The organism is Corynebacterium sp. (genome assembly GCF_022712275.1).
Classification (GTDB): Bacteria; Actinomycetota; Actinomycetes; order Mycobacteriales; family Mycobacteriaceae; genus Corynebacterium.
On sequence record NZ_JALAGU010000033.1, the window covers coordinates 112,819 to 154,751 of the forward strand.

Consider the following 41,933-nt stretch of genomic DNA (forward strand, 5'->3'; position numbering starts at 1 on the left):
AGGGATCTTTCTGCCGGATCGCCTCCAGCACCTTGTGATGCTCCCGGTCGGACTCGGTGAGCCGTTTCGGGTCTGCGACGGTGCGCTCGACCAGCCGCTGGTAGGCCAGCTGGTTCATCAGCCAGGTGTAGGTCTCGGAGAGTTTCGAGTTGTCCGCACCACGGATCAACGTCCAGTGGAACTCGGCGACCAGTTCGGCGTACCGGGCGGAATCGCCGTGGGCCGCGGCGGCGTCCGACTCATCGACGTTGCGCTGGAGGGCATCGAGTTCCGGGATGCTGCCGCGACGGGCCATGAGGGACGCCGCGAGCCCCTCGAGACTCTCCTTGATCTGGAACATCTCGACGATCTCCCGGCGCGAGGGCTCGTGGACGAAGGTGCCGACGCGGGGACGGATGTGGACCAGTCCCTCCATCTGCAGGACTTTGAAGGCCTCGCGGACCGGGGTGCGGCTGACGTTGAACTCCTCGGCCAGCGCGGTCTCGGGGATGAGCTCCCCGGGGGCGAGCTCACCGGAGATGATGCGGGACCTGATCAGTTCGATCAGAGGGGTTCCCGGGGCATTTTCAGTGGCTGTATGTTGCATACAAGCGACTGTGCCATGGACTGCCGGCGCACGCAAGGGTCCGCGGGCATGTTTTTCACCGGGGGTAACCATCTTCCACCCCTCGCCCTGTTTCCGGGAGATGACGCAGATTGTTACATCTACATGCTGGCTTAGCACTTCCATGGGAGTTTCCCCGTTACGCTGACGTGCCCCGTCGGAGCTCCGCAACCGGGAGGTGGCGTCCTTCCGGAAAAGTTCTGTCTCCCCCATTGACGTGACCACGCTCACTGTCTACCGTGTCTTGAATACAAGAGACGACGTCCTGTTGCATGCAACGCCAGCACAGGCAGCCAACCGAAAGAGGTGCATATGACCAACTCCCTGAAGACGTCCATCACGAACGCCTGGGACGCCGCCTGGAACAAGGGTGACGTCACCGTCTTCGACCAACTCACCGCGCAGAACTACCAGCGTCGCAGCACCCGCTCCACGTCCACCACCGGGCTCGACGCCATCAAGCGCGACATCCTCGCCATCCGCGATGCCTTCCCCGACCTCACCACCACCGTCGACCACATCGTCATCGACGGTGACGAGCGCGACTGCAAGGCCGCGGTCTACTGGCACTCCACCGGCACCTTCACCGAACCCTTCGGCGACGTGCCGCCGACCGGGACGAAGGTCGTCACCCACGGTTCCAACCTGCTCACCTTCGACGCCGGCCGTATCGTCCTCGAGGAAGCCACCTGGGACACCTCCGCCCTGCTCGCCGACCTCGGCCTGAAGTCGCTGGGCTCCGCCTTCGACCAGGACACCGACGCCGTCTGGGACAACCTCGACGGCGAGCCGACCAAGGAAGCACTCAAGGCCTTCAACCGGCAGTTCATCACCGGTGTCACCGTCGTCACCACCATGGACGACGAGGGTAAGCCCCGTGGCCTGGCCGTGAACTCCTACAACTCGGTCTCCCTGGAGCCGCCGCTGGTGATGGTCTGCATCCAGAAGACGTCCTCGACCTACGCCTCCCTGTTCGGCGCCACCCACATGGGCATCAACATTCTCGGCTGCAACCAGCGCGACACCCTGCGCACCTTCGCCTCCAAGGGCACCGACAAGTTCGCCGAGCTGGAGTGGCACCGGGGGCCGAACGGCTCGCCGCTGCTCGACGGCTCCTCCGCCTCTGTCGAGGTCGAGATCAAGGAACGGTTCCAGGCTCTGACCCACACCATCTTCGTGGGCCGCGTCCGCACTTCCGAGTCCACCGACAACGACCCGATCATCTACAAGGCCGGGCAGTTCTTCGAGAGCCACGAGCTGACCCCGCTGGACTAGGTCCTCGCACCCCCTGCCCGTCTTTTTCCGACCCCACTTCTCCTGAACCAGACAGGACACGAACACCATGAACGATGACAACCGGGATACTCAGCGGACGCACGTCCGCAGGAATCCGGTCGATGCCCTGCGGAGAGCCACCACACAGTCCTCCGTCGGCCTCTACCCGCATGACCTCCACCCCGGGTTGGTCCCCGGTATCTCCGTCGAGGAGCAGCGGAACCGGTTCGGACTGAACAAGGTCGTCTTCGGCATCACCGCTGCCCTGATCGTCGCCTTCATCACCTGGGGCGTGATCAGCCCGGCCTCGGTGGGGACTGTCTCCTCCGCGATGTTCAACTGGGCGTTGAAGAACCTCGGGTGGCTACTGAACCTCACCATGCTGCTCGGCGTCATCGTCATGGCGTACCTGGCATTCTCCCGGTTCGGACGCATCAAGCTCGGCAAGGACGACGAAACCCCGGAGTTCTCACGCTTCGCCTGGGTGGCGATGATGTTCGGTGCCGGTATCGGTGTCGGCATCTTCTTCTTCGGTCCGTCCGAGCCGCTGTCCTACTTCATCTCCCCGCCACCTGAGACCGTGGACGCGGAGACCCCGGCGGCCCTCCACCGCGCCATGGCACAGTCCCACTACCACTGGGGACTGTTCATATGGGGCCTCTACGCCATGGTCGGAGGTGCGCTGGCCTACAGCTCCTACCGCCGGGGACGCGTCACCCTGATCAGCTCCGTATTCCGGTCCCTCTTCGGGCAGCGGCAGACTGAGGGAGTGCCCGGACGACTCGTCGACATGATGGCGATCATCGCCACCCTCTTCGGCACCGCCGCGACCCTCGGCCTGTCCGCCGTGCAGATCGGTGAAGGAGTGAAGATCGTCTCGGGTGCGTCCGAGGTCACCAACACCGTCCTCATCCTGATCATCTCCATCCTCACCCTGTGTTTCATCATCAGTGCCGTCTCCGGCGTCTCCCGTGGCATCCGCTACCTGTCGAACATCAACATCACCCTGACCCTCGGCCTGGTGCTGTTCGTCTTCATCCTCGGCCCCACCCTGTTCCTGCTGAACCTCGTGCCCGCCGGCATCGCGTCCTACCTCGGCAACATGATGGACATGGTCAGTCGTGGACTGTCCTGGGGTGATGAAACCGTCGAATTCCAGTCCATCTGGACCGCCTTCTACTGGGCTTGGTGGATCGCCTGGACGCCCTTCGTCGGCATGTTCATCGCCCGCATCTCCCGCGGCCGGACCATACGCGAGTTCGCTGTCGTCACCACACTGGCCCCGACCTTCATCCTGATCCTGGCCTTCACCGTCTTCGGTGGCACCGCCATCACCTTCCACCGGGAGGGTAAGGAAGGATTCGACGGGTCGGCATCCTCCGAGAATGTCCTGTTCTCCCTGTTCGACAACCTTCCACTGGGCGCGATCACCCCGTTCCTCCTGATGTTCGTACTCGCGGTCTTCTTCATCACCTCGGCGGACTCCGCCTCCGTGGTCATGGGAACACTGTCGGAGCGGGGCAACCCCGAACCTCGGAAGATCATCGTGGTCTTCTGGGGCCTGTGCATGATGGGCATCGCCGTGGTGATGCTCCTGGTCGGCGGCGAGACTGCCCTGACTGGCCTGCAGAATCTCACGATCCTGGTGGCAATGCCTTTCTCACTGGTACTCATCGGTATAGCCGTCGCCTTCATCAAGGATCTCAGGACGGATCCTGCAGCGATCCGCAACGACTATGCCAAGACCGCTATCCAGAATGCGGTGGTCAAGGGCCTCGAGGAGCACGGCGACGACTTCGAGTTGTCGGTGGCCCCGGCAGTCAACGGACGCAGCGCAGGTGCACACTTCGACTCCACCGCCGAACAGGTCACCGCCTGGTACCGACGCACCGATGCTGATGGCAACGAGATCGAGTTCGACTACGAATCCAAGACCTGGAGCGACAGCCCGGTACCGGAGACTGATATCGACGTCACCGGTCAGAACGTCATCGACGCCACCGAGAAGAACGGAGGGGCCGGGGACACTGACAAGCCGCAATAGCCTGACCTCCCGTCACCCCATGCAGGTTTACGTCCCGCCAGGCCGGTCTGAGCCCGTCAGATCAGCCTCACGGGACGTGAACCTGCATCGCCTACCTGCCTGCCACGTTCACGCCCGGAGCAACAGCGGAATCCCCGCCCGTGGCCTCACCCCGTCACCTTAGTGCGCAGCAGCCGGTACTGCGGGGTGCACAGTGCGGCCAGCGACAGCAGGACGCACAGCACACCACCGGCAACGAAGACCAGGGCGATACCGCGTGATTCACCGGTGCCGACGAGCCAGGACCAGGTGTCCCGCCCGGCGTCGGTCTCCATGTAGGGGATCACCCACAGTTCCGCGAGCGGGGCGACGAGCAGACCGGTCACCGGTGCCGTCGCCGCCTCGAAGGTGTTCGCGAAGCCGAAGACGCGGCCCTGTTTCCGGTACGGGACGACCTGCTGGATGACGGTCTGCTCCGCCGCCTCGACCGCAGGGATCAGGGCCATCGACAGCCACGAACCGAGGAGGAACAGCCAGCCGGCGTCGCGGATCGTGAACAGGGCGCCGACCACACCGACCGCGGCGGCGCACAGCAGCATGGTGCGCACCGGATTGCGCCCCAGACCCTTCGCCGCGACGAGTCCGCCGCCGACGAAGAGACCGGTGGCGGCCACGGCGAAGCCGATACCCCAGCCCCGCACACCGAACAGCTCGATGCCGTAGGGGTCCATCAGTGCCAACGTCACCCCGCCGAAGAGGTTGTTCAGCGTGGTGAAGAGAATGAGGGCGAGCAGCCCGGGTACGGCGATGACCGCGGCCCAGCCGCCGCGCAGGTCGACCAGACCGGTGGGGGACGCGTCACTGTCGGCGCTGTCGTCACCACCGGTATCTTCTGCACTGCCCGCCGCGTCCTCCCTGACCGTGAGGGACGCGAGGTGGAGCAGCACCGGGATGAGGATCCCGGTACCGATGACCATGGTCCAGCCCATGCCGAGATAGCCGACGGACAGCCCACTGAACACGCTGGTGACCAGCATCGACAGTCCCTGGACAGTGCCGACCATGCCGTTGCCGTTGGCGCGTCGTTCCTCCGGGACGAGAAGGGTGACCGTGGTGGACAGGGCGATGCCGCGGAGCTGCTCGACGACCGCGCCGGCGAGCATGATCGCCGTGAACAACCAGAACCACGGCTGGGTGATGTCGGACAGGCGGTCGGCCCCGGCGACGGCGAAGAACCCCAGGTCAATGAGGAACATGCCGAGGGCGAAGACCGTGGCCCAGACCATCACGGCTTTCTTGTCGAACCGGTCGACGAGCGTGCCGAAGAGCATGCTGCACACCGAGACGAACAGCATGTAGGCGGCGCCGACGGCGCCGGAGGCGATGACATTTCGGGTCTCGGCGTAGATCCAGAAGGTCAGGCCGAACCAGAGGAAGCTCGTGGCGAGGTTGGCCACGGCGGTGTTGACGAGGATGTGGACGAAGGTACGCATACCGGTGTAAGGGGTTGTGCGCGCGGATCTGCGCGGAGTTGTACGGGGCATTCTGCTCTCCGGTGGAGCGCGGGGGGCAGGGCAGCGCTGAGGGTGGGGATCAAGGGCCGCCCGACGTCCCCGCAGATGTGCGGTGGACCGTCGGACAGCGGAGGGAACGGGAGTGGCCTCGACCGTTCTCCGCTGTCAGCGGAGGGTGCGGAGCTTCAGGAAAGCGGTGCCGGTGTACATGGGTGGAGACATTAGCAGGACGCGGGCCCCCGGTGCACCCCTGGCCGGAGGTGGTTACTGTACCGTACATACCATTCCTGCACTGGACAGCCTTGCCTTTGCTAGGCTGCCCTTCATGCACACTCTCTCCGATCACGACCGTCAGCAGCACATCAACGCTGCCGTCGAGGCGCTGAAGGCACGCATGACCCGTCGATTCATCGACGTCGACGAGGCATTCGCCCAGCTCGCCTCCGAACTCCACTGGCAGACCGACCAGGCGGCCTGGGGCCTGCGCCGCGCCCGTCGTCAGCTCCGCGCCGCCCGCTAGAGGACGCGTCAGCTGTCGAAGCCCATCTTCAGGGCGTCCATCACCTTGAGGAACGGCCCCCGGCGTCCCTCATTCTCGTCGGCCTTGATCAGGGCCTTCGTCATCATCTGGACACCCAGCCACGCGGCAGGCTCCGGTGGGAAGGGCTTCGGCATCTTCCGCACCATCTCCAGCTCCGTGAGCTCGGTCTTCTCACCACTGAGCAGGTCCAGCATCACCCGGCCGGCGAAGCGCGAGGCACCCACGCCCAGCCCGGTGAACCCGGCGGTGTACGCCACCTTCCCGCCGTAGCCGGTGGTGAAGAAGGGGAAGAAGCGCGAGCAGGTGTCGATCGCACCGCCCCACTTGTGGCTGAAGACCACTCCCCCGTCGACGCCTTCCGGCGCATCACCGTCGAGCTGCGGGAACATCGCGTAGAACTGCCCGGCCAGGGTCTCGAAGGTCGCCGGACGCTGGTCGTACTTCGGGAGCACCTTCTTGCCGAAGTGGTAGACGGCGTCCCATCCGCCCCAGAGGATGCGGTTGTCGGCGGTGAGCCGGAAGTAGTGGAACCGGTTGGTCACGTCATCAAGTCCCTCCCGGTGACGCCACCCCACCGCGTCCAGCTGCGCATCGGTCAGCGGCTCGGTCATCAGGGCGTAGTCGTACACCGGCACGGTGTGTAGCACGGTCTTCTTCAACAGCGTCGGGAAGACATTCGTCGCCAGCGCCACCGTCGGCGCGGTGACCGAACCCTGGTCGGTGTCCACGACCATCCCGGCCAGTTCCTCGCGCAGGTCACGCACCATGGAGTGCTCGTGGATGACCACGCCTTTCCCGAGCAGGACGCGCTTGAGCTCCCAGCACAGCTTCGCCGGGTGGATCATCGCGTTGTTCCGCTCGTCGAGCAGACCGCCGAGGACGCCGGCAGCGTGCACGTGGTCCTGTACCTCCCCGGCATCCAGCCAGCGGAAGCCGTTGTCCGGGTCGTGGGCGGCCTTCAGGTCCTTGACCTGCCATTCCTCGAAGGCCAGCGAGAGTTCGCCGGTGCGCTCGAACTCGCAGTCCAGGCCGAGCCGTTCCACGGTCGCCTCGATGGCGTCGAGGTTCTCCAGGCCGAGTTCGGTGAGCCGTCCATTCTCGCCGGGCAGGTGGTGGTCGCCGTTCTCCTCACCGTGGGTGAGGCTGGCGGAGCAGAAGCCGCCGTTGCGTCCGGACGCCGCCCAGCCGATCTCGGTGCCCTCGAGAAGCACGATGCGGCGGGGCGTGCCGGCGGCCTCATCGTCCTCCACCGCCTGCAGCGCGGTCCACAGTCCGGTGAACCCGCCGCCGACGATGACCAGGTCGGCGTCCTCATGGCCGCGCAGCGCGGGCTCCGGGGCCGACCGGTCGGAGGTGTCCAGCCAGAACGGGGTGGTCGAGGCGTCCTTGAGGGCGCCGATGATGTTGAGGGATCCCATGGGTCAGCTTCCTGCCATTGTCTTGACGATGCCGGACGCGGATTCGCCGGTCTTCTTCAGTACCAGTCCGACCAGTGCCAGGGCGACGAGCGTGAGCACCAGCATGATCGTCGACATCGCGGCGACCTCCGGGCGCAACGCCACGCGCACCGCGGCGAAGATGTACACCGGCCACGGAGTGTAGCCCGGTTGCTGGACGAAACTGGAGAGGATGGTGTTGTCGAGGCTGAGGGTGAAGGCCATCAGCGCACCCGCCATCACGCCGGGGGCGGCGATCGGCAGGGTGATGTCCTTGAACCGGTGCCAGGCGTTCGCCCCGAGGTCCGCACCGGCCTCCTCCAGGGATTTGTCGACGGTGCCCATCCGGGCGCGGATGATGAAGGTCACCACAGCCAGGGAGAACATCGCATGGCTGATGACCAGGCGGACCATGCCGTTGTTCACCGGGCTGATGCCCCAGTCCACACCGAGGGTGACGAACCACGGGAGGAAGGAGATACCGTGGTGGAGTGATGGTCGGCGCTGGCCAGCTGGATCGGGCGGTCGACACCGACCTCGGCGCACAGGGCGTCGAGTTGGGCGGCGGTGGGGGCTCCGCCCGGGAAGTCCGACATGGACCAGCCGCCACCGGTGAGCCAGATGGTGCTGTCGAGGTCGGTGGCGGCGTCCTTCTCCAGTGCTGCACGGATCATCGCGAGAGTCTCCCCCGCGTCCGTGGCGCCGGTGAGGTCGAGGGCGAGCGCCTCGACACCGGCGAAGACCGGATGGGCGTGGGCGTCGACGAAACCCGGGGTGACGAGCCCACCGACGGCGTCGATGATGCGGCGGGGCCCGGCGTCTGCATCGGTCCCCGGGGCGGGTCCCACCGAGGTGAGGACGCCGTCGGTGACGGTGAGGCTGTCGGCGTCCAGCACCGCATGGCCGTCGAAGATGACGGCGTTGACGATGGTGAAGCTGTCGCCTGGGACGTTCACGGGATCTCCTCGTCGGTCGGGGTCGGAGGGCGGGACAGTGGGGCAGATCAGTGACGTACATCACGAATGACGTTCGTTTTAAGACACCGTACGTTGTTCATCCCTCGAACGGAACACCTGAAACCACTATTTAACGACCAAGTAACAACTGAAACCACACTCAGAGACACCGCCATCCACGAATTCAGTAGAATCTGCGGATGAGCAGAGGAGGACACCCATGACCGAACTGGACCCCACGTCCAAACAGATCATCGAGCTGCTGCAGCAGGACGGACGCCGCTCGTACGCCGACATCGCCCGCTCCGTCGGACTGTCCGAGGGCGCCGCCCGGCAACGTGTCTCCCGGCTCATCGACTCAGGTGTGATGCAGATCGTCGCCGTCACCGACCCCGGCCAGCTCGGGTTTCTGCGGCAGGCGATGATCGGCGTCCGCACCACCGGCCCTGTCAGCCCGGTCGCCGACGCCCTCGCCGAGCTGTCCGCAGCGTCCTACGTCGTTGTGACGGCCGGCGTCTACGACCTCCTCGTGGAGGTCGTCTGCGCCGACGACCGCGAACTGCTCGACCTGGTCGACACGATCCGCGCCACGCCCGGCGTCCGCGAGACCGAGACCATGACCTACCTCGACATCAGGAACGAAACCTACAACTGGGGAACACGATGACACCACCGACCACCACACCAACGACCACACAGGACAGTCTCCGCGACCACCTGTGGATGCACATGGCCAGCCACCGGCACCTCTACGAGGGCGGGACCACACCCGTCATCACCCGCGGTGAGGGCCACCACATCTACGACGACGCCGGCCGCGAGTACATCGACGGACTCGCCGGACTGTTCGTCGTCCAGGTCGGCCACGGGCGCGAGGAGATCGCACAGACCGCCTACGAACAGTCGAAGAAGCTCGGCTTCATGCCGCTGTGGTCCTACGCCCACGAACCGGCCGTGCAGCTGGCGGAACGGCTCGCCGGCTACGCCCCCGGCGACCTCAACCGCGTCTTCTTCACCTCCGGTGGCGGCGACTCGGTGGAGTCCGCCTTCAAGCTGGCGAAGAACTTCTTCAAACTGCAGGGAAAGCCCGGCAAGCACAAGGTCATCTCCCGTGCCGTCGCCTACCACGGCACCCCACACGGCGCGCTGACCATCACCAGCCTGCCCGGGCTGCGCAACCAGTTCGAGCCGCTGGTTCCCGGCGCGCTGAAGGTGCCGAACACCAACTTCTACCGGGCGGACGCCCGCTTCGACGGCGACGAGAAGGCCTTCGGACGCTGGGCCGCCGACCGGATCGAGGAGGCGATCCTCTTCGAGGGGGCGGAATCCGTCGCCGCCGTCTTCCTCGAGCCGGTGCAGAACGCCGGCGGCTGTTTCCCGCCGCCGCCCGGCTACTTCGAGCGGGTCCGGGAGATCTGTGATGAGCACGACGTGCTGCTGGTCTCCGATGAGACGATCTGCGCCTTCGGACGCGTCGGCTCGATGTTCGCCTGCGACGACTTCGGCTACGTGCCGGACATCATCACCTGCGCCAAGGGCTTGACCAGCGGGTACGCACCGCTGGGCGCGATGATCGCGTCCGACCGCCTCTTCGAGCCCTTCGGACGCGGCGGCGAGACCTTCGGCCACGGCTACACCTTCGGCGGGCACCCCGTGGCCTGTGCCGTGGCGATGACCAACCTCGACATCTTCGAGCGGGAGGGACTCAATGACCGGGTCCACACGAATGCGCCGGCGTTCCGGTCCACCCTGGAGAAGCTGTCCGACCTGGACATCGTCGGTGACGTGCGCGGCGAGGGCTACTTCTACGGCATCGAGCTGGTGAAGGACAAGGCCACGAAGGAGAGCTTCACCGAGGAGGAATCGGAGCGCATCCTCAAGGGGTTCGTCACCGGCAAGCTCTGGGAGGAGGGACTGTACTGCCGGGCCGACGACCGCGGCGACCCCGTCATCCAGCTGTCTCCCCCGCTGACCTGTGGCCAATCGGAGTTCGAGGAGATGGAGGCGATCCTGCGCTCGGTGCTGGGTCAGGCGCAGGAGCTGCTGTAGGGGTTCGGTGGGGGCGGCGTCCTGCCTGCGTCGCCGCGGCGTCCCCCGGGAAAGAGGATGTCCGCAGCACGCAGGCTGAGGTCGCTGGCGAGGGGGTCAGACCGACCTCACGCTGCGTGATGCCGACATAGGGGTCAGCGTGTCACCGTCAGGGGAAGGGCAGCTCAGGCATGGGCGGCATTTCCGGGAGGTTCAGATCAGGCAGGTCCGGCAGCTGAAGGTCGGGCAGCCCCGGGATGCCGGGGGCGGGGGAAGGCGACGGGGAAGGCGCGGACGGTTGGAACGCGTCCACCACATCGCCGGTCAGCTGTGCGGCCGGCCCGTTCGTCTGGGCGGCCACCGAGAAGTCCGCACCGTAGGACGCCGAAGCGGTGAACGAGGTCCGGTCGTCCGACCAGCCCCACTTCGTGCCGATGACACCGGGCAGCACGGCGGTGCCGTAGTCCTGGCGCATCCCGTCGGCCGCCACCGGGGAGGCGCTGGCCAGGGCCGCGAGCACCGGGGAGCCCGGATCCTGACGCTTCTTCGCCTCCAGGTAGGTCACCGAATCGGCGGTGGAGGTGGTGGAATCGCCCCAGTAGCCGGGATCGTGGGTGTCGTTGAGGCCGTAGGCGTTCGCGGTCGTGGAGATCGACTGCGGGTACTTCGCGTAGAGCCGGGACGCGATGCCGTCATCCGAGGTCTGCAGCATGCGGGTGGCGTCCGCCTGGTCGGCCGGGGTGCCGTGGGCGAAGACGTAGTCGGCGATGTAGAGCTTGACGATCGACAGTGCCGGCCGGGACTCGTGCTGGTTGGCCGTGCCGGCGCGGAAACCGGTCCCCGTGTGCTCGACGGTGATCTGGGTCCGGGCGGGGGCGACGATGTGTCCGCCATCGTCCTGGCGCGGTGCGGGGGCGGCGGTGGCCGCCGGCGCGAGAGCGATGACGGTGGACGCGCCGAGGATGCCGAGGCTGCCGAGAGTGAGGGACGGACGTCGGGTGGTACGTGGTGCAGTCATTGTTTCAGCGTATCGCGGTCGGTGGTGCTGCGCTGCCGGACAGGTACCGGTCCGGGGCGCTTCTGTGTCAGGAGGATTAAATGCTGCGTGTCCGGGAGATTACATTCCGAATCAAACACGCTCCGACCTGCGCAGTTCCCTGGCTGAAGGCAAAACCTTGATCCAGTCATCTGATTACATGTTGGACCGATAGCGAATCGACTCCATAGGTTGTGAAGCACGACACAACCAAGGAGGCATCATGGCTCTGACGATCTGGCCCGGCCAAAAATCCGCCACCGCATCCGGCGCCGTCGGACGCGGAACCGGTGACGAGCCCCCGAAACCGCGTGTGCAGCTTTCCGCCGGTGTGATCTTCATCGTCGCCGCCATCCTCGCGGTCGGCACCATCTTCCTCGACGCACCCATCGAAATGTCGATGTTCTTCGCAATGGTGGCGCTGATGCTGATTCTCGCCGTCCGCGGCTTCAACTTCGACGAGATCCAGGACGCGGCCTTCAACTCCATGCGGACCGTCCTGGAGCTCGTGATGATCCTGCTCTCCGTGGGTATGCTCATCAGCACCTGGGCCCAGGCGGGCACCATCCCAGTGATCATCCGGTTCGGTCTGGAGACGATCAACCCGACCTGGTTCTACGTCACCGCGCTCCTGCTCTGCTCGATCACCTCCCTCGTCACCGGCACCTCCTGGGGCACGATGGGCTCCGTCGGTGTCGCACTGATGGCCGTCGGCGGTGCCCTCGACCTGCCGGCCGGGCTCACCGCCGGCGCGATCATCAGTGGCGCCTATTTCGGCGACAAGATGTCTCCGCTGTCAGACAGCACCAACCTCTCCGCCGCGATCACCGGCGTGCCACTGTTCTCCCACATCCGGTACCTGCTGATCACCACGGTCCCCGCCTACATCTGCACCGTGGTCCTGTTCACGGTGCTGGGGTTCGTCGTCGACCACAACGACAACACCGGCGATTCGATCGACACCATCGTCGACGGCATCAACCGAAGCTTCGACACCGGCTGGTTCTCACTGCTCCCGGTCCTGGTCACCGTGGCGATGCTGATCTTCCGCGTTCCCCCGTTCATCTCCATCTTCGCCGGCGCGGTAGGCGCGATGTGCGTCTCGATGACGACGCAGGGTGCGACTGTCGAGGACGTCATCGCTGTCCTGCACTCCGGATTCGTCCTCGATTCCGGTACCCCGGACATCGACGGCCTGATCTCCGGCGGTGGGCTTCTGTCCATGGCAGGTCTGGCGATGCTCTTCCTCTTCGCGGTCGGCACCTCGGGCCTGCTGAACAAGGGCGGATTCGTCGGCGTCATCATCGAGAAGTTCCTGCGCTTCGCCAACACCCGGCGTCGGCTGATGTCGCTGACTTCCCCGGTCGTCTTCACCTCGGTCGGACTCGGGGCGTCCTTCTCCTTCGCTGCGGTGATGGCCGGAACGCTCCTGCTGCCCGGGTACAGGAAGCTCGGGCTCGACCCCCGGAATCTCGGCCGCACCATCGAGGATTCCGGCACCGTCTACGATCCCTTCTTCCCCTGGTCCAGTGGCGGCATCTTCGCCGCCGGTGCGCTCGGCGTCGCGACGTTGGACTACATGCCCTTCCTCTTCTTCGCCTTCTTCTCGACCGGATTCGGCCTGCTGGTGGCGCTGACCCAGTTCACCGTCGCCACCGTCCCGGACGAGGACGAGGAAGCCGACGGAAAGACCGGCGGAGAGACCGGCGGAGAGACCACCGCCGCGGGCGGGAGCCTCGCCGCCGAACCCGGGCCTGACACCCACGACACCCACGACACCCGCTGCTCCCACGACACCGAACTCCAGAAAGCAGGACAGAAATGACCGAGAACACCACACACACCGCCGTCGTCACCGGCGCTGCGAGCGGAATGGGCCGCGCGACTACCGAGCTCCTCCTCGACCATGGTTGGACCGTGATCGCCCTGGACCTCAACGAACTGGACTACAGCGCAGATGCGCTCCTACCGGCCGCGGTTGACATCACCGACCGGGACGCGGTGGAAACGGCTCTCGCCGACGCCCTGCACGACAGCGGCCGTATCGACCTCGTCGCCAACATCGCCGGTGTCTTCCCGCCGTCGACGCTCGACACCTTCACCGAGAAGCTCTACCGGCTGACCTTCGACGTGAATGTGCTGGGCACGCTGAACGTCATCGCTGCGTCCCGCCCGTACCTCGGGAAGGGGTCGGCAGTGGTGAACTTCGCTTCGGTCGACGCCTTCACCGTCTCCCCCGGGCAGCTGATCTACGGTGCGACAAAGGCCGCGGTGGTGATGCTCACCAAGGAGCTGGCCCTGGAGCTCGCCCCCTCGGGAATCCGGGTCAATGCGATCGCCCCGGGCTGGGTGGACACCCCCGGCAATGCGGCGACGGGTCGTATGGCGGAGGCGGCGAAGTCCGTGCCCCTGGGGCGGGTGGCGCAGCCGGTGGAGATCGCCCGGTGGGTGGAGATGATCGGCGGAGAGGACGCCGCCTTCCTCTCCGGGGAGACCATCGTGCTCTCCGGGGCGGACGTCATGCGGTAACCGTCACGGAGCATCCGGGGGGATCTCCGACAGCCGGTCGAGGATGATGCGCTGCACCGCGAGCGCACCGGGGCTCAGGACAGCGTTCCGGCGCCGGATGAAGGCGAAGTTCTCGCGCATCACGGGCTCGAGCGGGGTCCAGTGGAGCCGGTGCGCGACCCCGGCGACGTCGGCCAACGGATAGGGGGAGATCGTGTCACCTACTCCGTCCGCCGCGAGTTCGAGGGCTGTCAGCGGCGACACCTCGATGTCCACCCGTATCTTCAGCCCCTGCTGCTGGGCGATCTCCATGAGGCGTCGGCGGGTCGGGTCGGAATCACCCCACTGCACCTCCGGCATGATGAGTGAAGCGTCCACGATGTCACGGACGGTCTTCGGGGCGGCGTCCTCCGGGGGTGTGGAGGAACAGTGGTAGACCTGGGGTGACCAGGCGACCGGTTCGGCCTCCAGGCCTGAGTCGTCGACCGGGAGCGCGACGATCGCCGCCTCCAGGCGCCCTTCCCTGACCTCGTCAGCGACCTGGACGGAATTGTCGCCGATGAGGCGCAGGCCTACGTCCGGGAACTCTTCACGGAACCGCTCGACGAGGATCCGGTGGAAGAGATGACGGGCCGTGCTGAAGGACCCGAAACTGACGGTGCCGCCGGTGAGTTCCCGGATCGGAGTGACCGAGTCGACCGCGGCCGCGGCGGTCGCGAGGACCTCCTCAGCGTGGGGGACGAGGGTACGGGCGGCGTCCGTGAGGATCAGGGTGCGGTTCGTGCGGATGAACAGGGGGACACCGAGCGTCCGTTCCATCCGTCTGATCTGCTCGGACAGGCTGGGCTGGGCGATGTAGTTCGCTTCGGCGGCGGCCGAGAGAGAGCCGTGCTCCACCGCAGCCAGGAAGTAGGCGAACTGCTGGAGGGTGATACCCGGGGACGGGCGGGGATGCGTCATGGCACCTCTCTGCTCAAGGTTTTAGCTCGAACTGCTGAAGTAACAAAGGTCTTCCCTTATCTTAGGTGGTCGCCGAGCATGGGAGTAGCCCCACCACACAACCTCAGGAGGAACGACCATGGGACGCTTTGCCATCATCGGAGCCGGCGCCGCCGGACTCTCGGCCACCAGACTGCTGCTCGACGCCGGACATGACGTCTCCACGTTCGAGGCCTCCGACGTCCCCGGCGGACACTGGAACACCGACTACGACGCCCTGCACCTCATCACCGCCCGGGACCAGACCCACTTCCCGGACTTCCCGATGCCCGCCGACTACCCGCACTTCCCGAGCCGTGACCAGGTCACCGCATACATCCACTCCTACGCGGACGCCTTCGACCTGCACCGTGTCATCAGCTACGACACCACGGTGATCTCGGCGTCCCCACTGGAGGCACCGGACGGTGATCCGGTCGGCTCCGCCGGCTGGTCCGTGGTGACCTCCCGCGGCGACGAGGGCGTCTTCGACGGCGTCCTCGTCGCCAACGGGCACCTCTGGGACGCCAAGGTACCGCCGGTCTCCGGGTCCTTCACCGGCTACCAGGTCCACACCAGCCGGTACCGCAACACCGAAGAACTGGAAGGACGCCGCGTCCTCGTCGTCGGTGTCGGTAACTCCGGCTGTGACATGGCGGTGGACGTCGCCCAGCACCGGCTGGAATGCGACATCGTCGTACGACACGGAGTGCAGTTCCAGCCGAAGATGTACTTCGGCATCCCACGGTCCATGGTCCCCTTCCTCGGCGACTTCACCCCCGACGAGCAGGACCTGATCAACCGGCTCATGGCACGGGTCTCCATCGGCGAGAACAGTGCCTACCCGGGCCTTCCGATGCCCGAGGCACACACCCTCGCGGACGGGCCGACCACCGTCAACGACCTGCTGCTCTACTGGATCCAGCACGGGCGCATCGGCGTGCGGCCGGCGATCGAGCGGATCGAGGGGAAGACCGTCACGTTCGCAGACGGCACGTCGAAGGAGTACGACTCCATCATCTGGGCCACCGGCTTCCGCACGTCCCTGCCGTTCCTGGACTCAGGACTGCTGCGGCAGGAGAACGGGGCGCCGGTACGCTACGCCGGCGGGATCCTGCCCGAGGGCGTGGAGAACCTCTATTTCGTCGGACTCATCGCACCGCGTGGTCCGCAGATCCCGGTGTACGGAGAGCAGACCACACGGATCCTGCGGATGATCGCGCTGCACGAGGGAGCCGGTGACACCCCGCTACCGCTGACCTCCTACTTCCAGAAGGTGCAGGAACCCGAGACGAAGATCGACGTGGTCCGCAACCTGTGGAACGACGCGATGGCGGACACGGACGCCCACCTCCGGTCGCTGGAGGCGTTGGACCCGATGACGGTGTAGCAGGCATCCCCGCAGTGCGGTGAGGACGGCCGGCCCTCCGACCGTGACTCGTTGCGCTGCCGTCTTCACGGGGTGCTCACCTGTTCCTGCGGGTGTTCCGGCAGAGCTTCCAGGGAACTGACGGGGCATCCGTAACGTCCCGTAGTGTGTCGGCAGCAGCCCCCTGCGACGGAAGAGTCTGCGGGGCGGGTCCCCGGTGAACTATGCCACCGCCTGCCCCCGGTGGCCCACGGGGCGACCTGGATGTCGGCGTCCCGCAGCCTCAGGTCGTTGGCGAGGGGGCCTGACCAGCCTCAGGCTGCGTGATGCGGACATCGTCATGAGTTCCGGGCCGCAGGAGCAGCCTGCCGCGCAGCGACGGCCCGGGCGATCGCATTGCGCAGCTGCCGCATCAACTTCGGACGGTTCTTCATCAGCGTCCTGTTCACCCGCACCACGGTCCACTCCCCGTCGGTGAGATCCTGCAGCTGCTCGAAGTCCTTCTCCGCCTGCCCCTCCTCATCATGGTGCTTCCCGTCGTAGTAGAGCCCGATCCGCAGACTGCGGCAGCCGATGTCGAAGAAGGTCGTCCGGTCCCGCGTCCCACCCCACGATGTCTCCTCCCGGTACGCCACCTCCACCTGCGTCTCCCACCGATGACCGTCCGGCAGCAGGTCACGCACGATGAGTCGGAGCTCGGTCTCCCGCGGCGACTCCGCCCCTGCCGCCACCAGGCGACTGAGCCGCCGCAGTTCCCTGCGGGAGATCAGACCTGTCGCGGCGTCCTCCAGCTGGTTCCACGTCACGGTCGAGCACTGCGCGAAGGCGTCGATCAGCTGCACCGCGCGGACCTGCCGGTCGGAGAGACCGTCGACCTGCACCACCTGCCACCCGTGCTTGCCGGACAGGACCGACCGCAGGCACTGGGCGAGCGCCACCGCCGCCGTGACCACGCGCATCTGCGGACAGAGTGGATCAGGGGCAATGGTGTCCCGCTCCAGGTCGAAACCCGGCGGCAGCGGACGGATCACCGGGCTCAGCGGACTCCCCTGCGCGATCTCCGTGCGGTCGGAACCGTTGGACCGGCCTTCCGCCAGGAGAAGCACGGCCGCCGAATCCGCCCAGTAGAGGAGTCCGTGGAACGGCGCCGCCGCCCAGCCGGAGATGATGAAGGTCGGGTGCAGCTGATGCAGCGCGCGGACCCGGGTGACCATGCACGCGGGGAATGCTCCGAGGTCTCGGGCGTCGGCAAGACCGGGCAGACGCTGATTCTCCACCATCATCCCGTCCGCGACCTGGGTCCAGTCACGGTCGATGACCCACCTCGTCGTGCCCGAGGCGAGCAGCTCCTGCCTGCGTACCGGTAGGTGATCAGGCAGAATTCTGGTGCAGTACCAGGGACCTCTTCCTGCCGTGTGCAGGCCGTTCTCCTGTGCCTCGATGATGTGCGCCGGCAATTGCCGGACGATATGCGCCATAGTGTTGTCCCTCCCTGTGATCCCCCGCGGCCTCCCCGCGGCGCCCGTCCCGTCCCCCGGCACAGTGCATTTCCCGACAATACCTTCAGGACGCTGCCCTGGGGAAGCCCCTCGGCAACCATGTCGGCATCGCGCAGGCTGAGGTCGTTGACGAGGGGGTCAGAGCAGCCTCACGCTGCGTGATGCGGACATGCGGCGCGGCGAGACATGGTGCGGTGTGACGCGGTGGAGTGGGAGAAACGAGACCCCCTACCCCAGCTCGTGGGCCAGCAGGTCCCGCGCGGTGGTGAAGCGGAACCGGTGTCCCAGGTTCGTCAGCACCACCGGCCGTGCATGCTGGTCGGCCAAGGCAAGCTCCGCGGCACCGTCCCTGCCCAGCAGCACCGCAGGTCCCACAGCCGGCACCGGTACGCGCAACGGCACCCGCACCTTCTGCGCCTCGGCCAGCACAGTAGCGAACTCTCCCTCGGTGATGTCCTCCGGGGCGACCGCGTTCACCGGCCCCACCAGGGAAGAATCCACCACGGCGCGGTGGTAGATGTCGGCGAGGTCGTCGACCCCGATCCAGGGGAAGTGCTGCCCGCCGGACCCGAGGCGTCCTGCCCCGACCCGGGATGAGGCACCCAACAGCGACAGCAGCGGCGCTCCCCCGCCGAGCACCAGTCCGGTCCGGATACTCACCACCCGCACCCCGGCTTCAGCAGCGACGGTACAGTCGTCCTCCCAGTCCGCGACGACGTCGGCGAGGAATCCGTCGCCCCTCGGGGCGTCCTCACCCACCGGTTCGGGGCGCGAGGCCCCGTAGAACCCGACGGCGGAGGCGCACACGAGGACCTTCACCCCGCAGGACGCCGCGACCTCGGCCAACCGTCGGGTCGGCCCGACCCGCGAGTCACGCACCGAGGCCTTGTGGGAGTCGGTGAAGCGTCCGAAGATCGGGGCCCCGGCGAGGTGGACCACGGCGTCCACCCCGTTGAGAAGATCAGGGTCAGGCGCCTCGGGATCCCAGTGGCGTCCTTCTCCGGAATCGTTACGGACCAGCGGAATCACCGTGTGCCCGGCGGTCCGGAGCAGCGCAACGAGTTGCGTGCCGACGAGGCCGGATGCCCCGGAGACCGCGATGGTCAGCGGCGGAGTGTCGAGCTCCCGGAACTCCGCGAGGTGGGCGAGGTCGTCGGTGAGCTGGCGGCGGCGGTAGGCGGCGATGCGGCTGAGCAGGATGGTCGGGACGCGGGAGGTGATCCGGTCGGTGACTGTGGAGGTGCCGTCGCCACTGTCGGTGATGAGATGCTCGTGGTGCCACCCGGTGAAGCGGAAAGGCCGGTTCACGCAGTCGTCGACGAAGCTGCGCCCTTCGACGAAACCCTCCGGATCATGGCGCGCTTCCCAGGTCAGCCGACCGGGGAGGGAGAAGGTGGTGGTGCCGTCGCGAAGGTCGGAGGCCTCGGAGCGGACCCGCATGCGCGCGAATCCCGGGGTCAGGCGGACGACGGCGCCGGGGCGGGTGTGCCAGTCCCAGACGTCGACTGCGGGGTGCGGCAGCTGGGTCCCGAACTCGTGGGTGGTGGTGCGGGCGGTGAGAGCGGTGGTGGGACGCATACAGGTCAAGGGTACGCGGTTAGACTGGGCACCCACCCCCGCGAAACCACCGCGCCGACCCGGGAGGACGCCATGGACAACCCGTACGCCGCCCATCTGCGCGCCACGGATCTGGACCGCATGAAAATCGCGTCCCTCATCGACCGGGCCTATGCGGAGGGCCAGCTCAACTCTCTGGAGCATGACGAGCGCGTGTCTGCGGCGATGACGGCCGCCACCCGTGGTGACCTGCTGGAACTGATCAAGGACCTGCAGGTGGAGCGTCCGGAGTTCTCGGCACCGGAGAAGAAGGCCAACCCGCTGATCCCGTCGCAGAATCCGGCGACCGGGCTGATCGTCGTGATTGTCGCTGTGGTGACCCTGGTCGTCGTCGCGGCCGTGGTCATGCTGGTGGGCCGGTCCGGATCCGATTCCCCTGCCCCTGCACCGGCAACACCGGCGGTCTCGGAAACTCCTGCCGGAGCATCTGAGGATCAGCCGACGGAATCCGAGTCCGAGGTCGCCACTGCCGTGCCTGCCGAGGACGCCGGCGGAACCGGTGAGGAACCCGGGGACACCACCCCGAAGATCTCGGTCTACGAGATGGAGACGACGATCCGCGGCGACTACCTCAACGACCGTGGCCACATCCCCGAGTACGTGACCTGCCCGGATGCCCTGGATGTAGAGCTCGGAGCGGCGGTGGAATGCTCGGTGGGCGATCACGGCGCCGTCTTCCCCGCGACGGTCACGGTTATCGGCGTGGACCTGCCGAACGTGACCTACAACGTGTCCATCACCGGGGTGTGGTGAGGTTCACGCCTGCACCTCGTGCGCCTGCCGCAGCCGCTGCGCCCATTCGACGAACAGTCGGGTCTCCGCCGGGCCGAGGATGTCCGGGTCCGCCACGGCCCGTTCAACCACGGTGGCGAAGGCCGAGTCGCGGTCGCCGCGGTCCGCAGGCTCAGCGCCGGTGATCGCACTGATCACACCCTCCCGCACCGCGGCCGACAGTGCGGGATCCGGCTGGTCCAGGGCGATCAGGCGTAGGGTCACCCCGATATTCGTCGCCAGGATGTGCGCGGTGGCCTGCTCCGCGGACACGGCCAGGCGTCCTTGTGCTGCGGCCCGGGACGTCAGTGACAGCAGCACCTCGCCCGGCCGGGACTGACCGGCGGGAACGTAACCGGGCTGGACCTTGCCGAACATCAGGGCGTAGACGCCCGGATTGGCCAGCCCGAAGGCGACGTGGGCGTCCCACCCGGCACGGATGTCCTGGACGGGGTCCCCTGACGGTTCCGTCGACTCCTTCAGCGCCATGTACCGGTCGAAGCCGTGCTCCACGACCGCGTCCATGAGTCCCTTCTTCGAGCCGAAGAAGTGGTACGCCGTCGGCAGGGTGACTCCCACCGCTTCGCACACGGCGCGCAGGGAGAAGTCCTCACCGGGTGTCTGGGAGATCATGCCGACGGCCGCGTTGATCAGCTTCTCCCTGGTACCCGTCGACAGCTGTCCAACCATTCTGCTAGCGTAGCCCATGTATCACCGAAATGGTGTTACATATCAGCGATAGCCACACTTCAGGAGGCTCCTCATGACCGACCACACGCTCAACGGAAAGAACGTCCTCATCGCCGGCGGAGGCAAGAACCTCGGCGGCCTCATCGCACGCCAGGTGGCGTCCGAAGGCGCGAACGTCGCCGTCCACTACAACTCCGAAGCCAGCCGTGCCGACGCCGAAGCGACCGTCGAGGCGGTCCGCGCCCAGGGCTCCGAGGCTGTCCTGCTCCAGGCCGACCTCACCGACCCCGCCACTGTCGCCACGTTGTTCACCGACGCCGAAGCGGCGCTGGGGACCCTTGACGTCGCCGTGAACACCGCCGGAAAGGTCCTGCGTAAGCCCATCGCAGAGACCACCGGGGACGAGTACGACGCGATGTTCGACATCAACGCCAAGGCCGCCTACTTCTTCATCAAGGAGGCCGGCGCCCACCTCAACGACAACGGGAAGATCATCACCATCGTCACGTCGTTGCTCGCCGCCTTCACCGACGGCTACTCGACCTACGCCGGTGGAAAGGCCCCCGTCGAGCACTTCACCCGTGCCGCGGCCAAGGAGTATGCCGACCGCGGCATCTCGGTCACCGCGATCGGTCCGGGACCGATGGACACCCCGTTCTTCTACGGCCAGGAGACCCCCGAGCGGGTCGAGTTCCACAAGTCCCAGGCCATGGGGAACCAGCTGACGAAGATCGAGGGCATCGCCCCCATCGTCCGTTTCCTGGCGACCGAGGGCTGGTGGATCACCGGTCAGACCATCTTCGCCAACGGCGGGTACACCACCCGTTGACACACTGACCCGCTACACCCCGACGCCGGCGTCCTCCAGGGCGAACCCGACGCGGAACACGGACGCCTGGTCGTAGGCGTTGCCGACGATCTGCAGTCCGGTGGGGACGCCGCGGGGCCCGGTGCCGGTCGGCACCGCCAGGGCGGGATGCCGGTTGCAGATGTTGAAGGGCACCGCCACGAGATCCGCCCAGTAGTGCCGGCCGTGACTGTCCACCGAGACCTGCGGCGCTTCGGCGGGGAAGGCGTCCTTCGTGGTCACGGGGGTGAGCAGTGCCGTCGCCCCGGACAGCAGCTGGCCGAGTTCCTCCCTGATCCGGGTCTCACGGGCGAAGGTCTCGTGCAGCGGCATGCGCGCCGCCGCAGCCATGGTGTGGTCGATGAACTGGGTGATGTACGGCGAGACCTCCGCACCGGTGGACTCGATGACGTCCGCCATCCCCGGGGCGAGGGTGTGCCCGTAGTGCGCCATGGCGACCGTCATGATCTCCTCGACCGTCCAGTCCGGGTTGCGGTGTTCGATGACGGCACCCCGGCATTCCATGGCGGACGCGGCGGCGGCGAGGTTGTCGCGGATCGCGGCGTCCACCGGGTAGTTACCGAGCGTCTCCGAGACGACGATGCGGCAGCCGGCGACCGACCGCTCCGGTACCTCGACCGGACCGAAGGGGACGCTGTGCGGGTCAAGGGCATGCTGACCTGCGATGACATTGTGCATGAGCAGCGTGTCTTCCACGGTGCGGGCCATGGCGGAATCGCTGCGGTACCAGTCCATCGTCGACGGGTGCAGGCCCGGGACGACACCGTAGGGAGCCTTGTAACCGACCACTCCGCAGAAGGCCGCGGGGATACGGGTGGAGCCTCCAATGTCGGAGCCGGTGGCCAGCGGCGCATAGCCGGCGGCAAGCGCGGCACCGGATCCGCCCGACGAACCGCCCGGGGTGAATTCCTGGTTCCACGGATTGCGGGTCACGCCGTGGGCCAGGGAATCCGTGGTGGTCGCCGCACAGAACTCGGGGTTCGTGGTGCGGGCGACGAGCACGGCACCGGCGGCGCGGAGCCGTTCGACGATCGGGTGGTCGACCTCGGGGGTCACTGCGGTGGCGGGGACGGCCTGGTCGAGGCGTCGACCGGCGATACCGTGCTTCTCCTTGATGACGACAGGCACGCCGAGCAGGGGCTTGCCGGCAGGTGCCTCGCCGGTGGCCCACTGGGCATCGGCAACGGCTGCGGCGTCCCCGGCATCCTCGAGGAGCTCCACAACGGCGTTGATCGTCGGTTCGGTGGCCTTGATCGTCGCGAGGCATTCGGCGAGGACCTCGGTGGGGCGGCGGCGGCCGGCGGCGTAGTCGACGAGGAGCTCTGTGGCGGTGGGGGCGGCGAATCCGGCGGGTGTGGCAGGTGCGGCGGTCATGGTCTTCCTTTCTACGCGGGTCAGCGAAGGCGCCCGGCGGTGCCGGGCGAGACCGGGGCGACAGTGCGGACCGGAGTGCGGTGCGTCGGCATGTCGGGGAACTCGGGGCGCTCCGCCTTGCCGGTGACGACGGAGACAATGACCATGACCACGAGGTTCGCGATGAGGGCGGGGATACCGTTGTTCATGCCCCACAGGGTGGTGTCGGCGATGGTGTAGCCGATGACGATAAGCTCGCCGACGACCAGTCCGGCGATGAGACCCTTCGCGTTGATGAACGTCGACCTGGTGCAGGACAGGATGTTCGCCGGGGCGAGCTGGGCGAGTCCGGCGTAGGTCAGCAGGTAGAGGTTCGCCATGAGATCCGGGCGGGCCAGCGACAGCCAGAGGGACGCCAGGAGGATGGCCCCGGCAGCGGTCTTGCCGATGAGCAGGCGTCGTTCATTGGTGGTGCCGGACGGGATGAGATTCGAGGAGACCAGGGTGGCGATCGAGAGGACGCAGTGCGCGGCGGGGACGATCGCACACGAGATGCCGGCGATGAGGACGCAGCCCATGAGCCAGCCAGGCAGGGAATCCTGGGCGATGGACAGGATCGCGGAGTTCTCCTCACCTTCACCGACGGTGACGTGGCTGGCGGCGTAGAAGCCGATGACGATCGGGATGAAGGTGGCCAGGGTGTACAGCGGCAGCATGACGTGGTTCTTCGACACGGCGCGGGAGCCGTCGGCGGCCAGGACCGCGGGCCAGCTCTCCGGCAGGGTCATGCCGCCGAGGCCGATGCCGGAGACGATGACGCTGGTAATGAACCAGGTGATGCCGTAGGTCTGCGAGCCGGCGTCCACGGTGAGCTTGTCGCGGGCAGCGGCCATGACGCCGTCACCGCCCCAGTCACCGGAGAAGTGCACGAGGACGCCGAACAGCACGATGAGCAGCGCGACGACCATCGCGACGTCCTTGAAGTATGCGGCGGACGCCACACCCCGGAGGCCTGCGTAGGCAACGAACAGCAGGATGAGGACGGTGGCGATGATCATGGACGCGTTACCCGCGGACTTCTCACCGGTGGCGAAGGAGACCATGGTGCCGAGACCGACGATCTGGACCTGGACGATGGGGACGAAGAAGACGACGGAAACCAGGGCGACGAGCTTGCCGAGCAGCGGACTGCGGTACTGGTGACCGACCAGGTCGGCATTGGTGTGGTAGTTGAAGACCTTGCCGAGCTTCCACACGACCGGGCCGATGAGGAACATGCCGATGTACCCGAGGATGAGGTACGCGGGCAGGTAGGTCGCCGAGACACCGCCGAGAACGGTGAGCCCGGACATGCCGAGGAAGGTAAAGCTGGTGAAGATCGCACCAGCCTGGAGGAAGAACGTGGTGAGGCTGCTCATGCCACGGTTTCCGATGGACCAGCCGGTGTGGGTGTCCAGAGACTCACGGCGTCCGAGGGCGGCGAGGAGAGTGACGAGGAGAATACCGATGACGGCGGCGACGATCATGATGCGGCCTCCCGGGAATGGACGTTCGCTGCGGCGGCAGCATCGTCGGAGGGGTCACCGAGTTCCGGCTCGTTGCGGTACAGGGCGGCGAGGATGAGTGTGGTGGCCACGCCCCATCCGGCGACCCAGACCATCATCACGGGGAAGCCGAGGATGAGCGTGTCGTTGTTGACGAAGGGGAACAGCGGGGTGAAGACCAGGGCGATGACCGGCAGCAGGATCCACGCGTGGGCGGCTGTGAGGTGCATGGGATATCAGATCCTCTCTGAGGTGGCGTCGGCGTCGGGCTCGCCGGGGGCGGTGTTGTCCAGGGCCCCGGTGACCAGGCGGGTGGCGATCCGGGTGAAGGCGGTGACGCCAGCGACCATGTCGGCGTCGGTGGAGAACTCGCGTTCGCAATGGGAGACGCCGTCGATCGACGGGATGAAGACCATGACGGACGGAGCGATGCGGTTGACGGCGACGGAATCGTGGCCGGCCATGGTCTCGATGCGCATGCAGCTCACGCCGCCGTCGGCGGAGGCCTTCTCGGTGAGCTCCACACCGTCGAGCGGGTAGTGCTGGATATCGCGGATGTCGTAGTCCTCGACGTCGATACGAATGTTCCGTTCGGCGGCGAGCTCGGCGATCTGGCGCTTGAGGATGTCCCGGGCGTCGAGGACGTCCTGAGCCTTCGAGGCGCGCAGGTCGATGACCAGGTCAACTTCACGGGGCACGACGATCGGAGAGTTCGGGTGGACGGTGAACTGGCCGACGGAGGTGACGATCTTCTCCGGCTCGAAGTTCTCGACGACGTCCTCGGTGAACAGGACGATCTTCGAGGCAGCGACAAGGGCGTCGTGCCGGTCAGACATGATCGTGGCGCCGGTGTGGGACTGTTCGCCCTTGACGGCGACGAGGAGTTTCTGGGTGTACCAGCTCTGGGTGACCGCACCGATGGTGGTCTGTTCTCGTTCGAGGATGCGACCCTGTTCGATGTGGATCTCGGCGTAGGCGGCGACCTCGGGGGCGGTGTCCGTGCCGAGGCAGCCGATGGAGTCCAACGCCTCCTTCACGGTGACGCCGTCGACGTCGGTGACGGCGAGCATCTCGTCGAGGTCCTTGATGCCGACCATCGCGGAGCTGCCCATGATCGACGGTGCGAAGCGGGCGCCTTCCTCGTTGAACCAGTCGACGACGGTGAGGTTGTGGACGGGGTCGAGGCGACCGGCAGTGACCTCGTGGTTGACGCGGGCAGCGGCGTGGAGTGCCGCGACGACACCGTAGGTGCCGTCGAAGCGTCCGCCGAGAGGTTGACTGTCCAGGTGGGATCCGACGAGGACGCTGGGGTGGTCGGGGATCCAGTGGTAGGTAGCGTACTGGTTGCCGATGCCGTCGATGGTGACGGTCATGCCGAGTTCCTCGGCCCGGGCGCGGAACCATGCGCGGACAGCACCGTGTTCGGCGGTGCCGGCCTGGCGGTCGATCCCGCCAGCCTCGGTCGCGCCGTAGACGGAGGTGTGGTGGAAGTCGGCGAGGAAGTCCTCGTCGGTCACCTCGACAGCCGTGGTCGGTGTCGCAGGGTCATCGCTGTTCATGGTGGGCCTCCCGGAGTCAGGGGTTCAGGTGTGCTCTCCCCCACACTGCTCCTCTCCCCCAAGCGTGCGGAACCACCACATGACCGGACAACGTCGCCAGACTGGACAGAGTGTTTAGTTGTAAATGCAGTTGTTCCGGAGGGCCAGCCGGTAAGCACTGGAAAACCAGAACTCGCACATCATGTCTGACGCGCCGGAACAGCGAGCTGTTCGAATATGTGACAGCCCGGTCCGGAACGGTGGATAGCGTATGCCGCACACGACCCTCCCCCGAAAGGACACCATGAACGACCTCACCTCCGAAGAACGCGCCGAGTGGGTCGATGACGCAGTCGACGCGATTCGAGGCCGCATGATCCTGCGCAGGATAAATGCCCCGGAAGCCTACACAGCGCTCTCAAGGGAACGCGTGTGGCGGGACGAATTGCCCGCAGACGTCCTCCGGGAAGCATGCGAGCGATTAATCACGAAGGACGAACAGTAGCCGCCTCCCTGTCGACTCATTCGCCGGTGTCAGCCAGGTACCCGAATAGTCCCGGCTCCACCGCGTGCTCCAGGTCCAGCTTCATGTTGACCACCGGAACGTCCTTGCCCTTGTCGTCCACGATGTGGGTGTCATGGGCATCGCGGGCTGTCGCTTCACCGAGGTAGAAGTAGTCGCCACCGTCCACATCGCTCTTCTTGACGAAGACATGCAGTGGGAACAGATTGTTGGCGATGTCGAACTCGCGCCGACTCTTCAACGAAGTCCGACTCTTCGTGAACCAGTTGATGGTGGCCTCGCTGTCGAAGCCATCCTCATACTGCGTCGTTGCCGAGATGTCCTCGGCCTTGTCATGGGTGATGAAGATCGGGCATGTTCCTGAGAAGGCATCCGTCTTGTAGCCGTACAGCGTGCTGTACTGGTTCGACTCGAAGTTCAGGAGCCGGCACACATCCTTACGGGTGTACTGGTGGCCAACAACGAGCTCACCAGTCCAGGATGCATCGTGACGCGCAAGATACAGCGCAGTCTCAATCGCATCGTCAACATGCGTGGCAAACAAGTCGCCGGCCTCGTACAGACGAGAGAACACGCGGTCGAGGACATACTTCTCCCCGATCACACGCATGATCGGATTCGGACCATACTTCTTCATCTCGGACTCAACGAAGAAGTCCAGGGTGAGGATCCGCTCCACCGATCCGATCGTTGCATCATCTGCCGCGCATCCGTTGTGGAGCAACAGCTCCACATAGTCATCACGCGTCAGCTCAAAGCGTTCCACCAATGCCTTGAGTAGGAGGATCTCGTGCGGGCGCTTGCCATTCAACAGCTCACTGTCCAGCAGCGAAATGTAGGCGGCTTCTTCTGCGGTCGGTGCCACAGTCTCCATCTTGGTGTGGCAGAGGAAGTTCCAGTAGCTCTTCTTGTTCGCGGCGATGACCACCGGGTCCACCGTGTGGAATCGAGCGAAGTCAATGAGCATCGGCACCTGTCCCAGGCGGTACTGGAGATCTCTGACCGCCTTCTTGAGGTTGTGCATAGAGTCCAGCTTCGCCGTCTGCAGGGACTCAAGGACGCGGCGGCGTGACACCTCGTCAAAGCTCACGCTCGACACACCGGCGATCACCCCAGCGGTCTGCGCCTTGATCATCTTCTCCTTGATCGTGTCCGGGTTGAGGCTACTGTCGCCGAACAGAGCGATCGGGATAAGGAAGTTGTTCCTGTAGTTACCGATGAAGTCGATCACCCGGAGGTGGTCTTTCCCCTTGGCCTTGCGCAGGCCACGCCCCAGTTGCTGGGTGAAGATGATGCTGGACTGCGTATTACGCAGCATGACTACCTGGTTGACCGCGGGGATATCGATGCCCTCATTGAAGATGTCCCGAGTGAGGATGTAATCCAGATTGCCAAGCTCAAGTTCTCGCATGGCCGTCTCGCGCTCATTCGCCGAAGACTCGCCCGTCAGCGCCACGGTGCGCAGGCGTCGGCCGTTGAGTTCCTGCTCATTGAAGAGCTGAGACAACTCATGGGCTTCCTCTTTGCCCGAACAGAACATGAGCCCCTTTACATCCCGCGGGAATCCGTAGGTCCGCAACATTTCCAGGATGTAATGGACGCGCTCCGGGGCGACGAGCTTGGAGAGTTCTGCTGGGTCGTCCTTCTTCTCCCCGGTCTCGGTGACATACTCGTGGACTCCGTAATAGTTGAAGGGAGCGAGCATGTCTGCTTCCAGCGCGGCCTGGAGGCGAATCTCGTAGGGAACGTTGTAGTCAAAGAACTCGAAGATGTTGAAGTCATCGGTGCGCTCTGGTGTCGCCGTGAGTCCCAGAAGAAATGACGGACTAAAGTGGTCGATGATCCGGTTATAACCTGCCGCTCCAGCACGGTGCACCTCATCGATAATGATGAGGTCGAAGGCGTCCGAGGGGATTGTGGCGAGCGTATCCGGTCGTGCCAGCGTCTGCTCCATCGCGAAGACGCAGCGCCTGTCGGACTGCTGGACGGCACCAACTATGCGTCCGAAATCATCGTCCTCCGCATCCAGGACGAGCTTGAACTCCGCCATCGCCTTATTGAGGATCTGCTCGCGATGAACGATGAAGAGCATCCGAGCCGGATCAATCTCCCGAGCGGCGAGCGCGGCGAGAATCGTCTTTCCGGTGCCGGTGGCGGAGACCACAAGAGCTCGGTTTTCGCCGGACACGCGAACTTTGCGGATCTCCTCTAGCGCCTCTTGCTGCATCGAATTCGGCTCGATGCGTCCTACTGGGGTGTCCCCCTCCTCGAGGGCGACGCTTGTCGCGGGAGAAACCCGAGGCTGACGGGTGCGTTCATACTCCTCAATCCACGCCTCGGTGAGAGGAACGGACTCGGCCCGTTGCTGCGCGATGGCATCCTTCAGCTGGAAGGTGATGTCGCCCTCGGGCAGCGCCGAGAAGCGCAGATTCCACTCCTTGTTCTTGGTCAGTGCCTCGCGCGTGAAGTTGGAACTACCGACGATCGCCGAGAGACTGTCGCGTTGGGTGAAGACATAACCCTTCGCATGAAAACCCCCGTGAGTCCCCGGGTGGATGAGGACCTCGACATTGTCCATCGTCAACAGCTCACGGAACATGTCCGGCTCATTGAAGTCGAGGTAGGTCGAGGTGATGATGGTCGCGGTGCCTGTGAAGTCAACGAGCGCCTGCTTCAACAGTCCCAGGGCGCTTCCGCTGATGAAGGCCACGGAGAAGTCGAAGCGCTCCGAATGCCCCAGCTCTTCCTTGATCGCCCGCACCATCGTGTTCTCGTCATCGTTAATGATAAGTTGCGGGCGGTAGAGCTGATCTGCGTCGACTGTCTGATCCAGAAATCCGTGCGCAGTGCCCCTCCCCACGGAGCTGTCAAAGATCATGCGGTGAACTCCTTCATCACCAGCTCCACAGCGGGAACATCCGCCGGTGCCCACGGCAGGTCGCCGAGGACGGACGCTTCAACCCAGCGCACCTCAGCATGCTCGGTGAGCGTGGGCTCCTGGTCCACGATAGTGCCGAAGAACGTCGTGAGGATGACGGTGCCGAAGTCGTAATCATGCTCGGTGGTGGTGACCTTGTCGCCGATTTCTGCCGTGCATAGCAGCTCTTCCTGGAGCTCACGACGCAGCGCCTCTTGTGGCGTCTCCCCCTGTTCGATCTTCCCGCCCGGGAACTCCCACATCCCCGCGAGAGACATACCCTCACCCCGCTGTGCTGCGAGAACCTTAGTGCCCTGCGTGAGGACAGCTCCAACGACGTTGATCCGCTTTGCCATGGGGTTCAGCCTAACAATCCGTCAGGACCTGCTCCTGCCGGGCGATGCTCCGTTGGATGCAGTGGCATTCACCTCACCCCCGAATGTCAACCCCGGTGACGCCAGGTACGAATTGTCGGCTGAATCACCTGATATTTACTCTGTTTCTTCAACAGGAGCTACATGCCACGCTCACGCTTCGACGCCCGTGCCTTCATTTCTTTCACCAACACCGGCATCCTCACTCTCCCTGTCGCAGCCTGCAGTACAGATGGCGACAACACCACCGTGTCCACACCACCGTGTCCACCATGACCACCTCGTCTAGCACCGCGTCCTCGATGACCACCTCAACCCCGGAGCCCACCACCGCGGAAGCACCTGCCGAGGAACCCGTCCTTGAGGAGGCGCCCGTGGAGGAGGCCCCCTGCTGAGCAGCCGATCGACGAAGGTCCCGCCCCGGAGCTTCAGCCCGCATCCAAGGCAGTCCCTGCACCTACTCCGGTCGGGGAAGCCCCCCCGCCGTCTCCTACGCGAACTGCACGGAGGTTCGCAATGCCGGCGCCGCACCGATGTACCAGCGCCAGCCCGGCTACGCCAGCCACCGCGACCGCGACGGCGACGGCGACGGCGACGGTATCGGCTGTGAATAGCCGATCCCTTCGGCCCGACTATTCCCCCGCGCCTCCCTGCTCCCGGGTCTTGGCCTCCGTATCCTCCAGTAGTGCCTGAAGCTCCTCGGCGCTGAGATCGGGGGCACAGCAGTACCGTTCGTGTCCTCCTCGATGGCTGCCCGGACTTTGCCCGAGTGACACACCTCAATAAGCTTCTTCAGATCCTCGTCATGCGCACGGTCGGCAGTGGTCGCCCAGACCGCGGTGTAGACCTGCGCCTCAGGATCATCCGGGTCATCCGCATAGATCGCGCCATCGGCGGAAGGATCCGGCGGGGCTGGGTACTCCGCGTTGATCACCGTGGGCGTCCCGTCCTGGTAGGCGATGGCAGTCTGGCTGGCATCCACCGGGGAGACCGTTACCTTGGACTTGTCGGTGACGATATCCGCCGGGGTCGGGCTGGTCAGGGTGTCATCCCGCAGGGTGACGAGGCCGGCTGCGGCAAGCACGTGGATAGCACGACCCTGCGCGACCGCCTGGCCCTGGAGCGTCCGGAGCGGGGTGCGCCGCTGGTGTGACTGTCCCTCGCCCGGGACACCGGCCAGGCCGCACCTGGCGTCATCGGAGAATAACAGTTAAGCGGCTATCCGCGTCATTCTTCGATGACGCCGACCTCGGAGCTACGGTCACCCAAATCAGTCTTCCCCAACCACCCGCCCAGCACCACCCCGCCGCCGTAGACTCGGGGCAGTCATCCGCATCAGGAACCGCGTCACACAACGCGTCTCACAACGCGGCACGCAACGCAGCCAGAACCCGAGGAGCCCGCCATGATCGTCACCACCACCGGCACCGTCGAAGGTAAGCCGGTCACCGAGTACATCCGCGTCGTCGCCGGCGAGACCGTCGTCGGCATCAACATGTTCAAGGACATCGGCGCGGGCTTCCGCAACCTCGTCGGCGGACGTTCCGCCGGCTACGAGGGTGAGATCAACGGTGCCCGTGAACAGGCCCTCGGCGAGATGGTGCAGCGCGCCATCGAACTCGGGGCGGAGGGCGTCGTCGGTGTGAAGATCGACTACGAGTCCCTCGGCCAGGGCGGGATGGTCATGGTCACCGCCGCCGGCACCGCCGTGCGCTTCTGAGGGACGCCGTGCATCACCTCAACCGAATGAACCGACCACACCGTCTCCGCACCGCCACCCTCGCTACCGCGACCTGTGGTGTCCTCGCTCTCGCCGCCTGTGGCGGTGACGATGAGGACGCCGCCCCCACCACCGTGGAATCCTCTGACGCCGTCACCGGGGATCTGCCCCGCTTCGAATCCACCGCGGAGATCCGCGACAAGCTCGCCGGCACGGACTGGGAGTGCCAGGTCTGGAACGACAGCGGCAACAGCGACAACAGCGGAGACAGCGGGGACAGCGGGGACACTGGCGAAGTCGACGGCACGGCGTCCTCCTGCCTCACCGCGATCGGCGGCGGCGAGAACCGTGACCAGCCGAGCATCCACGCCATCTACCTCAACGACCATCCCGCGGAGACGGCGTCCGTCATCTTCCAGGACGAGTCCCCGGCCGTGATCGTCGGCAACAACTGGCTCTTCGACTGTGGTCCGGACACCGCCATCAGCATCGACCAGTGCAAGGACATCGCCAGGATCCTCGGCGGCACCGTCGTCCTCCCCGACCCGGTGTAGAGGCTGCGCCCGTCTCTGCCCGACCAGAAGCTACGCCCGCACCTTCACCGGCATCTTCCGCGCGAAGATGATCCCCAGTGTCATCACCGCGCCCAGCGCGGCGATCGCCCAGCCGGTGAAGTGCAGCCCCGCATCCGTCGCACCCGCTGAACCGTCGCCGGCGCCGGCGCTCATGCACAGTGCCACGATCACCGCCGACAGGTTCGCCGCCACATACTGACTGGTCTTGTAGATGCCCGTCGCCGTGCCGACCTTCTCCACCGAGGTCACGGTGTTGATCAGCCCCTGGTTGCCGATGTTGTTGAACCCGTTGGGCACACCGGCGATGAGCGCGACGATGACCATCACCCACACCGGAGTGGAGCTGTCCTCGACCAGCGCGAGCGCCAGGCCGGTGAGCAGCAGGAAGAACCCGCCGATCCCCAGCACCACCCGTGGCCCGCGCACCGCAATCACCCGGGCGGCGACGAAGGTCGAGCACACGGACACCACCGCCATGGGGAACATCATCGCGCCGGCCTGCGAGACAGACATGCCCGCACCCTGCTCGAACCACTGCGGCAGCCCGTAGTACAGACAGTAGAACGCCGCATAGGTCACCATGGTCCGCCCCAGGGTGTTCGCCAGCTGCCGGTTCGCCGCCACGGCCCGCAGATCGATGAACGGCACGGACGCCCGCTGCAGCTCCCACCACACCCACACGCCACCGAAGAGGACGAGCAGGGGCAGCGTCCACCAGGAGATGCCGTCGGTCAGGGAGATGAGGAAGAGCATGAGCATGGTCACGGTCACGCCGAACAGCAGTGCACCGACAATGTCGAGGCGGCGTCCGAGGCCCGTCCCGGGGCGTCCTTCCCCGGCGATGCGAGGCACCTTGACCAGCACCCACGCGCCGGACACGGCCACGAGCAGCACATTGATCCACAGTGTGGACTGCCACCCGGCCACACCGACGAGCAGTCCGCCGAGCGAGGGTCCCACCGCGCTCATCGCCTGGCCGCACATGGTGAACACGCTGATCGCCGACCCGGTCTTCCACCGGTGCCGTTGCGCCAGCACGCGGACGATCGTCATGGCGTTCGGCATCTGCGTCGCCACGCCGACACCGATGATGAGGCGTCCCGCCACGAGGACGCCGAGGCTCGGCGCCAGTGCCCCGAGCACCGACCCGAGGAGCACGAGGAGCAACCCGGCGAGGTACACCCGGCGCGCACCGAAGACCACGCCGAGCACCCCGGCCATCGGTGAGACGATGGCGGTGGCGATGTAGAACGCGGAGAGGACCCAGGAGACCTCCGCCCCGGCTCCGAAATGGCTGCCGATGGAGACCATCGCCACGGCGATCATCGAGGAGTTCAGCGCCTGGAGCATGATGCCGGTGCCGAGGGCCAGCGTGATCTGGGAGGGGATGTTCTCCCGGGGTGGTTGTGGTGGCTGGTCGGAGGCGGGCGACGGCGTTACGGGACTCACGTGGTCCTACGCTATGCCCCTGACCGGTGCATTCACCAACCGGTCACTGTGGTCACCGCGGTCAGATGTTCGCGATGAACTGGTGCATGTTGCCCTGGTCGAAGGACGCCCGGCGCCAGGTGTCCCAGGCGTGCGCACCGATGAGGTCGTACTTGAACTCGATGTTCGTCCGTCCTGCGAGTGCGGCGCGTGCCTGGAACTCGGCGGTGAAGATCATCGACCCCGTCTCGTAGGGTCCGCCCTTGACGACGGTGGCGATCGGGTCCGGCCCCATGTCACCCAGGAGGTTCGGCACACCGGAGGACGCCGAGACGATCACCGGCATCGTCAGCCGGTCGATGTTCAGTGTGGGGTTGTTGGCCACGCGTCCGCCCTCGTTGGCCCAGGGGATGCCCTCGAAGTCGTTGTTGAACATGGCGGTGCCGTCGACGACCGCGCGCTGCAGCGGCATGCCCGGGTCGTAGACACCGGACAGGGCGTAGACGGAGCTGTAGATGTCAGGGTGGTTCGCGGCGAGGTTCATCGCCCCGTATCCGCCGGAGCTCAGGCCGGTGACACCGGTGGTGCCGCGTCCGCCGTTGGGCACACTCCAGTTTTCCTGCAGGTACTGGGGCAGCTCCTGGGACATGAAGGTCTCGAACTGCTTGCCCCGGTCGCCGTCCCAGTCCTGGACCCAGGTGAAGGGGTCCATCGCGGGGAAGACGAGGGTGGCGTCCTCGTCCGCGAGGGCCTGCAGAGCTCCACCGGCGGAGACCCAGCCGTTGATGTTGCCGGAGTCGGCACCGTCGATGAACTGTGCGACCCTGTTGTTGCCGGGGGTGAGCGCCGGGCGGACGATGACCGGGAAGTCCCGGTTCATCGACGCCGAGTGGACGGTGCACTGGAAGGCACCGTTGTCGATCGCCGAGCAGCCGGCCGGGTCCGCGGCAGCGGCCGGGATCACCGTCGGCACGACGGTGAGGGACGCCGCGACGGCGGTGGCTGCGGCGAGTCCGGCAGCGCGGGTGCGGCGCGGATCAGGACGGCGGTGCCGTCCGACATAGGAACGTGAGTGTGTCATGTGTCAGTAACCTCCGGCCGCGAGCGTAGTTGGTGACACCTCGTAAAACAGAGTCGCGGGACAGTATTCACAGCCCGCGTTCGACTCAGGAACCTCATTTATTGACAGCGCACCTCATGAACCACAGAACCGAACAGCGTCCCGGCACCGCCCGGTCCCCTCAACTACCCTCGGCCGCCATGAGGTTCCGACAGATCGATCTTCCGGTGCACGACCCGTCCGGGTGGTCCGCGTGGATGACCCGGAGACTGGACGTGCCTCCCCACCCTGTCATGCCCGACGCCGTCACCGTCGGCTGGAGCACGCTGTCCTTCCGCTACCTTCCCGAGGTGGACGTCACGGTCCGGACCGGTCCGGACGCGGACAACGGCACCCCGCAGAAACGGGCCCACCACCTGGCCTTCGCCGTGCCTACCGGCACCATCGACGACTACGCCACGCAGTTCGACACCGACATCGTCGACCGGCCAGACGGGCCCTTCGCCATGCGCTCGGTCTACCTCACCGGCCCGGAGGACGCCGTGATCGAGCTAGTCGAGCATGGGCACCGTCCCGCCGGCGACACCCCTGACACCACCGGCGACCCGGCGCTGCTGCTCGGCGTCGTCGAGGTCGGGCTGGGCGTCCCGGACGTCCGGGCGTCCGGCGAGGCGCTGGCCGAGCACTACGGCGACCGGCTCCCCCACGGGTTCGGCGACCCGGACCGGCGGATCATCGCCGCCTACGGGGACATCGACGGCTCCGTGGTTCTCAGTGCCGCCGACCGTCCGTGGTTCCCCACCGAGGACACTTTCCCGGTCACGGACCGGCCGGGCATCAAGCTGGAACAGTGAAACAGCAAAACTAATTAAAACGCTGCGGACATAATTACTGCCGTAATACTATCCGCCCATGACGTTCTCTCAGCGCCCTCGACGCGCATACCGTACCGCCGCCACCGTCGCGGCGTCCGTCCTCACCGTCTCCCTCGCCGCCGCCGTCGCCGCACCGGCCTCAGCCGCCCCGGCAGACCGTTCCGACCTGCCGCTGCAGACACAGATCATCGGCGGCTTCTGGGACGGAGTCCGCCCCCTGCTCGACGTGCAGAACCCCGCCGACGACAAGACCTTCTACGAGGTCCCCGAGGAGCTCGGGGACACCGGCGTCGCCGACCTCGCACCCGGTACCGTCCTGCGTGAGCGCACCTTCAACTACCACGTCGCCACCCTCGAGGTCCCGGTGAAGGTCACCCAGGTCCTCTACGTCACAACCAATGCCCTGGGCGCCAACGAAACCAACGTCACCTCGATAGTTCATCCACCCACCAAGTCCGACGGCAAAGTCATCTCCTACCAGTCCTTCTACGACTCGGCGAACCCCCTCGACAACCCCTCTCGCATGATCGCCGGAAACCTCAGCCTCGGTGGCCTGATACCGGCCTTCGAAACCAGCTTCCTGGTCCCGGCACTGGCGCTGGGCCACCCGGTGATCGTCGCAGACACCCAGGGCAAAGACGCCAACTTCGCCGCAGGGCCCGCCTACGGTGCCGCCACGCTGGACTCCCTTCGGGCCGCCACGGCGGCGGAGACCTCCCCGATCACCCCCACCGACCAGATCGGTCTGTTCGGCTACTCGGGCGGCGCAATCGCCAGCAACTGGGCCGCGATCCGGGCCGAGGAATACGCCCCGGAGATCGAGCAGCGGATCGTCGGTGTCGCACAAGGTGGTGTGCTCGTGGACCCCCAGAAGAACCTCTCCTACGCCGGCGACGGTCTCCTCTGGTCCGGTGTGGTCGGACTGGCGCTGACAGCCCTCGGTGACGCCTACGACATCGACTTCTCCCAGTACTTCAACGATTACGGCATGGCTGTCGCCAACGATGTCCGTGACCTGTCGATCGTCGAATCCGTGGCCCGGTACCCCGGCCTGCACTGGTCCGACCTGGCGAAGCCGGAGTACCCCACCCCGCAGGACGCCCCGGAGGTCAAGGCGGTCATCGACGACATCAACATGGGCAACTGGGGCTCGCCGCGGATCCCCATGTTCGTCTTCCAGGGTGCGGCAGGCTGGATCGAGGGAACCCCCGCCTCCCCGTCCGTGGGCCCGGGCGACGGAATCATGGTGACGAAAGACGTGCGCACGTTGGTGCGGCAGTACTGTGAGGCGGGAACACAGGTCGAGTACCGCGAGTATCCGTTCGCCAGCCACGTCATCGCGGCTGTTCCGTGGGCGGTAGAAGGCTACCTCTGGCTGGAGGGCAGGCTCAGCGGAACTCCGACCACCAACAACTGCGCCACCGTGCCACAGGGCAACGAACTGTAGTCAGTCCTTCCCCAGTCGCGCATAGGCCGGGTTCGACAGCGCCATGACCACGGGCCCGAGAAACACGGAGACAGCCGGGGCCGTCACCGCCGGGGCGCTGACGGGGTGATCCGCTGCCGGTGAGACGTGCCCGGAGGTGGCTTCCGGAGTTCTGTCCGGTACCCGGAGGTTGCGTCGGGGCGGGGGCAAGTCGGGAAACCCGGCACGAGGTCCGGACGCGGACCGAATGTCAGATCGGTTACCGACACCTGGAACCTAGAAATGTCGTCCCACGTGTGCCTCCTCGCGCAGCGTCTTCACCATGTGCGGGTAGTGCAGCTCGAAGGCAGGCCGCTCGGAACGGATCTTCGGCAGCGAGTCGAAGTTGTGGCGCGGCGGCGGGCAGCTGGTCGCCCACTCCAGGGAGTTGCCGTAACCCCACGGGTCGTCGACCGTGACGATCTCGCCGTAACGCCAGGAGCTGAAGACGTTCCAGATGAACGGGATCACCGAGATTCCGAGGATCAGCGTGCCGATCGTCGAGACCTGGTTCAGTGTGGTGAAACCGTCGGACTCCAGGTAGTCGGCGTAGCGTCGCGGCATACCCATGTTGCCCAGCCAGTGCTGCACCAGGAAGGTGGTGTGGAAGCCGATGAAGGTCAGCCAGAAGTGGATCTTCCCCAGCTTCTCGTTGAGCATCCGGCCGGTCATCTTCGGGAACCAGTAGTACACGCCGGCGTAGGAGGAGAACACCACCGTGCCGAAGAGCGTGTAGTGGAAGTGCGCGACCACGAAGTAGGTGTCCGAGATATGGAAGTCCAGGGCGGGGGACGCCAGCATGATGCCCGTCAGACCACCGAACAGGAAGGTGGCGAAGAAGCCGATGGCGAAGTCCATCGGGGTCTCGAAAGTGAGCCGGCCCTTCCACATGGTGCCGAGCCAGTTGAAGAACTTCAGGCCGGTCGGCACCGCGATGAGGAAGGTCATGAAGCTGAAGAACGGCAGCAGCACAGCACCGGTGACGAACATGTGGTGCGCCCACACGGCCAGGGACAGAGCGGCGATCGACAGGGTCGCGAAGACCAGGCCGACATAACCGAACATCGGCTTGCGGCTGAACACCGGGAAGATCTCGGAGACGATGCCGAAGAACGGCAGGGCCAGGACGTAAACCTCGGGGTGACCGAAGAACCAGAACAGGTGCTGCCAGAGGATGGCGCCACCGTTGGCCGGGTCGTAGATGTGCCCGCCCAGGAGGCGGTCGTAGAGGACACCGAGGGCCGCGGCGGTGAGCAGCGGGAAGATCAGCAGCGCCAGCAGCGAAGTCACCAGGATGTTCCAGGTGAAGATCGGCATACGGAACATGGTCATGCCCGGTGCGCGGAGGCAGAGGATGGTCGTCATCATGTTGATGGCCGAGGCGATGGTGCCGACACCACCGACGCCGACACCGACGATCCAGAGGTTGGTACCGACACCCGGGGAGTGGATGGCGTCCGCCAGCGGCATGTAGATCGTCCAGCCGAAGTCACCGGCACCACCGGGGGTGAGGAAGCCGGAGAGCATGAGGATGCCGCCCCAGGTCGTCAGCCAGAAGCCCAGCGCGTTGAGGCGCGGGAAGGCGACGTCGGGGGCGCCGATCTGCAGCGGCATGATGTAGTTCGCGAAGCCCCACACGACCGGGGTTCCGTACAGCAGGAGCATCACCGTGCCGTGCATGGTGAAGAGCTGGTTGAACTGCTCGTTCGACAGGTACTGCATGCCCGGGTGGAACAGCTCCACGCGGATCAGCAGGGCCATGAGGCCACCGATGAAGAAGAAGCAGAACGACATGATGATGTACATGATGCCGAGCTGCTTGTGGTCGGTGGTCGTCAGCATGGTCCAGGCGTGGTTGCCCTTGAGGGACTTACCACCCTGGGGAGCAGGCCGTGTGGGAGCGACCGGATGGTCTTCCCGAGGCGCTACTGCGGTCATTCAATCCTCCTGACTACGCGGAGCCGCTCGTCGGGACGGCTCCCTTTGAATGAACTGCACGGTGTTGTGGCTCGGCGGCGTAGTCGTCACCTCCGCCGACACATCCAGCGCAGACTGCAGTCCATGGTAATGGGTGCGTTCAGATATTGATAGCCAGGACCCCCCTTAGCGGCCGAGGCGTCGCAATCGGGGGTAGCGCCCGCGATTCACGGCCGGAAAACCGCACAACAGCCACAGGCGTCACGGGAGCCACAACGCCGCCCGGTCAGGACGCCGCGGAACAGATACAAAGGAGTATCCGGTGTCACTGTCCAGGACAGAGATCCGGCCCCTGGTCCACGCCGAGCGGCGACGCCTGATCGACGACCTCGACACTATTGACGGTTCCCGCCGGGAAACACCCTCATTGTGTCCCGGGGTGGACGGTGCACGATATTCTTGCCCACCTGGTCGACGTCGCCCGGATCGGAGAGGTCGCGTTCCTCCGGCGCACGCTGAAGCTGAAAAGGGACTCCGATCCCGTCAATGAAGTAGGCATCCGTCAGTACAGACCGTCAGTACAGACATGACGACCCCGCGCAGACCCTTGAGAACTTCCGGCGGTCAATCAGTCTGACCAGGATGCCTACCGCACACCGGGGCAACCCGTCTCGTCGGGTCGGCCGTGCACCGGGAGGACATCCGCAGACCATTCGGGAGGGTGGGCCACTACCCCGACCCGGGGAGTGACCTACCGGGAGCATGTGTCCCGTGACAGGGAGTCTGCGGACCTAGAAGTCCCAGTCGTCGTCGACGGTGTTCTCGGCCTTACCGATGACGTAGCTGGAACCCGACCCGGAGAAGAAGTCGTGGTTCTCGTCGCCACCCGGATTCAGCGCGGAGATGATCGACGGGGAGACGCGGGTCTCGTCCGCCGGGAACAGCCCCTCGTAGCCGAGGTTGTTCAGGGCCTTGTTGGCGTTGTAGCGCAGGAAGCGCTTCACGTCCTCGGTCCAGCCGAGGTCGTCGTAGAGATCCTCGGTGTACTGGCACTCGTTGTCGTAGAGGTCGAAGACGAGCTCGAACGTGTGGTCCTTGAGCTCCTGCCGGCGAGCCTCGGTCTCCTGCTCCAGCGCGCGCTGGTACTTGTAGCCGATGTAGTAGCCGTGGACAGCCTCGTCACGGATGATCAGGCGGATCACGTCGGCGGTATTGGTCAGCTTGGCGTGGGAGGACCAGTACATCGGGAGGTAGAAGCCGGAGTAGAAGAGGAAGGACTCGAGCAGGGTCGAGGCGACCTTCTTCTTCAGCGGGTCATCACCCTGGTAGAAGTTCAGGACGATGTCCGCCTTGGTCTGGAGGTTCTCGTTCTCCTCGGACCAGCGGAAGGCGTCGTTGATCTGTGGGGTGGAGGCCAGCGTCATGAAGATCGACGAGTAGGACTTCGCGTGCACCGACTCCATGAACGCGATGTTGGTGAACACCGCCTCCTCGTGCGGGGTGACGGCGTCATCGATGAGGCTCGTGGCACCGACGGTGCCCTGGATGGTGTCCAGCATCGTCAGACCGGTGAAGACACGCATCGTGGCGGTCTGCTCGGCCTCGGAGAGTGTCCCCCAGCTCTTGATGTCGTTGGACAGCGGCACCTTCTCCGGGAGCCAGAAGTTACCGGTCAGCCGGTCCCAGACCTCGAGGTCCTTGTCGTCGGGAATGGTGTTCCAGTTGATCGCGGTCACGCGGTCCCCGGCACGGTGGTGGACCGGGGTGGTGATCTGGCGCGATGTCGTCATACAGCTCTCCTGCGGTAGTGCGGAATGTCTGCCCGGCCGGGTACTCCCCCGCAGCCTGACATATCCTCCCACCGTACCCCATCCGGGACTCATCCATCCGGCGGATCCGGGGGACGCGACGGGGACCGGGCGGAGCCGCAACCGAGCCGCAACCGAGCCGCAGGTGCCGGAGTTTCCGGGCCCTTGACACCCCCGACATAGGGTGGTGTGAATGAGGCGAGGCTGCACTTCATACTCGGGCAGAATGAGGAAGATCTGGCCGACGGGGGCACTTTCACCCCCGACCATGCTTCTGAACAGCATCTTTTACGTCGCACTCACTGCAGCACAGCCAAAGCATACTGAGGACAGACATGCCTGTTCACCTGCAGATATAAGCAAAGGTGAGGCTATCTGCCCTAGAGAAAGGATGAACCGATCAGTATCGTTACTGCCATGAGCATCAACGAGAAGTTCCAGGAAGCCGTCAACAAGCAGGTCGTCGCCGAGCACGGCGCGTCCCTCATCTACTCCCAGCTGTCCTACGAGATGGACCGCCTCTCCTTCCTCGGCATGCGCGACTGGTTCCGCGCCCAGGCCGACGAGGAGCGTACCCACGCCGCCAAGTTCGCCGAGCACCTCCTCGACCGCGAGGCCCGCGTGGACCTCACCGACATCGAGCTGCCGTCCCTGAAGATCGCCACCCCGTTGGACGCCTTCGAGGCCGCCCTCGCCCACGAGCAGAAGATCTCCGAGATGATCCGCAACCTCGCCCGCGTCGCGGACGAGACCGGTGACATCGATTCCCGCTCCCTCATCAACTTCTTCCTCGCCGAGCAGATCGAGGAAGAGTCCACCGTCAACGACATCATCGACTGGATCAAGACCGTCGGCAACGACGGCTCCGGCCTGCTGCGCATCGACGCCAAGCTGGGTGGCCGCGCCGAGTAGCAGTCTCCACGGTCACCGGGTAGCCGACGGCTTCCCGGCCACCCGGGCCGACAGCACACCAGTCAGAAGAGCCCCGCACTGATCCGAGGATCGGTGCGGGGCCCTTCTGCGCGTCAGCGGGGAGCTCATGATGTCGGCGACACGCAGTGTCAGGTCGTTCCGACTGAGGTCAGAACGACCTCAGGATGCGTGATGCGGACACTGCCGAGCG

At 65.7% G+C, this 41,933-nt stretch carries 39 protein-coding genes and 1 pseudogene (1 of these 40 running past the window's edge); 19 read left to right on the forward strand and 21 right to left on the reverse strand.

Annotated elements, in window-relative coordinates; translation table 11 throughout:
- Positions 1-586 carry the 5' portion of a GntR family transcriptional regulator gene (locus tag Q0A27_RS07930; RefSeq protein ID WP_291474512.1) on the reverse strand. Its footprint begins 155 nt before the window's first position, so 586 of the gene's 741 nt are visible here — the first part of the coding sequence; it begins with the start codon at positions 584-586; the stop codon falls past the left edge of the window.
- 330 nt (positions 587-916) lie between these two features.
- Here Q0A27_RS07930 and Q0A27_RS07935 point away from each other — a divergent pair, with 330 nt between their 5' ends.
- Positions 917-1,879, forward strand: a complete 963-nt coding sequence (locus Q0A27_RS07935; RefSeq protein ID WP_291474513.1) for a flavin reductase — start codon at positions 917-919, stop codon at positions 1,877-1,879.
- Between the two features lie 67 nt (positions 1,880-1,946).
- A complete protein-coding gene (locus Q0A27_RS07940; RefSeq protein ID WP_291474514.1) occupies positions 1,947-3,923 on the forward strand; it encodes a BCCT family transporter in 1,977 nt (658 codons plus the stop codon).
- A gap of 146 nt (positions 3,924-4,069) precedes the next feature.
- On the opposite strand, the gene Q0A27_RS07945 is transcribed toward Q0A27_RS07940, so the two are convergent.
- Positions 4,070-5,395, reverse strand: a complete 1,326-nt coding sequence (locus tag Q0A27_RS07945) for an MFS transporter (RefSeq protein ID WP_291474515.1) — start codon at positions 5,393-5,395, stop codon at positions 4,070-4,072.
- A 346-nt stretch (positions 5,396-5,741) separates the two neighbouring features.
- Here Q0A27_RS07945 and Q0A27_RS07950 point away from each other — a divergent pair, with 346 nt between their 5' ends.
- Positions 5,742-5,936 carry a hypothetical protein gene (locus Q0A27_RS07950; protein WP_291474516.1) on the forward strand — a complete coding sequence of 65 codons (195 nt, stop codon included), beginning with the start codon at positions 5,742-5,744 and terminating at the stop codon, positions 5,934-5,936.
- Positions 5,937-5,944: 8 nt separating this feature from the next.
- Here the strand turns inward: Q0A27_RS07950 and Q0A27_RS07955 are convergent, their stop codons facing one another.
- From Q0A27_RS07955 to Q0A27_RS07965, 3 genes are read right to left on the reverse strand one after another with little or no spacing between them, the layout of a single operon-like run.
- Positions 5,945-7,375 (reverse strand): FAD-binding oxidoreductase, encoded by a 1,431-nt coding sequence (locus tag Q0A27_RS07955; protein WP_291474517.1) that lies wholly within the window; start codon positions 7,373-7,375, stop codon positions 5,945-5,947.
- Between the two features lie 3 nt (positions 7,376-7,378).
- Positions 7,379-7,840, reverse strand: coding sequence for an ABC transporter permease (locus Q0A27_RS07960; RefSeq protein ID WP_291474518.1), 462 nt, complete (start codon positions 7,838-7,840; stop codon positions 7,379-7,381).
- Positions 7,816-8,349 carry an amidohydrolase family protein gene (locus Q0A27_RS07965; protein WP_291474519.1) on the reverse strand — a complete coding sequence of 178 codons (534 nt, stop codon included), beginning with the start codon at positions 8,347-8,349 and terminating at the stop codon, positions 7,816-7,818. The genes Q0A27_RS07960 and Q0A27_RS07965 overlap by 25 nt, the downstream gene beginning before the upstream one ends.
- Before the next feature lie 220 nt (positions 8,350-8,569).
- Between Q0A27_RS07965 and Q0A27_RS07970 the strand changes: the two genes are divergently transcribed.
- Positions 8,570-9,016, forward strand: a complete 447-nt coding sequence (locus Q0A27_RS07970) for an Lrp/AsnC family transcriptional regulator (protein ID WP_291474520.1) — start codon at positions 8,570-8,572, stop codon at positions 9,014-9,016.
- The gene (locus tag Q0A27_RS07975) at positions 9,013-10,398 is read left to right on the forward strand and encodes an aspartate aminotransferase family protein (RefSeq protein WP_291474521.1); all 1,386 of its coding nucleotides are present in this window, start codon (positions 9,013-9,015) and stop codon (positions 10,396-10,398) included. Before Q0A27_RS07970 ends, Q0A27_RS07975 begins: the two co-directional genes overlap by 4 nt.
- Positions 10,399-10,546: 148 nt before the next feature.
- Here Q0A27_RS07975 and Q0A27_RS07980 read toward each other — a convergent pair whose 3' ends face one another.
- Positions 10,547-11,395, reverse strand: coding sequence for a hypothetical protein (locus tag Q0A27_RS07980; protein WP_291474522.1), 849 nt, complete (start codon positions 11,393-11,395; stop codon positions 10,547-10,549).
- A gap of 241 nt (positions 11,396-11,636) precedes the next feature.
- Here Q0A27_RS07980 and nhaC point away from each other — a divergent pair, with 241 nt between their 5' ends.
- Complete coding sequence (gene nhaC / locus Q0A27_RS07985) at positions 11,637-13,238, forward strand: Na+/H+ antiporter NhaC (protein WP_291474523.1); 1,602 nt, start codon at positions 11,637-11,639, stop codon at positions 13,236-13,238.
- Positions 13,235-13,942 carry an SDR family NAD(P)-dependent oxidoreductase gene (locus Q0A27_RS07990; RefSeq protein ID WP_291474524.1) on the forward strand — a complete coding sequence of 236 codons (708 nt, stop codon included), beginning with the start codon at positions 13,235-13,237 and terminating at the stop codon, positions 13,940-13,942. Before nhaC ends, Q0A27_RS07990 begins: the two co-directional genes overlap by 4 nt.
- A gap of 3 nt (positions 13,943-13,945) precedes the next feature.
- Here the strand turns inward: Q0A27_RS07990 and Q0A27_RS07995 are convergent, their stop codons facing one another.
- Positions 13,946-14,881: a LysR family transcriptional regulator gene (locus Q0A27_RS07995; protein WP_291474525.1), complete on the reverse strand. Its 936-nt coding sequence runs from the start codon at positions 14,879-14,881 to the stop codon at positions 13,946-13,948.
- Positions 14,882-14,999: 118 nt separating this feature from the next.
- Here Q0A27_RS07995 and Q0A27_RS08000 point away from each other — a divergent pair, with 118 nt between their 5' ends.
- Positions 15,000-16,289: an NAD(P)-binding domain-containing protein gene (locus Q0A27_RS08000; RefSeq protein WP_291474526.1), complete on the forward strand. Its 1,290-nt coding sequence runs from the start codon at positions 15,000-15,002 to the stop codon at positions 16,287-16,289.
- Positions 16,290-16,606: 317 nt separating this feature from the next.
- On the opposite strand, the gene Q0A27_RS08005 is transcribed toward Q0A27_RS08000, so the two are convergent.
- Together Q0A27_RS08005 and Q0A27_RS08010 are read right to left on the reverse strand one after the other, a co-directional pair.
- Positions 16,607-17,746 carry a hypothetical protein gene (locus Q0A27_RS08005; RefSeq protein WP_291474527.1) on the reverse strand — a complete coding sequence of 380 codons (1,140 nt, stop codon included), beginning with the start codon at positions 17,744-17,746 and terminating at the stop codon, positions 16,607-16,609.
- A gap of 249 nt (positions 17,747-17,995) precedes the next feature.
- A complete protein-coding gene (locus Q0A27_RS08010) occupies positions 17,996-19,345 on the reverse strand; it encodes a TIGR01777 family oxidoreductase (RefSeq protein WP_291474528.1) in 1,350 nt (449 codons plus the stop codon).
- Between the two features lie 72 nt (positions 19,346-19,417).
- Here Q0A27_RS08010 and Q0A27_RS08015 point away from each other — a divergent pair, with 72 nt between their 5' ends.
- The gene (locus Q0A27_RS08015; RefSeq protein WP_291474529.1) at positions 19,418-20,137 is read left to right on the forward strand and encodes a DUF1707 domain-containing protein; all 720 of its coding nucleotides are present in this window, start codon (positions 19,418-19,420) and stop codon (positions 20,135-20,137) included.
- A 3-nt stretch (positions 20,138-20,140) separates the two neighbouring features.
- Here Q0A27_RS08015 and Q0A27_RS08020 read toward each other — a convergent pair whose 3' ends face one another.
- On the reverse strand, positions 20,141-20,845 hold the full coding sequence (locus Q0A27_RS08020) for a TetR/AcrR family transcriptional regulator (protein WP_291474530.1): 705 nt from the start codon (positions 20,843-20,845) through the stop codon (positions 20,141-20,143).
- Positions 20,846-20,918: 73 nt separating this feature from the next.
- Here Q0A27_RS08020 and Q0A27_RS08025 point away from each other — a divergent pair, with 73 nt between their 5' ends.
- Positions 20,919-21,674 (forward strand): SDR family oxidoreductase, encoded by a 756-nt coding sequence (locus Q0A27_RS08025; protein ID WP_291474531.1) that lies wholly within the window; start codon positions 20,919-20,921, stop codon positions 21,672-21,674.
- A 12-nt stretch (positions 21,675-21,686) separates the two neighbouring features.
- Here Q0A27_RS08025 and Q0A27_RS08030 read toward each other — a convergent pair whose 3' ends face one another.
- The 4 genes from Q0A27_RS08030 to Q0A27_RS08045 are packed head-to-tail and all read right to left on the reverse strand — an operon-like array spanning position 21,687 to position 26,169.
- On the reverse strand, positions 21,687-23,087 hold the full coding sequence (locus tag Q0A27_RS08030; RefSeq protein ID WP_291474532.1) for an amidase: 1,401 nt from the start codon (positions 23,085-23,087) through the stop codon (positions 21,687-21,689).
- Positions 23,088-23,107: 20 nt separating this feature from the next.
- Positions 23,108-24,592, reverse strand: a complete 1,485-nt coding sequence (locus tag Q0A27_RS08035; RefSeq protein WP_291474533.1) for a hypothetical protein — start codon at positions 24,590-24,592, stop codon at positions 23,108-23,110.
- The gene (locus tag Q0A27_RS08040; RefSeq protein WP_291474534.1) at positions 24,589-24,840 is read right to left on the reverse strand and encodes a DUF3311 domain-containing protein; all 252 of its coding nucleotides are present in this window, start codon (positions 24,838-24,840) and stop codon (positions 24,589-24,591) included. Before Q0A27_RS08040 ends, Q0A27_RS08035 begins: the two co-directional genes overlap by 4 nt.
- Positions 24,841-24,846: 6 nt before the next feature.
- On the reverse strand, positions 24,847-26,169 hold the full coding sequence (locus tag Q0A27_RS08045; protein WP_291474535.1) for a M20 family metallo-hydrolase: 1,323 nt from the start codon (positions 26,167-26,169) through the stop codon (positions 24,847-24,849).
- A 283-nt stretch (positions 26,170-26,452) separates the two neighbouring features.
- Here Q0A27_RS08045 and Q0A27_RS08050 point away from each other — a divergent pair, with 283 nt between their 5' ends.
- Positions 26,453-26,653 (forward strand): hypothetical protein, encoded by a 201-nt coding sequence (locus Q0A27_RS08050; protein WP_291474536.1) that lies wholly within the window; start codon positions 26,453-26,455, stop codon positions 26,651-26,653.
- Positions 26,654-26,669: 16 nt separating this feature from the next.
- On the opposite strand, the gene Q0A27_RS08055 is transcribed toward Q0A27_RS08050, so the two are convergent.
- Positions 26,670-29,549 carry a DUF3427 domain-containing protein gene (locus tag Q0A27_RS08055; protein WP_291474537.1) on the reverse strand — a complete coding sequence of 960 codons (2,880 nt, stop codon included), beginning with the start codon at positions 29,547-29,549 and terminating at the stop codon, positions 26,670-26,672.
- Positions 29,546-29,944, reverse strand: a complete 399-nt coding sequence (locus Q0A27_RS08060) for a (deoxy)nucleoside triphosphate pyrophosphohydrolase (RefSeq protein WP_291474538.1) — start codon at positions 29,942-29,944, stop codon at positions 29,546-29,548. The genes Q0A27_RS08055 and Q0A27_RS08060 overlap by 4 nt, the downstream gene beginning before the upstream one ends.
- A 290-nt stretch (positions 29,945-30,234) precedes the next feature.
- Here Q0A27_RS08060 and Q0A27_RS08065 point away from each other — a divergent pair, with 290 nt between their 5' ends.
- Together Q0A27_RS08065 and Q0A27_RS08070 are read left to right on the forward strand one after the other, a co-directional pair.
- A complete protein-coding gene (locus Q0A27_RS08065; RefSeq protein ID WP_291474539.1) occupies positions 30,235-30,357 on the forward strand; it encodes a hypothetical protein in 123 nt (40 codons plus the stop codon).
- Positions 30,358-30,495: 138 nt separating this feature from the next.
- Entirely contained in the window at positions 30,496-30,576 is an 81-nt protein-coding gene (locus Q0A27_RS08070) for a hypothetical protein (RefSeq protein ID WP_291474556.1), read from the forward strand.
- A 161-nt stretch (positions 30,577-30,737) separates the two neighbouring features.
- Here the strand turns inward: Q0A27_RS08070 and Q0A27_RS08075 are convergent.
- Positions 30,738-31,046: pseudogene (locus Q0A27_RS08075) on the reverse strand (MetQ/NlpA family ABC transporter substrate-binding protein); the annotation flags it as partial.
- Positions 31,047-31,367: 321 nt separating this feature from the next.
- Here Q0A27_RS08075 and Q0A27_RS08080 point away from each other — a divergent pair.
- Both Q0A27_RS08080 and Q0A27_RS08085 read left to right on the forward strand, forming a co-directional pair.
- Positions 31,368-31,682, forward strand: a complete 315-nt coding sequence (locus Q0A27_RS08080) for a YbjQ family protein (RefSeq protein ID WP_291474540.1) — start codon at positions 31,368-31,370, stop codon at positions 31,680-31,682.
- Between the two features lie 26 nt (positions 31,683-31,708).
- The gene (locus Q0A27_RS08085) at positions 31,709-32,236 is read left to right on the forward strand and encodes a hypothetical protein (protein WP_291474541.1); all 528 of its coding nucleotides are present in this window, start codon (positions 31,709-31,711) and stop codon (positions 32,234-32,236) included.
- 30 nt (positions 32,237-32,266) lie between these two features.
- Here Q0A27_RS08085 and Q0A27_RS08090 read toward each other — a convergent pair whose 3' ends face one another.
- Entirely contained in the window at positions 32,267-33,706 is a 1,440-nt protein-coding gene (locus Q0A27_RS08090) for an MFS transporter (protein WP_291474542.1), read from the reverse strand.
- A 61-nt stretch (positions 33,707-33,767) separates the two neighbouring features.
- Positions 33,768-34,766: an alpha/beta hydrolase-fold protein gene (locus Q0A27_RS08095; protein ID WP_291474543.1), complete on the reverse strand. Its 999-nt coding sequence runs from the start codon at positions 34,764-34,766 to the stop codon at positions 33,768-33,770.
- A 179-nt stretch (positions 34,767-34,945) separates the two neighbouring features.
- On the opposite strand from Q0A27_RS08095, the gene Q0A27_RS08100 reads away from it, so the two are divergent.
- Together Q0A27_RS08100 and Q0A27_RS08105 are read left to right on the forward strand one after the other, a co-directional pair.
- Complete coding sequence (locus tag Q0A27_RS08100) at positions 34,946-35,599, forward strand: hypothetical protein (protein WP_291474544.1); 654 nt, start codon at positions 34,946-34,948, stop codon at positions 35,597-35,599.
- 58 nt (positions 35,600-35,657) lie between these two features.
- A complete protein-coding gene (locus Q0A27_RS08105; RefSeq protein ID WP_291474545.1) occupies positions 35,658-37,067 on the forward strand; it encodes a lipase family protein in 1,410 nt (469 codons plus the stop codon).
- Positions 37,068-37,322: 255 nt separating this feature from the next.
- Here Q0A27_RS08105 and ctaD read toward each other — a convergent pair whose 3' ends face one another.
- Positions 37,323-39,023, reverse strand: coding sequence for a cytochrome c oxidase subunit I (ctaD, locus tag Q0A27_RS08110; protein WP_291474546.1), 1,701 nt, complete (start codon positions 39,021-39,023; stop codon positions 37,323-37,325).
- A gap of 425 nt (positions 39,024-39,448) precedes the next feature.
- Between ctaD and Q0A27_RS15030 the strand changes: the two genes are divergently transcribed.
- On the forward strand, positions 39,449-39,592 hold the full coding sequence (locus tag Q0A27_RS15030; protein ID WP_367273314.1) for a hypothetical protein: 144 nt from the start codon (positions 39,449-39,451) through the stop codon (positions 39,590-39,592).
- 201 nt (positions 39,593-39,793) lie between these two features.
- Here Q0A27_RS15030 and nrdF read toward each other — a convergent pair whose 3' ends face one another.
- On the reverse strand, positions 39,794-40,792 hold the full coding sequence (nrdF, locus tag Q0A27_RS08115) for a class 1b ribonucleoside-diphosphate reductase subunit beta (protein WP_291474547.1): 999 nt from the start codon (positions 40,790-40,792) through the stop codon (positions 39,794-39,796).
- A gap of 435 nt (positions 40,793-41,227) precedes the next feature.
- Here nrdF and Q0A27_RS08120 point away from each other — a divergent pair, with 435 nt between their 5' ends.
- Entirely contained in the window at positions 41,228-41,722 is a 495-nt protein-coding gene (locus Q0A27_RS08120; RefSeq protein WP_014009261.1) for a ferritin, read from the forward strand.
- The last annotated feature ends 211 nt before the right edge of the window (positions 41,723-41,933 follow it).

Bases quoted from the DNA above. Each gene is read 5' to 3' on its own strand.
- Q0A27_RS08010 (WP_291474528.1), bottom strand. From the start codon at position 19,345: ATGCGTCCCACCACCGCTCTCACCGCCCGCACCACCACCCACGAGTTC.
- Q0A27_RS08000 (WP_291474526.1), top strand. From the start codon at position 15,000: ATGGGACGCTTTGCCATCATCGGAGCCGGCGCCGCCGGACTCTCGGCC.
- Q0A27_RS07970 (WP_291474520.1), top strand. From the start codon at position 8,570: ATGACCGAACTGGACCCCACGTCCAAACAGATCATCGAGCTGCTGCAG.
- nhaC (WP_291474523.1), top strand. From the start codon at position 11,637: ATGGCTCTGACGATCTGGCCCGGCCAAAAATCCGCCACCGCATCCGGC.
- Q0A27_RS08060 (WP_291474538.1), bottom strand. From the start codon at position 29,944: ATGGCAAAGCGGATCAACGTCGTTGGAGCTGTCCTCACGCAGGGCACT.
- Q0A27_RS07990 (WP_291474524.1), top strand. From the start codon at position 13,235: ATGACCGAGAACACCACACACACCGCCGTCGTCACCGGCGCTGCGAGC.
- Q0A27_RS07940 (WP_291474514.1), top strand. From the start codon at position 1,947: ATGAACGATGACAACCGGGATACTCAGCGGACGCACGTCCGCAGGAAT.
- Q0A27_RS07980 (WP_291474522.1), bottom strand. From the start codon at position 11,395: ATGACTGCACCACGTACCACCCGACGTCCGTCCCTCACTCTCGGCAGC.
- Q0A27_RS08035 (WP_291474533.1), bottom strand. From the start codon at position 24,592: ATGATCGTCGCCGCCGTCATCGGTATTCTCCTCGTCACTCTCCTCGCC.
- Q0A27_RS07950 (WP_291474516.1), top strand. From the start codon at position 5,742: ATGCACACTCTCTCCGATCACGACCGTCAGCAGCACATCAACGCTGCC.
- Q0A27_RS08120 (WP_014009261.1), top strand. From the start codon at position 41,228: ATGAGCATCAACGAGAAGTTCCAGGAAGCCGTCAACAAGCAGGTCGTC.
- Q0A27_RS08030 (WP_291474532.1), bottom strand. From the start codon at position 23,087: ATGACCGCCGCACCTGCCACACCCGCCGGATTCGCCGCCCCCACCGCC.
- Q0A27_RS08070 (WP_291474556.1), top strand. From the start codon at position 30,496: ATGTACCAGCGCCAGCCCGGCTACGCCAGCCACCGCGACCGCGACGGC.
- Q0A27_RS08045 (WP_291474535.1), bottom strand. From the start codon at position 26,169: ATGAACAGCGATGACCCTGCGACACCGACCACGGCTGTCGAGGTGACC.
- Q0A27_RS08020 (WP_291474530.1), bottom strand. From the start codon at position 20,845: ATGGTTGGACAGCTGTCGACGGGTACCAGGGAGAAGCTGATCAACGCG.
- Q0A27_RS08065 (WP_291474539.1), top strand. From the start codon at position 30,235: ATGACCACCTCGTCTAGCACCGCGTCCTCGATGACCACCTCAACCCCG.
- ctaD (WP_291474546.1), bottom strand. From the start codon at position 39,023: ATGACCGCAGTAGCGCCTCGGGAAGACCATCCGGTCGCTCCCACACGG.
- Q0A27_RS08050 (WP_291474536.1), top strand. From the start codon at position 26,453: ATGAACGACCTCACCTCCGAAGAACGCGCCGAGTGGGTCGATGACGCA.
- Q0A27_RS07935 (WP_291474513.1), top strand. From the start codon at position 917: ATGACCAACTCCCTGAAGACGTCCATCACGAACGCCTGGGACGCCGCC.
- Q0A27_RS08015 (WP_291474529.1), top strand. From the start codon at position 19,418: ATGGACAACCCGTACGCCGCCCATCTGCGCGCCACGGATCTGGACCGC.
- nrdF (WP_291474547.1), bottom strand. From the start codon at position 40,792: ATGACGACATCGCGCCAGATCACCACCCCGGTCCACCACCGTGCCGGG.
- Q0A27_RS08055 (WP_291474537.1), bottom strand. From the start codon at position 29,549: ATGATCTTTGACAGCTCCGTGGGGAGGGGCACTGCGCACGGATTTCTG.
- Q0A27_RS08095 (WP_291474543.1), bottom strand. From the start codon at position 34,766: ATGACACACTCACGTTCCTATGTCGGACGGCACCGCCGTCCTGATCCG.
- Q0A27_RS08105 (WP_291474545.1), top strand. From the start codon at position 35,658: ATGACGTTCTCTCAGCGCCCTCGACGCGCATACCGTACCGCCGCCACC.
- Q0A27_RS08080 (WP_291474540.1), top strand. From the start codon at position 31,368: ATGATCGTCACCACCACCGGCACCGTCGAAGGTAAGCCGGTCACCGAG.
- Q0A27_RS08040 (WP_291474534.1), bottom strand. From the start codon at position 24,840: ATGCACCTCACAGCCGCCCACGCGTGGATCCTGCTGCCGGTCATCGCC.
- Q0A27_RS08005 (WP_291474527.1), bottom strand. From the start codon at position 17,746: ATGGCGCATATCGTCCGGCAATTGCCGGCGCACATCATCGAGGCACAG.
- Q0A27_RS07995 (WP_291474525.1), bottom strand. From the start codon at position 14,881: ATGACGCATCCCCGCCCGTCCCCGGGTATCACCCTCCAGCAGTTCGCC.
- Q0A27_RS08085 (WP_291474541.1), top strand. From the start codon at position 31,709: ATGAACCGACCACACCGTCTCCGCACCGCCACCCTCGCTACCGCGACC.
- Q0A27_RS07955 (WP_291474517.1), bottom strand. From the start codon at position 7,375: ATGGGATCCCTCAACATCATCGGCGCCCTCAAGGACGCCTCGACCACC.
- Q0A27_RS07975 (WP_291474521.1), top strand. From the start codon at position 9,013: ATGACACCACCGACCACCACACCAACGACCACACAGGACAGTCTCCGC.
- Q0A27_RS08025 (WP_291474531.1), top strand. From the start codon at position 20,919: ATGACCGACCACACGCTCAACGGAAAGAACGTCCTCATCGCCGGCGGA.
- Q0A27_RS07945 (WP_291474515.1), bottom strand. From the start codon at position 5,395: ATGCGTACCTTCGTCCACATCCTCGTCAACACCGCCGTGGCCAACCTC.
- Q0A27_RS08100 (WP_291474544.1), top strand. From the start codon at position 34,946: ATGAGGTTCCGACAGATCGATCTTCCGGTGCACGACCCGTCCGGGTGG.